The organism is Pseudomarimonas arenosa (assembly GCF_014841215.1).
In the GTDB taxonomy this organism is placed as follows: Bacteria; Pseudomonadota; Gammaproteobacteria; order Xanthomonadales; family Xanthomonadaceae; genus Pseudomarimonas; species Pseudomarimonas arenosa.
Genome location: NZ_JACYTR010000028.1, coordinates 1 through 56,846, shown reverse-complemented (window position 1 = coordinate 56,846; position 56,846 = coordinate 1). Strand labels below are relative to the sequence as shown.

At 61.8% G+C, this 56,846-nt stretch carries 38 protein-coding genes; 22 read left to right on the top strand and 16 right to left on the bottom strand.

Going from position 1 to position 56,846, the window contains the following annotated elements; all coding sequences use genetic code 11:
• Nucleotides 1-63 precede the first annotated feature (63 nt).
• The 4 genes from IFO71_RS13255 to IFO71_RS13240 all read right to left on the bottom strand — a co-directional run bounded on the left by IFO71_RS13255 (nt 64) and on the right by IFO71_RS13240 (nt 4,768).
• Nucleotides 64-378, bottom strand: coding sequence for a hypothetical protein (locus IFO71_RS13255; protein ID WP_192030124.1), 315 nt, complete (start codon nt 376-378; stop codon nt 64-66).
• Between the two features lie 11 nt (nt 379-389).
• Complete coding sequence (locus tag IFO71_RS13250) at nt 390-1,265, bottom strand: peptidoglycan DD-metalloendopeptidase family protein (RefSeq protein WP_192030123.1); 876 nt, start codon at nt 1,263-1,265, stop codon at nt 390-392.
• A gap of 73 nt (nt 1,266-1,338) precedes the next feature.
• A complete protein-coding gene (locus IFO71_RS13245) occupies nt 1,339-3,030 on the bottom strand; it encodes an amidohydrolase (RefSeq protein ID WP_192030122.1) in 1,692 nt (563 codons plus the stop codon).
• 106 nt (nt 3,031-3,136) lie between these two features.
• Nucleotides 3,137-4,768 (bottom strand): hypothetical protein, encoded by a 1,632-nt coding sequence (locus IFO71_RS13240; protein WP_192030121.1) that lies wholly within the window; start codon nt 4,766-4,768, stop codon nt 3,137-3,139.
• A 139-nt stretch (nt 4,769-4,907) separates the two neighbouring features.
• Here IFO71_RS13240 and prfB point away from each other — a divergent pair.
• The 3 genes from prfB (at nt 4,908) to IFO71_RS13225 (ending at nt 8,291) form a co-directional block, all read left to right on the top strand.
• Nucleotides 4,908-6,036, top strand: a protein-coding gene (gene prfB / locus IFO71_RS13235; RefSeq protein WP_192030120.1) for a peptide chain release factor 2 whose coding sequence is annotated in 2 segments (ribosomal slippage) — nt 4,908-4,982 and nt 4,984-6,036 — 1,128 coding nt in all. Because the reading frame shifts where the segments join, the coding sequence is not laid out codon by codon here.
• Between the two features lie 51 nt (nt 6,037-6,087).
• Nucleotides 6,088-7,593, top strand: coding sequence for a lysine--tRNA ligase (lysS, locus tag IFO71_RS13230; RefSeq protein ID WP_192030119.1), 1,506 nt, complete (start codon nt 6,088-6,090; stop codon nt 7,591-7,593).
• 350 nt (nt 7,594-7,943) lie between these two features.
• Nucleotides 7,944-8,291 (top strand): PilZ domain-containing protein, encoded by a 348-nt coding sequence (locus IFO71_RS13225; RefSeq protein WP_192030118.1) that lies wholly within the window; start codon nt 7,944-7,946, stop codon nt 8,289-8,291.
• A gap of 81 nt (nt 8,292-8,372) precedes the next feature.
• On the opposite strand, the gene IFO71_RS13220 is transcribed toward IFO71_RS13225, so the two are convergent.
• Nucleotides 8,373-10,055, bottom strand: coding sequence for an AMP-binding protein (locus IFO71_RS13220; RefSeq protein WP_192030117.1), 1,683 nt, complete (start codon nt 10,053-10,055; stop codon nt 8,373-8,375).
• 149 nt (nt 10,056-10,204) lie between these two features.
• On the opposite strand from IFO71_RS13220, the gene IFO71_RS13215 reads away from it, so the two are divergent.
• Nucleotides 10,205-10,621 carry a nuclear transport factor 2 family protein gene (locus tag IFO71_RS13215; RefSeq protein WP_192030116.1) on the top strand — a complete coding sequence of 139 codons (417 nt, stop codon included), beginning with the start codon at nt 10,205-10,207 and terminating at the stop codon, nt 10,619-10,621.
• 65 nt (nt 10,622-10,686) lie between these two features.
• Here the strand turns inward: IFO71_RS13215 and acnA are convergent, their stop codons facing one another.
• Nucleotides 10,687-13,422, bottom strand: a complete 2,736-nt coding sequence (gene acnA / locus IFO71_RS13210) for an aconitate hydratase AcnA (protein ID WP_192030115.1) — start codon at nt 13,420-13,422, stop codon at nt 10,687-10,689.
• Between the two features lie 156 nt (nt 13,423-13,578).
• On the opposite strand from acnA, the gene IFO71_RS13205 reads away from it, so the two are divergent.
• The 5 genes from IFO71_RS13205 (at nt 13,579) to IFO71_RS13185 (ending at nt 22,841) form a co-directional block, all read left to right on the top strand.
• Nucleotides 13,579-13,824: an AbrB/MazE/SpoVT family DNA-binding domain-containing protein gene (locus tag IFO71_RS13205; RefSeq protein WP_192030126.1), complete on the top strand. Its 246-nt coding sequence runs from the start codon at nt 13,579-13,581 to the stop codon at nt 13,822-13,824.
• A gap of 11 nt (nt 13,825-13,835) precedes the next feature.
• A complete protein-coding gene (locus IFO71_RS13200; protein WP_192030114.1) occupies nt 13,836-14,273 on the top strand; it encodes a type II toxin-antitoxin system VapC family toxin in 438 nt (145 codons plus the stop codon).
• Between the two features lie 17 nt (nt 14,274-14,290).
• Nucleotides 14,291-16,897: a bifunctional aconitate hydratase 2/2-methylisocitrate dehydratase gene (gene acnB, locus IFO71_RS13195; protein ID WP_192030113.1), complete on the top strand. Its 2,607-nt coding sequence runs from the start codon at nt 14,291-14,293 to the stop codon at nt 16,895-16,897.
• A 769-nt stretch (nt 16,898-17,666) separates the two neighbouring features.
• Nucleotides 17,667-20,510 (top strand): fibrinogen-like YCDxxxxGGGW domain-containing protein, encoded by a 2,844-nt coding sequence (locus tag IFO71_RS13190; protein WP_192030112.1) that lies wholly within the window; start codon nt 17,667-17,669, stop codon nt 20,508-20,510.
• 348 nt (nt 20,511-20,858) lie between these two features.
• Nucleotides 20,859-22,841, top strand: coding sequence for a S9 family peptidase (locus tag IFO71_RS13185; RefSeq protein ID WP_332309377.1), 1,983 nt, complete (start codon nt 20,859-20,861; stop codon nt 22,839-22,841).
• 81 nt (nt 22,842-22,922) lie between these two features.
• Here the strand turns inward: IFO71_RS13185 and IFO71_RS13180 are convergent, their stop codons facing one another.
• Together IFO71_RS13180 and IFO71_RS13175 are read right to left on the bottom strand one after the other, a co-directional pair.
• The gene (locus IFO71_RS13180; RefSeq protein WP_192030111.1) at nt 22,923-23,804 is read right to left on the bottom strand and encodes a hypothetical protein; all 882 of its coding nucleotides are present in this window, start codon (nt 23,802-23,804) and stop codon (nt 22,923-22,925) included.
• A 184-nt stretch (nt 23,805-23,988) separates the two neighbouring features.
• Nucleotides 23,989-28,335: a DEAD/DEAH box helicase gene (locus IFO71_RS13175; RefSeq protein WP_192030110.1), complete on the bottom strand. Its 4,347-nt coding sequence runs from the start codon at nt 28,333-28,335 to the stop codon at nt 23,989-23,991.
• A gap of 476 nt (nt 28,336-28,811) precedes the next feature.
• Between IFO71_RS13175 and IFO71_RS13170 the strand changes: the two genes are divergently transcribed.
• The gene (locus IFO71_RS13170; RefSeq protein WP_192030109.1) at nt 28,812-30,863 is read left to right on the top strand and encodes an AAA family ATPase; all 2,052 of its coding nucleotides are present in this window, start codon (nt 28,812-28,814) and stop codon (nt 30,861-30,863) included.
• 127 nt (nt 30,864-30,990) lie between these two features.
• On the opposite strand, the gene IFO71_RS13165 is transcribed toward IFO71_RS13170, so the two are convergent.
• Nucleotides 30,991-32,358: an esterase/lipase family protein gene (locus IFO71_RS13165; protein WP_192030108.1), complete on the bottom strand. Its 1,368-nt coding sequence runs from the start codon at nt 32,356-32,358 to the stop codon at nt 30,991-30,993.
• 860 nt (nt 32,359-33,218) lie between these two features.
• Here IFO71_RS13165 and IFO71_RS22315 point away from each other — a divergent pair.
• From IFO71_RS22315 to IFO71_RS13150, 3 genes are all read left to right on the top strand, one after another.
• A complete protein-coding gene (locus IFO71_RS22315) occupies nt 33,219-35,351 on the top strand; it encodes a S8 family serine peptidase (RefSeq protein WP_192030107.1) in 2,133 nt (710 codons plus the stop codon).
• Between the two features lie 288 nt (nt 35,352-35,639).
• Nucleotides 35,640-36,407: a hypothetical protein gene (locus IFO71_RS13155; RefSeq protein ID WP_192030106.1), complete on the top strand. Its 768-nt coding sequence runs from the start codon at nt 35,640-35,642 to the stop codon at nt 36,405-36,407.
• 1,007 nt (nt 36,408-37,414) lie between these two features.
• Entirely contained in the window at nt 37,415-39,607 is a 2,193-nt protein-coding gene (locus IFO71_RS13150; protein ID WP_192030105.1) for a methyl-accepting chemotaxis protein, read from the top strand.
• Between the two features lie 386 nt (nt 39,608-39,993).
• Here IFO71_RS13150 and IFO71_RS13145 read toward each other — a convergent pair whose 3' ends face one another.
• Genes IFO71_RS13145 through IFO71_RS13135 form a run of 3 tightly spaced genes read right to left on the bottom strand, consistent with a single transcriptional unit; the run spans nt 39,994 to nt 42,199 of the window.
• On the bottom strand, nt 39,994-40,608 hold the full coding sequence (locus IFO71_RS13145) for a lysogenization protein HflD (RefSeq protein ID WP_192030104.1): 615 nt from the start codon (nt 40,606-40,608) through the stop codon (nt 39,994-39,996).
• On the bottom strand, nt 40,605-41,732 hold the full coding sequence (gene mnmA / locus IFO71_RS13140; RefSeq protein ID WP_192030103.1) for a tRNA 2-thiouridine(34) synthase MnmA: 1,128 nt from the start codon (nt 41,730-41,732) through the stop codon (nt 40,605-40,607). The genes IFO71_RS13145 and mnmA overlap by 4 nt, the downstream gene beginning before the upstream one ends.
• Nucleotides 41,729-42,199, bottom strand: a complete 471-nt coding sequence (locus tag IFO71_RS13135; RefSeq protein WP_192030102.1) for an NUDIX hydrolase — start codon at nt 42,197-42,199, stop codon at nt 41,729-41,731. The genes mnmA and IFO71_RS13135 overlap by 4 nt, the downstream gene beginning before the upstream one ends.
• A 194-nt stretch (nt 42,200-42,393) precedes the next feature.
• On the opposite strand from IFO71_RS13135, the gene clpS reads away from it, so the two are divergent.
• The 4 genes from clpS (at nt 42,394) to IFO71_RS13115 (ending at nt 47,175) form a co-directional block, all read left to right on the top strand.
• Nucleotides 42,394-42,726 carry an ATP-dependent Clp protease adapter ClpS gene (gene clpS, locus IFO71_RS13130; protein WP_192030101.1) on the top strand — a complete coding sequence of 111 codons (333 nt, stop codon included), beginning with the start codon at nt 42,394-42,396 and terminating at the stop codon, nt 42,724-42,726.
• 59 nt (nt 42,727-42,785) lie between these two features.
• Nucleotides 42,786-45,062 carry an ATP-dependent Clp protease ATP-binding subunit ClpA gene (clpA, locus tag IFO71_RS13125; protein ID WP_192030100.1) on the top strand — a complete coding sequence of 759 codons (2,277 nt, stop codon included), beginning with the start codon at nt 42,786-42,788 and terminating at the stop codon, nt 45,060-45,062.
• 517 nt (nt 45,063-45,579) lie between these two features.
• Complete coding sequence (locus tag IFO71_RS13120) at nt 45,580-46,311, top strand: helix-turn-helix transcriptional regulator (RefSeq protein WP_225444625.1); 732 nt, start codon at nt 45,580-45,582, stop codon at nt 46,309-46,311.
• Nucleotides 46,312-46,557: 246 nt separating this feature from the next.
• Entirely contained in the window at nt 46,558-47,175 is a 618-nt protein-coding gene (locus IFO71_RS13115) for an acyl-homoserine-lactone synthase (protein WP_192030098.1), read from the top strand.
• Between the two features lie 121 nt (nt 47,176-47,296).
• On the opposite strand, the gene IFO71_RS13110 is transcribed toward IFO71_RS13115, so the two are convergent.
• Together IFO71_RS13110 and IFO71_RS13105 are read right to left on the bottom strand one after the other, a co-directional pair.
• On the bottom strand, nt 47,297-48,100 hold the full coding sequence (locus IFO71_RS13110) for a DUF3050 domain-containing protein (RefSeq protein ID WP_192030097.1): 804 nt from the start codon (nt 48,098-48,100) through the stop codon (nt 47,297-47,299).
• A gap of 19 nt (nt 48,101-48,119) precedes the next feature.
• Nucleotides 48,120-48,635, bottom strand: a complete 516-nt coding sequence (locus tag IFO71_RS13105) for a hemerythrin domain-containing protein (RefSeq protein WP_192030096.1) — start codon at nt 48,633-48,635, stop codon at nt 48,120-48,122.
• A 483-nt stretch (nt 48,636-49,118) separates the two neighbouring features.
• Between IFO71_RS13105 and IFO71_RS13100 the strand changes: the two genes are divergently transcribed.
• The 3 genes from IFO71_RS13100 (at nt 49,119) to IFO71_RS21880 (ending at nt 51,339) form a co-directional block, all read left to right on the top strand.
• A complete protein-coding gene (locus IFO71_RS13100; RefSeq protein ID WP_192030095.1) occupies nt 49,119-49,571 on the top strand; it encodes a fasciclin domain-containing protein in 453 nt (150 codons plus the stop codon).
• A gap of 598 nt (nt 49,572-50,169) precedes the next feature.
• The gene (locus IFO71_RS22500; RefSeq protein WP_192030094.1) at nt 50,170-50,871 is read left to right on the top strand and encodes an OmpA family protein; all 702 of its coding nucleotides are present in this window, start codon (nt 50,170-50,172) and stop codon (nt 50,869-50,871) included.
• Between the two features lie 222 nt (nt 50,872-51,093).
• The gene (locus tag IFO71_RS21880; RefSeq protein WP_225444624.1) at nt 51,094-51,339 is read left to right on the top strand and encodes a hypothetical protein; all 246 of its coding nucleotides are present in this window, start codon (nt 51,094-51,096) and stop codon (nt 51,337-51,339) included.
• A gap of 334 nt (nt 51,340-51,673) precedes the next feature.
• Here the strand turns inward: IFO71_RS21880 and infA are convergent, their stop codons facing one another.
• Nucleotides 51,674-51,892, bottom strand: a complete 219-nt coding sequence (gene infA / locus IFO71_RS13085) for a translation initiation factor IF-1 (protein WP_192030093.1) — start codon at nt 51,890-51,892, stop codon at nt 51,674-51,676.
• A gap of 236 nt (nt 51,893-52,128) precedes the next feature.
• On the opposite strand from infA, the gene hisS reads away from it, so the two are divergent.
• Entirely contained in the window at nt 52,129-53,541 is a 1,413-nt protein-coding gene (gene hisS, locus IFO71_RS13080) for a histidine--tRNA ligase (protein WP_192030092.1), read from the top strand.
• Nucleotides 53,538-55,424, top strand: a complete 1,887-nt coding sequence (locus IFO71_RS13075) for an HAL/PAL/TAL family ammonia-lyase (RefSeq protein WP_192030091.1) — start codon at nt 53,538-53,540, stop codon at nt 55,422-55,424. The genes hisS and IFO71_RS13075 overlap by 4 nt, the downstream gene beginning before the upstream one ends.
• Before the next feature lie 324 nt (nt 55,425-55,748).
• Here IFO71_RS13075 and IFO71_RS13070 read toward each other — a convergent pair whose 3' ends face one another.
• Nucleotides 55,749-56,615 carry a M15 family metallopeptidase gene (locus tag IFO71_RS13070; RefSeq protein WP_192030090.1) on the bottom strand — a complete coding sequence of 289 codons (867 nt, stop codon included), beginning with the start codon at nt 56,613-56,615 and terminating at the stop codon, nt 55,749-55,751.
• Nucleotides 56,616-56,846: the final 231 nt, after the last annotated feature.

Sequence of the window (56,846 nt, the reverse complement as noted above, 5' to 3'; positions counted from 1 at the left end):
GAGCTCTTCGTAACCCGATACAACGCTGACGCAACCCCTTTCCAGTGGATCGCCACCGCCGACTCAATCTTGCAAAAGATCGCGCGCCTTGCGAAACGTATTTCTGCGACAGGACACTAGCGCATCGAGGACACGCTGTGCTGCGCCGGCGAGTCCGCGCCGCCTGTCTAACAGGTTGCTGAAATACTCCATCCTGGATGTTTTCAGCGCAAGCGGTCGCGGCAAAGCCGCGCCACCCATGCCGGAAATCAACCACTTGCGTGTTCGATTTCCGCGCGCGCCGTCCGTGGCGCGCAAATCAGGCTGCTGAAATGAGTATTTCAGCAACCTGCTAACGGCAGCGAACTCGCGGAGCTTGAAGTTGAACAGAATGTTCAAGCTTCAAGTTGCTAGTCTCCGGTCAATCGCAGCCCCTGCATGCGGAACGGCACCGATTGCAACTGCATGCCGCGGTTGAGCTGCACCGCGAAATGCAGATGAGGACCGGTCGAGAAGCCGGTATTGCCGGAGGCGCCTATGATCTGGCCAGGCTGCACCCGCGCGCCAGCGCGCACCATCACACTGTCCACCGACAGATGGCCGTAGATCGCCATGCTGCCGTCGTCGTGCAGGATGCGAATATTGTTGGCGCGTGAACCGAACTTTTCCCGATCCAGACCGTTGCCGGTAAAGTCGTCTTCCACCTGCATCACGATGCCGCCCCGAGCAGCCTTCACCGGCGTACCCTCATCAAGGCCGAAGTCGACCGCGTAGCGGGATTCCGGATCCTGATGGCTGAAGCTGCCGTTGAAGCCTTGTCCCAGCGTCCAGTTCGATGTTTCGAAGGGCAACTGGTAAAGAAATTCACTGTGCCGAGCTGCTGGATCGCCGGGCAGGGCACGCATGCCTACCGACAGCGTCGCCGCTTGTCCACTGCCATCTGGACGCAGCCGCACCGCGGCGACTTCGGTGCTTGCAGCCACCATGCGGCGCACCGGCAGCGAAGGGGCAGCTACCACCGGCGCTGGCTCCAGCAGCCTGAGTTCGACTTCGATCGGGCCGCTGACCAGGTTTCGTACCCAAACTATATGTTCAGATCGCTCGGTTTGAAAGCGCAAGGCAGCCAAGGGCTGATTCTCGGCACGAAAGCGCCGGGTTTCGACCGACTGGTCAGTGTCGGGCGGTCGGTCGGTGTAGGTCACTCGGCCGTGTGCATCCACATGCTTGTAGACGGTCTGCGAACGGGCCGAACAGGGCAGCAATACAAGTACCGCAAAAAGCAGCAAGACGCTGCTCCTGGCAGGGCCGAACTGACCAGAACTGACGTTGGACGGGAAGCCCAAGCTTGGAGTCGCCGGATCAATCATTTCCAGCGCGTTGGTACACCGGCTGTCCATCGACATAGGTGGCCTGGACGGGGCGCTCAAGCAGTCCTTGTCCATTCAAAGCCAGTGGATCACGCCGGAGCACGACGAAGTCCGCTTGCTTGCCGATGCGCAGCGAGCCGAGGCGCTGCTCATCAAAGCCGGCGTAGGCGGCGTCCAGCGTAAAGCCGCGCAGGGCCTCATAGGCGGTAAGTCGCTGTGCCGGATACCATCCTTGCAGCGGTTGGCCTTGCAGGTCCTGGCGGGTGATGGCGGCAAACAGGCCCAGCATGGGGTCGGCGCTCTCCACCGGAAAATCAGATCCCAATGCCAGATGGACGCCCAGATCTCTCAGGCTGCGCCAGGCGTAGCCACCGACGATGCGCGACGGCCCCACCCGTTGTTCGGCCCAGGGCATGTCTGAGGTGGCATGGGTCGGCTGCATTGAGGCGATGACGCCGAGCTTGCTGAAGCGGCCCAGGTCAGATGGGGCAATGATCTGGGCATGCTCGATGCGCCAGCGATGATCGCCGCCAGCCTTGTTGTGGCCCGAATGCAGCACGTCCTGGTACAGATCCAACACCCGTTGATTGGCTGCATCGCCGATGGCGTGGGTCGCTGCTTGAACGCCGCATTCAGCGGCCTTCTTCATCGCCGCAGCCAGCGCGTCGCGTGACATCACCGGCAAGCCAGTGACATCGGGCGCATCACTGTACGGCGCATTCAGCAGGGCTCCGCGCGATCCCAGGGCACCGTCGGAGTACAGCTTGACCGCACGCATGCTTAGCCGGCCGTTGGCGTGACGATATGGACCGCTCTGACACAGCCGTTCCAGGGCGGCCGAGTCTCCATCGGCCATGGCGTAGATTCTCAGCGCGAGTTCACCGCGATCAGCCAAGCCCTGCATCAATTGAAATTGTGCCCAGGACACGCCGGCGTCATGCACGCCCGTGAGCCCCAATTGAACCAAATGCTGGGTGGAGCGCCTCAGCGCCTCTCGCAGCACCTGTTCTGATTCCTTTGGTATCGCCTGCGCGATCACGCTCATGGCAGTGTCGATGAAGACCCCGGTGGCGCGAGCATTCTGCCGCAGTACCTGCCCGCCCTCCGGTTGCCATTTGCCGTCAAGATCACGTGTGGCCAGTCGCATGGCCGCGCTATTGGCCCAGCCGGCGTGGCCATCGATCCGGGTCAGCCACACCGGACGGTCCGGGAAGGCTGTGTCGAGATCAGCGGCGCTGGGGAACTCGCCATCGGCGCCAGGCCAATCGTTCTGATCCCAACCGCGACCCAGCAGCCAGCTATCGGCAGGCAGGTCGCGAGCAAACGCCTGCAGGCGTTGAATCACCGCCGCCTTGCTTTCGGTGCCGACCAGGTCGACCCGCATCAGGGCCAGTCCCTGATTCAGCACGTGCCCGTGGGCGTCGATCAAACCCGGCACCACGGTGGCTCCGCCGAGGTCGAGGCGCCTTGCCTGCGCTGCGCGAGTTTCAAGTTCGGCACGACTGCCGATCGCTCGAATCACGCCGCCGGCGTCGAACAGCATGGCTTCGGCCAGGGGCATCTCGTCGTCAATCGTAATGATGTGGGCATTCAGCACCAGGGTATCGGCCTGGGCCGAGCCACCGATCGCTGCCAGCACGGTCGCCGCCAGCAAGGTCTTGAGTCGAAGCGGTGGGTTAAGCATTGGTTCCTCCGTCAGATGTTGCCTGCGGCAATCAAAGGCGGATCGCAATCGCGACCGCTATCGCCCTTGCAATGATTCGACACGATCTGGCCTTTCGTGACCTTGGTCAGTCAGCCAGCGTCGCACTGCGGAAGGCCTCGCGCTTGATCCGATACTCAGCGATACCGCCGCCGATGCGGGTACGAATCAGGATCTCGTCGGCATTGGCCTCGATCAGCTCCGCATAACGCTGAGCTCCGCTCTGAGTGATGATGCGTACACGCTTGCCCACGGCATTGGGCAGTTGCTCCCACTCAATGTCCTTGCTCTGGCGGCCGATGACCACGGTGCGCGGCGGCGGGATCAACGGGCTGCTGGTGCCGCGAGCAGCACTGCCGGAAGCCGTTGCGGCAGGCGTGGAGGTGGCAGGGGTCGTTGCGTCCGTGGCGGGGGCGGTGTCCGGAGCTGCAGCATCGGCGGTGTTGACCGCATCCGATGGCGGTGGCTCAGTGGCAGGAGTATCTCCAGAGATGATGCCCGCAGTGCCGCCGGTCAGTAGCAGGTAGGCGTCATCCAGGTTGGGCATGCCCAGCCCGCTGAGGTCGATCTGGTCGGCCGGCCGGCGGCTCCACAAGGGAGGTGCGGCCGACTCGATTCCCAGGTCAATGCCACCACCGTTCAGTTCACGCTGCAGGGCATCGTAGGTTGGCATGCCACCACTCCATTCAGGCAAGGCCCGAATCGGACGGGTTGGCCACAGGAACACCGCTGATTCCTCTCCGCGTTGCATGGTGCCCTGGCTGCTGGCCAGCGTCTCCTGATCCAGGCCCAAGGTGGCCTCGGGGTGTGCCGCCCAAGGCTCTGGATAGCGAAGCTGTAAGCTAAGGTCGCCGCCGTCGCGGGCATACAGGCGATAGAACTCGGTCATCACCGGCACGGCTTCGAGGCCCACCGTTTCGAGCAAGCGACTCACGCTCTGCAGGTGGCGCTCAATCATTTCCCGCTGACTGATGGCACTGCGCTCTGCGCAGTACTTGGTACGCTTGCGCACGAAACCAAGGTCTTCCACCTGCCAGGTTTCCTGTTGGGTGAGGCGCGGAAATTGGTCGACCAGGAGGACGGTCAGAGGCATGGGCAGGCGCTGCGAGCGCAGCAGTCGCGCCCGTGAAGACTCGGCCACTTCGTACTCGATGTCGGTTTCAAGCAGGGAATCGCGACTATGGAACTCAAAGCGCAGGCGCGCTGCTTGCGGGTCGATGCCCATTTCCCGTAGTTCGCTGTCGCTCCAGCTGAGTGCGCCACTGCAGCCTTCGGTCTCGAACGGCGCGCCGGACACGCCCACCGGCCCGAGTTCACCGAGCGCGGGTTCGCGCCCGTCGCCTACCTCGAGCTGGCGAAACTCCACGCGCAGCCGACTGATCGGGCGTCGCCGTGGGTCGAACTCGATAGCCTGGCCCAGCCACCAGATCCAACCCGGTGTGCTGATCTCGGCTTTCGCCGCACGCCAGACCCGGTCACCGCCCTCGGCGGTAAAGCTGACTTGACCGACGTGGATCTGACCGCGGACATCGACCCAGGCGAGGTCGCGCTGTAGCTGGCCTGCGCCCAGGCTGAGCAGGATGGCGCGGTCGGCCAGGGATTGCGCGTGGTGCAACGACAGGCCGTAGATCAGCGGTAGCGGCAATAGCAGTAGGGCCAGCCAGCGCAGGTAGCGCCAACGAGAAGGAACCTCAGGGATATCGAAGCGGGTCCGGGCCAAGCGTGAAGTCCCTGTGAGCTGCGGGGTGGGCTGAATCGATCGGCCGAAGCTTAGCATCGCAGCTGCGATTCGCGGCCCGCTGGACGGCTGAACTTGCTATTCTTTGCAACCTTTTTACTGCACTGCAACAGAACACGACATGATCGAGACCAATCCGATTCATGCCCGCATCGCTGACCTCTCCGGGCGGCTTGATGCATTACGGGGGTATCTTTGACTTCGACCACAAGGTCGAACGTCTGGAAGAAGTCAGCCGCGAGCTGGAAAGCCCGGATATCTGGAACACCCCGGACAAGGCGCAAGCCCTGGGCCGCGAGCGAGGCGCCCTGGAAAAGGTCGTGGTCGGCATTCGCAGCCTGAGCGATGGTCTGAAGGAAGCCGGCGAGCTGCTTGAGCTGGCCGCTGAAGAGAAAGACGAGGGCACGGTGGAAGCGGTGCTGTCCGACGTCGAAAAGTTTCAGCGTGGCGTGGAACAGCTTGAGTTCCAGCGCATGTTTTCCGGTCAGATGGATGCGGCATCGGCCTTTGTTGACATTCAGGCAGGCGCTGGCGGCACCGAGGCGCAGGACTGGGCAGAAATGCTGCTGCGCATGTATCTGCGCTGGGCCGAGTCACGTGGTTGGAAAACCGAGTTGATGGAAGTCAGTGCTGGCGAAGTGGCCGGCATCAAGTCCGCCACATTCCGGGTCGAAGGTGACTTTGCCTATGGCTGGCTGAAGACCGAGACCGGCGTGCATCGACTGGTGCGCAAATCGCCGTTCGATTCTGACAATCGCCGCCATACCAGCTTCACTTCGGTGTTCGTGTCGCCGGAAGTGGATGACGAAATCGATATCGATATCAATCCGGCCGATATCAAGATGGACGTCTATCGCTCGTCTGGCGCCGGCGGTCAGCACGTCAACAAAACCGAGTCGGCGGTGCGCTTGACCCACGGGCCAAGCGGCATTGTCGTTGCCTGTCAGACCGAGCGCAGCCAGCACGCCAACCGCGATCGGGCGATGAAGATGCTGGCGGCCAAGCTGTATGAGTTGGAAATGCAAAAGCGCAATGCCGAAAAGGATGCGCTGGAAGCCAGCAAGTCCGACATCGGCTGGGGTAGTCAGATCCGCAACTACGTGTTGGATCAGAGCCGGATCAAGGATCTGCGTACCGGCGTCGAGCGCACCGATACTCAGCGCGTGCTGGATGGCGACCTCGACGAGTTCGTTGAGGCGGCGCTGAAGTCGGGCCTGGAAGCGGGCTCGAAACGCGCAGATGCCCACTGATCAGATCCACGATGAGCTGTTGTCAAGAACCCGCGTGTAGGGAATCTGTCGATGTCTGAAGACGAAAACCATTTGATTGCCGAACGCCGGCAGAAGCTGGCCCAGCTGCGCACCCAGGGCGTGGCTTTCCCGAACGATTTTCGGCGAGAGCAATTCGCCGGTGATCTGCAGGCGGAGTTCGCCGACAAGGAGCAGTGGACCGCCGAGGCCATCGACGCGCTTGAACGGCGTGTTCACGTGGCCGGACGGCTGATGGCCAAGCGGGTGATGGGCAAGGCCAGCTTCGCGCAGATCCAGGACGAATCTGGCCGCTTGCAGCTGTTTCTTCAGGCCAACGCGCTGGGCGAGAGCTATGAGGCGTTCAAGCACTGGGATGTGGGCGACATCGTGGCCGCGGTCGGTGTGCTGACCCGCACCAAGACCGGCGAGTTGTCGGTGAAACTGCAGGCTATCAGGCTGTTGACCAAGTCGCTGCGCCCCTTGCCGGACAAGTGGCATGGCCTGGCCGACGTCGAACAGCGATATCGGCATCGCTATGTCGACCTGATCGTCACGCCTGAGGCGCGAGAAGTCTTCGTCAAGCGATCGCGAATCGTGCGGGCCATTCGCGCCTGGCTCGACGCACGCCGTTTCCTGGAAGTGGAAACGCCAATGATGCATTACATCCCTGGTGGCGCCACGGCACGGCCGTTCGTCACCCATCACAATGCGCTGGATCTGGATCTCTATTTGCGCGTGGCGCCGGAGTTGTATCTGAAGCGTCTGGTAGTCGGTGGACTGGAACGGGTCTACGAGATCAATCGCAACTTCCGCAACGAGGGCGTCAGTACCCGTCACAACCCCGAGTTCACCATGCTCGAGTTGTACGAGGCCTATGCCACCTACAACGAAGTCATGGATCTGACCGAGTCGCTGATCCGCGATGTGGCCAACGAGGTGCTGGGCACCACCCAGCTGGTCTGGGAAGGCGCCAGCATCGATGTCGGCCCGGCATTCCGTCGCTGGCGTATGGACGAAGCGGTCTGCCACTGCAACCCCGAGATCGAGATCAGCATTTTCCAGCGCCAGGACAGGGCGGCGATTGCTGAGCACGCCAAGCGGCTGGGTATCGCGGTCAAGCCGGGCGATGGTTGGGGCAAGCTGCTGCTGTCGATCTTCGAGGAGACGGTGGAAGGCAAACTGATCCAGCCGACCTTCATCACCCACTATCCGGTTGAAGTGAGCCCCTTGGCGCGCGAGAGCGATAGCGAGCCGGGCATCACCGATCGCTTCGAGCTGTTCATCAATGCCAAGGAAATTGCCAATGGCTTTTCCGAGCTCAACGATGCCGAGGACCAGGCGGCACGCTTCCGGGCCCAGGTGGAGGCCAAGGAGGGCGGTGATGACGAGGCGATGCACTACGACGCCGATTACATCCGCGCGCTTGAATACGGCATGGCACCGACCGGCGGATTGGGTGTCGGCATCGACCGCCTGGTCATGTTGATGACCGATTCGAACTCGATTCGCGACGTGTTGCTGTTCCCGTACATGCGCCCAGAGGCCGGGACAGCGTAGCGGGTTGCCAGCACAGGGGTGGCAAGCAGAGTGTCTTCGTCGTACCGCTGTCATGGCGCAAGCCGGCACTGCCGTGGTCTTTGCGGCGAAAGCCCGCGTGATGGCATTCAGGTTCGCTCCTGCGGTCGCCCACCCAATGGCCGCCCCAGATTGAGGGGCGGCCGCTGATGCGCGATCCAGTGCACAGTTCTTGCTGCCTTTCGACTGACGTTTTTCAGCAGTTGTGTGTCGAAATTCGCCCTGGTTTCTGTTTGCGGCAGATGCGCTTCGAAGGATTCGCCGTCCGCTCGGCTTGGCGCTAGACTGCTTGCAGCAATGGCCAACTGGCGGGTTTGGCAGGGAGCGGGCAGGTGAGCGATTTCGGTGGTCAGGCGCCCGGCATGCGGCGCAGCCGTAGTACCTTGGACAAGCAGGCCCGCTTGCTGGTGGGCGATTCTGCATTTGTCTGTCAGATTGTCGACTTATCCCTCAGTGGCGTGCGTCTGGAGCCGGTTTCCGGCCTTCAGCTGAGCGTCGGTCAGCCGGTGATCTTTGAAGTGCCCACGGCCGGCAGCGCCGGGGCCTCGGTGGAGGCGCGGGTCAGTCGAATCTCCGATGACGTGTTGGCGTTGAGGTTCGAGCACTTGAACCGCAGCGCAGAGAACGGTCTGGAAGCCGTGCTGGCGCGGCAAGGAAGGCTGCTCGGCGCGCTGGAGTAAGGATTCGCGGGCTCGCGCCGGCTACACTGCCGGACTGCGCAGCGGGCGATGCCCGCTGCGCAACCATGAAATTGGATCTGACTAGCGTGTGGCGGTAGCGCTATCGCGCAGCTCGCGACGCAGAATCTTGCCGACGTTCGACTTCGGCAGTTCAGTGCGAAACTCGATGTGGCGAGGTTGCTTGTAGCCGGTCAAATGGCTGCGGCAAAACTCCTTTATGCCGGCAGCATCGAGGGCGGGGTCTTTCTTGACGATTACCAGCTTGACCGCTTCGCCGGATTTTTCGTCAGGCACGCCCACGGCTGCCACCTCCAACACACCTGGATGGGCGGCAACCACGTCTTCGATCTCGTTCGGATACACGTTGAAGCCGGAGACCAGAATCATGTCCTTCTTGCGATCGACGATGTAGAAGAAGCCTTCTTCATCCATCTTGGCCATGTCCCCGGTGTGCAGCCAGCCCTGCTTATCAATCACCTTGGCGGTTTCATCGGGGCGCTGCCAGTAGCCCTTCATCACCTGTGGGCCGCGCACGCAGAGCTCACCGACTTCGCCGGTCGCCAGCTGCTGGCCTTCCTCGTCCTGGATACACACTTCCGTACTGGGCACCGGGACACCGATCGATCCGTTGTACTCGGGTAGATCAAGCGGGTTCATGCAAACCGCGGGAGAGGTTTCGGTCAGGCCGTAGGCTTCAGACAAAGTGCAGCCGGTGACCTTCTTCCAGCGCTCTGCCACCGCGCGTTGCACCGCCATGCCGCCGCCCAGCGCGAACTTGAAGCGGGTAAAATCCAGCTGGTCGAAACCCGGTGTGTTGAGCAGGCCGTTGAACAGCGTGTTGACACCGGTGATGCAGGTAAACGGGATCTTCGACAAGGACTTGACGAAGCCAGGCATGTCGCGCGGATTGGTGATCAGATGATTGACCGCACCAAACTTCATGAAGACCAGGCAATTCGCCGTCAGCGCGAAGATGTGATAGAGCGGCAGCGCGGTGATGATGTGTTCAGCGCCCATGTCCGCCCGATGACCAATCCAGGCGGAGGCCTGCTGCATGTTCGCGACCAGGTTCCGATGCGTCAGCATGGCGCCCTTTGAGACGCCGGTGGTGCCTCCGGTGTATTGCAGGAAGGCGATGTCACCCGGCTGAATCTCGACGCTGGGTAGGCTGTGCCGGGCGCCGTCGGCCAGCGCCTGAGTGAAACTCACGGCTTGGGGCAGACGATAGGCCGGCACAGCCTTCTTGACGTACCGCAACATGAAGTTGACCAGGGTGCCCTTGAAGCCACCCAGCATGTCGCCCACACCGGTCACTAGCACGTGATTGACCTTGGTATCCGCCAGTACTTCCTGGAGCACCGAGGCGAAGTTCTCCAGCACCACGATGGCGGTCGCACCGGAATCGTTAAGCTGATGCTTGAGTTCGCGGGCGGTGTACATCGGGTTGGTGTTGACTACCGTCAGGCCGGCGCGCAACGCGCCGAAGATAGCGATCGGGTACTGCAACACGTTAGGCAACATAAGGGCGATGCGATCGCCCTTCTTCAGTTTGCACTGGTGGATGAGATAGCAGGCAAAGGCTTTACTCAAGCGATCGATGTCGCGGTAGCGCAGGGTCTTGCCAAGATTCTCGAAGGCGACCTTGTCCTTGAACTTGCCGCACGAGGATTCCAGGATCGAAACAATCGAAGGGAACTCATCCAGATCGATTTCGGCCGGAATACCTTTCGGATACTGCTTGAGCCAGGGCCATGCTGCTGTCATTCGTTTCCTCGTGGCGTAACCTTGGGTGGATGTGACGCGTGCAGGCCTTGGATTGGAGCATGGAACCTGAATCGGTACAACAGAATCCGTACGCTGGCGTTTGCTGCGGTGCAGCAGGGGCAGGGCATGGTTCGATGATCCAGTTTCCGATGAAACCGCTTGCCTGGATCGGACTGATGGCGCTGCTACTGGCCCTGGCCGGCTGCTCAGGCGGCGATCCGAAAACGCGCCTCAGTGAGACTGTTGCGGCGATGCAGCAGGCGATCGAAGACAAAGCGGCCGATGAGGTCATGGATTTGGTTGCCGAGGATTTTCGCGGTCACAACGGGCTCGACCGCGACGGCCTGCGCCGATTGCTGGTACTGCACTTCCTGCGCAACCAGTCGATTGGTGTGACGCTTGGTCCGATGGACCTGCGGGTTCAGGTTCCGCGGGCCGAGATCAGCGTCAACGTGTTTCTCACCGGCGCCGAGGGCTGGATTCCCGAGCGAGCGGCCGGTTACAAGGTGGTCAGCAAATGGCGTCAGGACGGCGACGATTGGCTGCTCGAATACATCGAGTGGTAGGTCGGGCCCTGGCCCGACATCGTGCGATGAATCTCGCGACCGGTGCAGCGCGCCAGTGCCCCTCCCTATGCCTTGGCCAGTTGCCGCAACACGTAGTGCAGTATTCCGCCATGACGGAAATACTCCACTTCCTTCGGCGTCAGCAGCAGCACCTTCACTATGAATTCAATCTTGCTGCCGCCGTCTCGTCGTGCGACCACCTTGGCGTGCTTGGCGCCACCGTCGTCCAAGCCGGTGATATCGAAGGTTTCGTCGCCCTTCAAGCCAAGCGAGGACACGCTGTCACCGTCGGCAAACTGCAGGGGCAGTACGCCCATGCCGACCAGGTTTGAGCGATGGATGCGTTCGAAGCTCTCGGCGATCACTGCCTTGACCCCCAACAACAAGGTGCCCTTGGCTGCCCAGTCGCGTGAGGAACCGGTGCCATACTCTTTGCCGGCCACCACCACCAGCGGCACTTTCTCTTCCTGGTAACGCATGGCGGCCTCGTAGATCGACATCTTGGTGCCGCTGGGCTGATGCAGGGTATTGCCGCCTTCTTCTCCACCCAGCATCAGGTTCTTGATCCGGATATTGGCAAAGGTGCCGCGCACCATCACATCGTCGTTGCCACGGCGTGAGCCGTAGGAGTTGAAGTCGGTCGGTTGCACGCCCTTCGATTGCAGGTATTTGCCGGCCGGTGAGTCCTTCTTGATCGAGCCGGCGGGAGAAATGTGGTCGGTGGTGATCGAATCACCGAACAGCCCAAGCACGCGCGCGCCCTTGATGTCGGCGATCTTCGCCACCTCCATCGTCATGCCTTCGAAGTAGGGCGGATGCTTGATATAGGTCGAGTCGCTCCATTCGTAGGCGGCGCCGTCGGGTGATTCGATCGAGTTCCAGCGTTGGTCGCCGCGAAACACATCGGCGTAGTTTTTCTTGAACATCTCAGGTCCGATCGCGTTGACGATGCAGTCGTGGATCTCCTTGCTGCTCGGCCAGATGTCCTTCAGATAAACCGGATCGCCGTTGCGGTCCTTGCCCAATGACTGTGTGCTCAGGTCTCGATCGACCGTGCCGGCCAGCGCATAGGCGACGACCAGGGGCGGCGAAGCCAGGTAGTTCATCTTCACTTCGGCGTGCACCCGGCCTTCGAAATTGCGATTGCCGGACAACACCGAGGCCACCACCAGATCGCCTTGCGCAATCCCCGCACTGACTTCCACCGGTAGCGGGCCGGAGTTGCCGATGCAGGTGGTGCAGCCGTAACCCACCACATGGAAGCCCAGCGCTTCCAGATCGTCCATCAGACCGGCTCTCTCCAGATAATCGGTGACCACCCGGGAGCCCGGTCCCAATGAAGTCTTTACCCATGGTTTCACTTTCAACCCACGGCGAATGGCATTGCGTGCCAGCAGGCCGGCACCCAGCATGACGGCCGGATTGGAGGTGTTGGTGCAGGAGGTGATCGCCGCGATCACCACCGCCCCGTCATGCAGTTCCACCTTTTCACTGTGGATGTCAACCAGGGTGTGGCCCTTGGTGTCGATCTCGTGGTTGCCCACCGCAGTGCCGCCGCCTTCGGCAGCCATGTCGGCGATCTGTACCGACGCCCTGTCCCGATTGGCGGTCAGCGGGCCGAGATTGCTGCGGAAGTTCTGTTTCATGTCCGAAAGCAGCACCCTGTCTTGCGGGCGCTTCGGACCGGCCAGTGAGGGCAGCACTTCACTCATGTCCAGGGCCAATACGCTGCTGTAGTCGGCCTCTTTCGACGAATCACGCCACAGGCCCTGCGCCTTGGCATAGGCCTCGACCAAGGCGATCTGATCATCCTCGCGTCCGGTTAGGCGCATATAACGCAGGGCTTCATCGTCGATCGGGAAGATGCCGCAGGTGGCCCCGTACTCCGGCGCCATATTGGCGATCGTGGCGCGGTCGGCCAGCGGCAGGTGATCGAGTCCGGGGCCGAAGAATTCGACGAACTTGCCTACCACACTGTGTTTGCGCAGCATCTGAGTAACAGTCAGCACCAAGTCGGTGGCGGTGGCGCCTTCCGGCAATTTGCCGCTGAGCCGAAAACCGACCACCTGCGGTATCAGCATGGAACTTGGCTGACCCAGCATGGCGGCTTCGGCCTCGATGCCGCCGACACCCCAGCCGAGCACGCCCAGGCCGTTGATCATGGTGGTATGGCTGTCGGTACCGAAGACGGTATCGGGATAAGCCCAGGCGGCACCGTCCTTCTCGCTGGCCATCACCACACGGGCCAGGTTTTCCAGATTTACCTGATGCACGATGCCGGTATTCGGTGGCACGACCTTGAAGTTATCGAAGGCTTTCTGGCCCCAGCGCAGGAAGCTGTAGCGTTCCTTGTTGCGCTCGAACTCGATCTTGCCATTGGCATCCAGCGCATCCGGACGACCAAACACATCGACTTGCACCGAGTGATCAATCACCAGCTCGGAGGGGATCAGTGGATTGATGCGCTTGGCATCGCCACCCAGCTTGACTACCGCGTCGCGCATTGCAGCGAGATCCACCACGCAGGGCACGCCGGTAAAATCCTGTAGCACTACCCTGGCCGGCATGAAGGCGATCTCGGTGTCGGGTTCTTTCTTGGCATCCCACTGCACCACCGCCTCGATATGCTCCTTGCACACGCTGACGCCGTCTTCGTTGCGCAGCAGATTCTCCAGCAGAATCTTCAACGAATAGGGTAGGCGGCTGAGATCGAAGAGGCGGCCGAGTTTGGCCAGACTGTGGATCGTGTAGTCGCGTTCGCCGACGGTCAGGCGGTCGCGGGTCTCGAAGGAATTGCTCATGGCTCGCTCCTCGGACGGTCCGGGCCTGCCATTGTCGCGCAATTTGATGACCGACCCGAGATCGAATTCAGCGCAGAGTCGGTATGTCAGCTTGGGTACGTATTCATAAGTATGTATAATTCGTACGTACTTTTCGGCAAGGGTGACGGCATGGCGATGGAAGCGACGGTGGCCGAACGTGGCCAGATCACCCTTCCCAAGGCGGTTCGCGATGCCCTGGGTCTGACCAAGGGCACCTTGCTCAAGGTCGAACTCGAAGGCGGCCGCATCATTTTGCGCAAGAACGTCGACGACGCCATTTCACGCGCCCGCGGTCGCTTCAAACTGCCCGAGGGCGTCAGCACCGATGACGTGATGCGCGAACTGCGCGGTCGTGCGCCCAGCGATCCGGTTGACGAGTGACCGATTGAGCAATGATCGCCATCGATTCTTCCGTCTTGATCGATCTGCTGGGCGACGATTCGTTGATGGCTGATGCGGCCGAGCAGTGTGTGCGCGATGCGCTGGCCCGCGGCCCGGTGGTGCTGTGCGATATCGTGGTCAGCGAAATCACTGCTGGCCTCGGCCATGGCACCGACATCATGGACGTGGTCGAGGAAATGGGCATGAGCTACCTTCCGGTGGAGCGCCGTTCGGCGATCCGCGCCGGCGAAATGCAGCGCCGCTTCAATCAGCGTCGGCGAAGCAGTGGAAACGCTACCATTATGTCGCCACGAACCGTTCCCGATTTCATCGTGGGTGCCCACGCACTGTTGCAGTGCGCCGGCTTGATTACTCGCGATGCCGGATTTTTTCGTGACTATTTCAAGGGGCTGAAGGTGATCGTACCCAAAGCCCCGCCCGTATCCTGACCACATCGGAGAGTCTCATGTTGGAAGCCTACCGCCACCACGCAGCCGAGCGCGCCGCGCTTGGAATTCCGCCGCTGCCCTTGACCGCGCAGCAGACGGCCGATGTGATCGAACTGCTGAAGAACCCGCCGGCGGGTGAAGGTGCCGATTCTGAGCGTGATTTCCTGGTCGATCTGATCAGCAATCGCGTGCCGGCCGGCGTCGATGATGCCGCCAAGGTCAAGGCCTCGTATCTGGCTGCGGTCGCCTTTGGCAACGAGAAGTGCTCGCTGATTTCGCCGAAGCGCGCGACCGAGCTGCTCGGCACCATGCTGGGTGGCTACAACATTCATCCCCTGGTGGAACTGCTGGATAATGCCGAGCTCGGCGCCATTGCTGGCGAGGCCCTCAAGCACACGCTGCTGATGTTCGATGCCTTCCACGACGTGGAAGAGAAAGCCAAGGCCGGCAATGCCCACGCCAAGGCGGTGCTGCAAAGCTGGGCTGACGCCGAGTGGTTTACCAGCCGCCCCGAAGTGCCGGAGAGCCTGACCATCACCGTGTTCAAGGTGCCGGGTGAGACCAACACCGACGACCTGTCGCCGGCGCCGGATGCCACCACCCGTCCTGACATCCCTCTGCATGGTTTGGCCATGTTGAAGAACAAGCGCGATGGCGCCCCATTCGAGCCGGAAGAAGACGGCAAGCGCGGGCCGATCCAGCTGATTCAGGATCTGAAAGCCAAGGGCCACTTGGTCGCCTATGTTGGCGATGTGGTCGGTACCGGCTCATCGCGCAAGTCAGCCACCAACTCGGTGCTGTGGTGGACCGGCGAAGACATTCCCTACATTCCGAACAAGCGCTTTGGTGGCGTGTGTCTTGGCAGCAAGATCGCGCCGATTTTCTACAACACGATGGAAGACGCCGGCGCATTGCCGATTGAACTCGATGTGTCGCAGATGAACCTCGGCGATGTGGTCGAGCTGCGCCCGTACGACGGCAAGGCACTGAAAGACGGCAAGGTCATCGCCGAGTTCCAGGTCAAGTCCGAAGTGTTGTTCGACGAAGTGCGTGCCGGCGGCCGCATTCCGCTGATCATCGGTCGCGGTCTGACCGCCAAGGCGCGCGAATCGCTGGGTCTGCCGCCGTCCAAGCTGTTCCGCCTGCCGCAGGAAGTTGCCGACACCGGCAAGGGCTTTACCCTGGCGCAGAAGATGGTTGGCCGCGCCTGTGGCCTGCCAGCCGGCCAGGGCGTGCGCCCCGGCACCTATTGCGAGCCGCGCATGACCTCGGTCGGCTCACAGGACACCACTGGCCCGATGACCCGAGACGAGCTGAAGGATCTGGCCTGTCTTGGTTTCAGCGCCGATCTGGTGATGCAGAGCTTCTGTCATACCGCCGCCTATCCGAAGCCGGTCGACGTAGTCACCCATCACGAACTGCCGGACTTCATCGCCACCCGTGGCGGTATTTCGCTGCGCCCGGGCGACGGCATCATCCACAGCTGGTTGAACCGCATGTTATTGCCGGATACGGTCGGTACCGGCGGCGACAGCCACACCCGCTTCCCCATCGGCATTTCCTTCCCGGCCGGTTCCGGCCTGGTGGCCTTTGCCGCCGCCACCGGCGTGATGCCGCTGGATATGCCGGAATCGGTACTGGTGCGTTTCACCGGCAAGCTGCAACCGGGCGTCACCCTGCGTGATCTGGTCCACGCCATTCCGCTGTATGCCATCAAGGCCGGTCTGCTGACGGTGGAAAAGAAAGGCAAGAAGAACATCTTCTCCGGTCGCATTCTGGAGATCGAAGGCTTGCCGGATCTGAAGATCGAGCAGGCCTTCGAACTCGCTGACGCTTCGGCCGAGCGCTCCGCTGCCGGTTGCACCGTCAAGCTCGACAAGGCGCCGATCATCGAATACCTCAACAGCAATATCACCTTGTTGAAATGGATGATTGCCGAGGGCTACAAGGATGCCCGCTCGCTGTCGCGTCGCATCAAGAAGATGGAAGAGTGGCTGGCCAACCCGCAGCTGATGGAAGGCGATGCCGATGCCGAGTACGCCGCGGTGATCGAGATCAACATGGACGAGATCATCGAGCCGATCGTTTGTTGCCCGAACGATCCGGACGATGCGAAAACGCTGTCCGACGTGGCCGGCGCCAAGATCGACGAGGTGTTCATCGGTTCGTGCATGACCAATATTGGCCACTTCCGTGCCGCAGCCAAGCTGCTGGAAGGCAAGCGTGATATTCCGACCCGTTTGTGGGTGGCCCCGCCAACCAAGATGGATGCCGCCGAACTGACCAAGGAAGGCCACTACGGCACCTTTGGCACTGCCGGTGCGCGCATGGAGATGCCAGGCTGCTCGCTGTGCATGGGCAATCAGGCGCAGATTCGGGAAGGCGCCACCGCGATGTCGACCTCAACACGTAATTTCCCCAACCGTCTGGGACGCAACACCAATGTGTATCTCGGTTCGGCTGAGCTGTCGGCGATCTGCTCGCGCCTGGGCCGCATTCCGACCCGCGAGGAGTACATGGCCGATATCGGTGTGATCAACCAGAACGGCGACAAGATTTACCGCTACATGAACTTTGATCAGATTCAGGATTACAAAGATGTAGCGGATGGCGTAGCGGCGTAGTCGAGCTCTTAACGCTTAAATCCCTCCCTCAGGCTGCGCAGCAGCCGAGGGGCAGGGAAGAACGGTGAACTCGATAACCAGCTCCCTCCCTTGCGCTGCGTAGCAACGGAGGGGAGGTTGGGGTGGGGTCGAGGGGTGAGGAGTTTCGTGTGCGGGTCGAGCCCCTCCCGGCTTCCTCCGCCGCTTGCGCAGCGCAAGGGGAAGGGTGTAGCGCGACGACGCGCATGACTCCCGGTTTCCCCCAGCGTCCTGAATGTTGTGCCTCAAGGCTCGATCTATCCTAGACGCACCCTGAGCTTGCCGAAGGGTGCCGAAAAGTGCGAGGTCGCTCACGAGCTAGCGTCGACCAGTGCCACCGACCGCACGGTCGTCCCCAGTGTGCGTTTTGCCTAACTCGCCAAGTCATTGTTTCGCTCTTGTCTCACCGCCAAGATTTCGCGAATAGGCCATTTAACGGCCAAACGAAGTCTGCTAAAACTATGTGAGACCCGGTGAATCACCGGGGCAGGAGGCCGGCGATGTTCAAGAGGCTGCTAGTGGCCTTGTGCGTGCTTTGTGTGTCTCGAGCGAACGCTGAAACCCTGCTGACCCACGTGACGGTACAGCCGAGCTTGATTGCTGATCGTGCCAGTTCTGAGGCCGGTAGCGATTCGAAGCGAGCGGCTCACAGGTTGAGCGACGTGCGTGTAGCGCGCGCGCAAGTGGCGTCAGCTTCCCCAAGCGGTCAGAGGCCATCACCGCTTCAACATCAAGAGTGAAGGTGAGACCCATGAGCAGGTGGTGGATTGCTTTCGGATTGTTTTCCTTGGCGCTCTGCCAGCCTGCTTGGGCCGAGAGCTGCAAGTCCATACTGGGTAACAATCCGGCAGCACCGTCGGGCGTTTACAGCATCGATCCCGACGATGAGGGTCCATTGGGCAGCGTTGATGTTGTCTGCGACATGGTCAGAGACGGTGGCGGTTGGACCTTTGGACTGAAGACCTGGTATCAGTCCGGACTTCATTCTCTGACGGGTTCCGCGGGGACAACGGCCGATGCACTCACGCTCAAGGGCAATCCGTACAAGCTGTCTGACGATGTTATTCGCGCCATCATTGGATTGAGCGAGAACTTCGACGTGTTGGCAGATCAGGCGGGTTACAACAGTGCCTACTCGACCGGAAATCACGAGTACGTGGTGTTGCGAAACTTCACTGGCACGTGGACGTTCGGCGCGCAGATGCCTGTGTCGTCGACAGCGACGACCATGAACTCCTATCGCGCGTCTGACAATACATTGGCTTGGACCGGTGCTCTTTCATGCGGCGGCAGAGGTGGGCCAGGCATTAACTGTTACGACGTGGTCTCAAACAACCCGATGGGAGGGTCTGGATGCGCGATCAACATGGGGACGAGTTCGAATAGCGGCTGGCACCACTTCTACATGGCTGAGACGAACTCAGACAGTTACCTGTACATCTGCAATGGCGCGCAGCATTCCAGTGGCTACAACATGAATCACCGCTTCTGGTTTCGGGAGACAGCAAAGTCGAACCAATCGGCGCTGAGCGTGAGCTCCGATCCATCTGCCATCATGTTCGGAAGCACCAGCACGTTGAGCACCAGTGGCGGTTCAGGCACTGGCGCTGTTAGCTTTGCCATCACCGCCGGCAGCGAGTTCTGCGAGGTTTCCTCCACGACCGTGACCGGCATCGGCGTGGGAAGCTGCACGGTGACGGCGACCAAGGCGGGGGATGGCATGTTCAACCCCGCCAGCGCGACGGTTGACATCACGGTAAGTCGCGCAGAGCAGGCTGACTTGGCAGCGGTAGCGAGCCCCTTGAACATTGTCTTTGGCGCCACCAGTACGCTGAGCACCACCGGCGGCTCGGGATCCGGTGCGGTGGGCTTTGCCGTCACCGCGGGCAGCGATTTCTGCGATGTTTCTGACACAACGTTGACCGGTATCGGAGTTGGTACTTGCACCGTGACCGCGACCAAGGCGGGAGACGACTACTACAACGTCGCTACCGCTGAAGTGAACGTGACGGTAGATAGGGCGAACCAGGCTGCCCTGACCGCAATGGCGAGTCCATCGACCATCGGCTTTGGTGGCAGTAGCACGCTTGGCAGCAGCGGCGGCTCGGGTACAGGTGCCGTCAGCTTCGCCATCAGCAGTGGCGGAACGTTCTGTTCAATCAGCGAAAACATCCTGAGCGGCATTGGCGTTGGCACCTGCACGGTAACGGCCACCAAGGCAGCCGACAGCAACTTCGCAGCAGCGACAGCGAGCGTGGATGTGGTTGTCGACAAGGCCAGCCAGGCGACGCTTACGGCTTCCGCAACGCCGGCCAGCATCAAGATTGGCGAAGACAGCGAGCTGAGCACCTCGGGTGGGTCAGGAAGCGGTGCGGTGACCTTTGCTGTGACGGCCGGCAGCACATTCTGTTCAATCTCCGACACTACACTGTCCGGTACTGACGTCGGCACTTGCACGGTGACTGCTAGCAAGGCCGCCGATGACAACTACCTCGCAGCAACGGCCACCGTTGACGTAACAGTGGAAAACGCAGCGCCTACGCTGTCGCTAACGCCGACCTTGTTCCTGCTCGAAGATCTTGGCAGCGGGCTGGTCTTTACCGTCGGCGATGATCAAACGCCGGCGGCTGATCTTGTGGTTAGTTTGGCCAGCGATAATCAGACCCTGCTTGCTGATGCGAACTTGGCGACTAATCTGACCGTCGACGATGCCAACCGAATACTCGATCTGCAGCTGGAGCCAGATGCCAACGGCGTGGCGGTGATCACCGTCCGGGTGACCGATGGCGCGAGCGCGTTCACCGAGGGGCAATCGACAGTTACCGTGGGCGCGGTCAATGACGCGCCGAGCGCGGCATTTGCCGGCAATGAGGTCTGGCCGGCGGGGGAATCGGGTGCGAAGGCAGTAACGGACTTCGCCAGCCTGTTCAATCCCGGCCCGGGCAATGAGAGCGACCAGACGGTCAGCATCGAGCTCGCAACGGAATCGGACCCGAGCGGCGTGCTGAGCGGCATCAGCATTGATGGAAGCGGCACGTTGAGCTACACGCTGACCGGGAACAGCGGTGCCGCACGCATCCGCCTGCAGGCGGTGGATGACGGCGGCACGGCCAACGGCGGCGTCGATCGTGGCCAGGCCGTCACTCGTCGAATCATCGTCGGCGACGGCGTCGATGTGACGGTGTCGATCTGGCGCGGCGCGCCGGTTGGCAAGCTGGGCGAGGCGATGGTCAAGGGCAGCACGCTCGCCGAATACAGTGTCGAGGTGCGCAACAACAGCGCCCAGGATGCCAACGGCCTGCGTCTACGCGTATCGCCGATCATTGGATTGACCAATGTGCTGTGGAACTGCGTGATCAGCAGCTGCACACCGCCCAATGGCAGTGGCGAGATTGATACCCAGGTCGATCTTCAGGCCGGCGGCGTGCTGCTGCTCGGCCTCAGCGGCAGCGTGGATATCAATGTGCCGTTTGTCGAGATCAGTGCCCAGGCGACGCTGCCGCAGGGCGCCGTGGTGCTGCTCAGCGATGACGATCGGCGCGTGCTGATCGAATCCACCGGGGGGAACGGAGTGTATAAGAGCGGGTTTGAGTAGGCTGGCGATCGTCCATCACCCATTGCCCCTGTCCCCAATCCACGGCGGGGCGGCTCGTCGCTGCGCTGTTCGAAAGCTCGATTCACCCGCAAGGGTAGAGACCGATGCGTAGGGGCCAGTAGGGTGCCGCATCGGCCGCGCACGCTTCGACAATCGGAGTCGGCGTTGGGTCCACTGTTCCGGGCGGGCATCGAGTGCGGCAGCGGCACGGACGGGCTCTGGACGCCACAATACGGTCACATACCGCCGCAGCCTGCGTCCGAAATTGCGTCCAAAACTGGCGTCGGCCGAGGTCTGCGTGCAGAATCCGCCGCGATTCTTGTTGTGCTCTTATTCGTGAGGTCTGCTGTGAACCGTATTCGCTTTTCGCTCTCCGGGCTGCTGATGTTGCTCGGCCTGATGTCTGGAACGGCCCAGGCCGGTGCGCCGGACCTGGACCTGTTTATCCGCACCGATGTATTCCGCAGTATCACCTTGTCGCCGACCGGCGAGTATCTGGCTGCCACGGTGCCAACCGGCGACAAGACCGGATTGGTGATCCTGCGCCGCTCGAACAATGAGCGTCTGGCGTTCGTCGGGCTGGGTGCCAATTCCCACGTGCGCGATTTCTGGTGGGTGAATGACGAGCGCGTGGTGTACAACGTGGAAGAGCGCGCGGGCGCCTTGGCCGAGCCGATGCCGACCGGTGAGTTGTTCTCGGTCGATGCCAACGGCGGCAAGAGTGAGATCCTGGTCGGCTACCGCGTGCAGCAGGAACTGGGCACCCACATCCGCGGCAAGAAGGCCGAGGCGGTATTCGCCACCTTGATCGACGATCTGCCGGAGGACGACAAGCATGTGCTCATCGCCGTCACGCCCTTCAGTGCCGATGAGCCCTACACGCGAGCGGAAAAGCTGAACGTCTATAACGGCCGTCGCACTGTCGTGGGGCGGGTGCCGGTGCGTCGCGCCAGTTTTGTCTCGGACCACCAGGGCGTGATTCGACTGGGCGTGGGTGCGGGCGCCGACAACGTGCTGAAGCTTTACTATCGCGACGGAGCCAATGCGGAATGGCGCCTGCTCAATGACGAAGCAGAGAGCGGCGTACGCGTGATTCCATTGGGCTTCATGGCCGACGGAGAGACCGTGCTGCTGCAGTCGGAGAAACTCAGCGGGCCCGATGCACTGGTCACCTTCGACCCGAAGACCAATGCCTATGTTGAGCTGTTGCGCGATGAACAGGTTGATCCGCTGAGCCTGATCTACGATGGGCACAGCAGCCAGGCGCCGGTCGGCGTGTTCTACCTCGATGCGCCGCCACGTGCCGTTTTCTTCGACGAGAAGAGTGCTGTGGCGCGCCAGTACCGGATGCTGGAGGCGGCCTTTCCCGGGCATTTCACCCGCATGCGCTCGAAAACCAAGGACGGCAAGTTGGCCCTGGTGGAGGTGTCCAGCGCCAGCAATCCGGGCGACTTCTACATGTTCGATCTCGAAGCCAAGCAGGCCGAGCACTTGCTGACTCGTCGCTCCTGGTTCGACCCGGCGCAGATGCATGAAATGAAGCCGATCAAGTTCAAGGCGCGTGACGGTTTGACCATCCATGGCTATCTCACTGTACCGCGCGGCAGCAATGGAAAATCCCTGCCCTTGATCGTGCACCCGCACGGCGGCCCGTTCGAGATTTTCGACGTGTGGGGCTTTAACGACGAGGTGCAGCTGCTGGCCAGTGCCGGTTATGCGGTGCTGCAGGTCAATTTTCGCGGCTCAGGCAACTACGGTCGTGAATTCACCAAGATTGCCACCCACCAATGGGGCGGCACCATGCAGGATGATCTGACCGACGCCACGCGCTGGGCGATCGAGCAGGGCGTGGCCGATGCTGGGCGCATCTGCCTCTACGGCGCGAGCTATGGTGGCTATGCCTCGCTGATGGGCGTGGCCAAAGAGCCCGATCTGTATCGCTGCGCGGTGGGCCATGTAGGTGTCTATGATCTGGTCGAGCTGAGCAAGTACGAGAACAACAACAGCCGCTCGAAGGCCACCTTTGTTCGAGAATGGATCGGCGAGGGCGAGACACTGGAGCGCGGTTCGGTCACGAGCGTGGCGGCCAATATCCGCGTGCCGGTCCTGCTGGTGGCGGGCGGAGAGGACAAGATCGCACCGCAGAAGCAAACCGAGCTGATGGAAAAGGCGCTTCGCGGGGCCGGCGTGTCGGTCGAAACGCTGTACGTGAAGAACGAAGGGCACGGTTTCTACCTGCCGGAAAATCGCAGGCAGTTTTACACCCAACTGCTGCAGTTCCTGGCTAAGAATCTTGCCGCTCCGGCTGCTGAAACTGCCGGATCCAGATAGGCTCAGATTCGCGCAAGCGCGCTGTGAGCCCTGCAACAAGAAACCCGGCAAGCGCCGGGTTTCTTGTTTGCATCAGGCAGATCAGCCTTCGACGCTGAACCTGCTCGCTTCGCGGAGGTGCCGGGCGGCTTCCTTGCCGTACCAGCGACCCTCGACCAGCTCCAGGTCGTGCTCGAACGACACCGGGGCATCGAACAACACGATGGTGGTGCGCACGCGGGCCGATTCGCCGTGCATCTCCAGCACATCGACGGTCAACGAATCGGCGATCTGATCCAGATCCAGCCCGTACAGGCGAGTCGCTTGCTTGGCGGCAGCCAGCATGGTGCTGGCGCGATCCAGGGCAGCCTCCAGCGGCAGTCCACGAATCTCGTCGAGATTGTCCAGGCGCGCGCGGCGTGCAGCTTCGGTGATCAAGCCCAGTGCCTGGCGCATGGTGGTGCTATCCAGAAAATCGGTGCGATTGGCCCAGTCCTGAATGCCGGGGATGGCGTTCTGCAGAGCTTGGCGTTGCTCGTCTGTGAGCTCGCTTTCGGGCGAGGTGGCCGCCAATTGCAGGGCCCCCATGCCCATCATCAGTGCCCCGGGCGCCTGCGGCCGCGCCTCTTCCAGCTTCGGCTCGATCTCGACCATCAACTGCTCGACCGCATCAGGTGCCGTCAAGCGGCTGATCTTCTCGGCGTACTGGGCACGATCCCGCTCGCTCAAGGGATGCAGCTTCTGCAGCTCGTAGGCGGCCACCAGTTGATCCCAGCGCGATTCCGGCACCACGGCGCGGGCCAGGGCGGGCACATTGCCGGTACGGAACAAGCGCGCCCAGTCCTGAATCTGCCGCGCCGGGTCCGGTGCGTTGGTCGACGCGCTGTAGGCGGACGCTGCTTGCGTGGGCTCGGCCCAAAAAGGACTGCTGGCGGCCAGGGCGCCCGCCGCAACCAAGGCTATGGACAACAGTTTCTGTTTCATTGGATCACTCCGTCTGGGTGTGGATGTAGTGTTATACATACCTACAACACCAGATAGTGACCAAAGTCATGCTTGCGCCGAAGCGAGTGGTGGCCGAATCCGGCTGCTTGAAATGCCGCCAATGGCGCCGGCACCCGGTTGGGTCGACTACCGTCGCGCCGAACCGAAGGCGGCCGACAGGACTTCAGCCCCGAGCAACAACCTTGTCCGCCGCGGCCGGCAGCACTTCGGCCAGCAACTGCCTTTGCTTGCCGCTACTTAACATCAGCGTTCGAAGTCGACGTTGTTCGGCATCACTCAGCGGCTGCAAGGTGACGAACTCTGCGCCGACACAACGCGCAATCGGTACGCCGTTGCGGTAGCAGATGCGGGCGTCGGACTGCTGCGGCAGACGCTCGCCGGCCAGCACCGAACCCACCAGGTTGAGTGGGTCGGCCGCACTTAGCACCAGCTCGCGTTGGTCATCGGGCTGATGGCGCAGCTTGCGCAGAGCGGTCAAGGCTTCGGGCAGTGCGAACTGCTCGCCGGAAAGCCCAGCGATGAAGCGTCCGCCGCGAATTTCGCCGCGCGCCTCCAGACGTTGAAACACCCGCAACAGCTCGCGCCAGGGTGGCAGCCAGGCCGGTTCGCGCTCCAGCATGCGCCAAGCGATGACGCCGTATCGACGCAGCAGACAACGCGCGACATGTTCCACCAGCTCAGCCCGCGCCGGTGCTTCGGCTGGCACAACGGGCAGCAATGACCAGCGCCCGGCGCTGTCCAGGCTCGACCACATGGCGACCGGGCGCCGGCCGGATCGGCGTCCCGCGCGTTGCCCAGCCGTGCTGCGCTTGGATGCAGGCTGCAGCAGGGCGCGCAGGCCGGCGAAGCTGTCGCAGACCACCCGGCCGGTGGCCACCAGTTCGCCCAGCGCGTCTTCCAGTTCCACTCGCAGCAAGCCGCTGGCCTGTTCCAGCTCGTCAAAGAACAGCGCGCCGCGGCTTTCGAGCAAGTTCACCAATCGTTGTGCGCGTGAGGACAACGGGCGCGACTGCGCTGCCGTACCGACCAGGGCGCGCCACCAGGCCAGATGGCGGCGCGGCAGCAACACCAGCGGGGTGTTGTGCACCGGGCCGGCTGCGGGCGTGTTGCCCTGATTGCCGCGCAGGCGATTCCATATCAGGCGGCCGGACAGGCATAGCTCATCCAGCCAGGCGATGTCGTAGTCGGCAATGCGCGAGGGCAGCAGTTCGCTTTCCCAGATCGAGGCCGGTGCCTCATAACCTTCGAGTTGCGCGAGCACGGCGGGCAGGGCATCCGGACCTTTCAATCGGCTTTCGCCCTCAAGGTGCTGCCAACGCAGCGCAAAGCGCAAATAGTCACGTGGTTCCACCGGCTCGATTTCGCGGCGCAGCTGGCCGAGGGTGTAGCGGTGGATGCGGGCCAGTAGGTGCCGCTCGCACCACTGATCTGCCGAGGCATCGGAACTGAAACGGCCGCGCATCACATAGCCCTCGCCCTGCAAGGCGAGCAGGGCGACCTCGACGGCCGTGGCGGCGATCGGCAGGCCTGCGCAAAGGGTCGTGGAGGTCTGCGGGCCGAGCCCACTCAGGCGGCCGCGCAGTAATTCAATCAGAGCGGATTCGGCGCTCCACTCGATGCTTGCCAATTCGTCTGGCACCTTGAGACGCGGCTCAGCCTTGGCTGCCGGAAACAGCGCCAGCATCGGCGGCAGGCGTTCGACTGCCAACCAAACAATGTGTTGGGAATCGATCTGCAGCCGACAGGCCCGGCCTTGCGCTTGCAAGGGCGCCAGCCACGGCGCCCAGTTGGCTGCCAACTCCTGCTCGGTGAACCAGCCCAGGCCGAGCAAGGCCTCGTGCAGCTCTTCGGCATCACGCACTTCCGGCCAGGCCTGTTGGCGCACACTGTCGATCGCCTCAGCAGATAGGTTGCCGATCTGTTCGAGCTCGGCCGGATCGCGCCAACGCCGGCTCTGCACTGCCTGGGTTCGGCGCTCTTCCAGCGGCGCATCGTCAAGAAAGGCGTAGGGCCGGGCATTGAGGATTTCCGCTGCCAGCGGCGAGGGCGCAGTCAGCTCGCGGGCGACCACCTCGATGCTGCCGTTTTCGATTCGCTGCAACAGCGCGATCAAGCCATCGAGATCCATCGCCTCATGCAGACAGTCATGCAGGGTTTGCCGCACTAAAGGATGATCAGGAATCTGCCGCTCACCGACGATGTTTTCCAGACAGGCCACCTGATCGGGGAATACGCTGGCCAGCAAGTCTTCCGAGCGCATCCGCTGCAGCTGCGGCGCCACTCGCTTGCCACCGACAAAGCGTGGCAGGGCCAGGGCCGAGGTGGCATTCCAACGCCATCGCAGGCCGAACATCGGTGCATCGAGCAGGGCCTGGGTCAGTACGTCAGCCACGCTATTCGAATGCAGATAACGACTGACTTCGATCAAGGGAAAGCTATGACTGGTCGATAGCGAGAGCACGATGGCATCTTCACTGGCCGCGGCCTGCAACTCGAAGTTGAACTGGCGACAAAAGCGTTTGCGCAGCGCCAGCCCCCAGGCGCGATTGATCCGGCTGCCGAACGGCGAATGGATCACCAACTGGGTGCCACCGGATTCATCGAAGAAGCGCTCGATCACTACCCGCTGTTGAGTCGGCAAGCCTCCCAGCGCCATGCCAGCGACCTGCAGATAGTCGTCAAGTTGCTGCCACGCCGCCTCGTCCGGCGGCAGGCGCTGGCTAAGGGCTGCCTTATCGTCAGCAGAACTCCAGGTTTCGCGCAGTCGCGACACCGCCAGCGACAGCGCATCGCTGCGACCTGGCGCTTCACCGAGCCAGAACGGCACGTTTGGCGGCTGGCCTTGTGCATCTTCGACCCGGATGCGGCCTTGCTCGACGCGCAAGATGCGATAACTGTGATTGCCGAGCTGAAACACATCGCCGGCCAGGCTCTCGACGGCAAAATCCTCATGCACACTGCCGATCAACTGAGCCTGTGGTTCCAGCATCACCTGGTAATCGGCGGTATCCGGAATGGCGCCGCCGGAGGTGAGCGCGGTCAGCCTTGCCCCGCGGCGCGCGCGTAGTCGTTGATTCACCGTGTCGCGATGCAGGTACGCCGCGCGCAGCCCGCGTTGCGTGCTGTAGCCTTCGGCCAGCATGCGCAGGCTGGCGCGGAAAGCCTCGTGGCTGAGTTCGGCGTACGGATAGGCGCCACGCACCAACTCGTAGAGCGCCGCCTCGTCCCAGTCCTGACTGGCGACCTCGGCGACCATCTGCTGTGCCAATACGTCGAGTGCTTCGCGCTCGATGCAAAGGGTATCCAGCTCGCCGCGTTGCACCGCATCGAGCAGGGCGACGCACTCCACCAATTCGTCGCGCGATAGCGGAAACAATCGGCCCTTCGGAGTGCCATCCACCGCATGACCGGCGCGGCCGACGCGCTGCAGAAAGCTCGAAATCGAGCGCGGCGAGCCGATCTGACAGACCAGCTCGACATGGCCGATGTCGATACCGAGCTCCAGCGAAGCCGTCGCCACCAGCACCTTGAGCTCGCCGCGCTTGAGCCGTTGCTCTGCATCCAGGCGCAGCTCGCGCGCCAGACTGCCATGATGTGCGGCCACCGCGTCTTTGCCCAGCAATTCACCGAGGTGGCGACTGGCTCGTTCAGCTAAACGACGTGTGTTGACGAAAACCAAGGTGGTTCGATGTGCACTGACCAGGTCAGCGATGCGCCGATACAGCTGCTCCCAGACCTCATTCGACATCACCGCGGTCAAGGGCGCATCAGGCAGCACCAGGGCCAGATCGCGCGCACGTTGATGACCGACGTCAACGATGGCGCAATCCGGGACGCCTTGCGGGTCGATCGCCGCGCTGCCGACCAGGAAACGTGCCACTTCTTCGATCGGCTTCTGCGTGGCCGACAGCCCGATTCGTTGCAAACCGCGCCCGCACAGGGCTTCCAGTCGCTGCAAGCTCAGCGCCAGGTGGCAGCCGCGCTTGTTGGGTGCCAGGGCGTGGATCTCATCGACAATCACGCTGCGCGTACTGGCCAGCATGCGCCGGCCCGATTCTGACCCCAGCAGGATGTACAGCGATTCCGGTGTGGTGACCACGATATGCGGCGGCGACTTGCGCATCGCCGTGCGCTCGGCCTGCGGCGTATCGCCGGTGCGCACCATGCTGCGCAGCTGCACCGCGGGCAGTCCAAGTGAAGCAAGGTGTTCAGTGATGCCCTGCAGCGGTTGTTCCAGATTAAGCTGGATATCGTTGGACAGCGCTTTCAGTGGCGATACATACACCACCTGGGTAGCCTCATCGAGCTCCCCGCTCACCGCCTGCTGCAGCAATTGGTCGATCGCGGTGAGAAAGGCGGCCAAAGTCTTACCCGAGCCAGTTGGCGCTGCCACCAGTACATGCCGCCCGCTGCGTACCGCCTCCCAAGCAGCGACTTGGGCCGCGGTGGGCGCCGCAAAGCGTTGGCGGAACCAGGCCGCCGTTGCCGGATGGAAATGCTGCCAGGGCATTCGGGGATTATCCGCTGATTGGTGGGGGATGGCGATGAGTGGACCCTTCGAGCCTGGCAACTGCCCCGAGTCTCGTTGTTCTCTCATACCTTTCAACCTTTCGGGCCGAACCTTCGGCAATGCTCAGGGCAGATCGAAGCCCGAATGGGCGCGGCAAGCCCGCCGTCCGCAGTTCGATACCTCACTGCGAACGGGGTCGAGGTGCTGAGGGATGAGCTGCTACACGACGCCAATCAGGTCCCCGTGGGAGAAGGGCTTTGGGTATTCAAACCACTCAGCCCCCTTGCACAACGTCACGTTCAGGCGTATCGTTCGCGCCCACTTCATCACGCTGGGTGCTCCCGTGCGTATTCGTCAACTCAAATCGATGGTTTCTGCGCCTCTTTAGCGCGTGCCTCCGGCGCGCGGCGAGGTTTGCCCCGCGTGCCGAATGATTCGGTTCGACGGATAGCTTTACTCCCGATCTGGGAAGGGACATGAACGACACTCAGTTGCGCCGTGTGCTACGGCGCTTGCGCAGGCTTTGGGCGCTGCGCCTGCTTAACAAATTATTCAATGACGCCAGCGGCGATAAGGATCGTTTTGGGCGGTTGCGGCCGTTCGCCGCCGAGTTGTTGCGTGGAGCGACGGATGCAATTCTGGCCGCACGCATCGCTGCCGCGCTGGCACGCGCCGAGCGCGGTGCTGGCGAGTTGGATCCGGCCCACCTGCCTCCGGTACGCGCCTTGGCGACCGCATTTGGCTTGGCCTTGGACGAAGCACGCGTGCTGGCCTTCGCCGCCATCGTGCAGGGCGACGATCTTCTGGTGGAACTTGGTGGTGTGGAGTTTCGCTACCGACCGCATTCGCCCGCTGCAGTGGCCAACTTCGCCAGTGATGCACTGGCGGTTGAGCGTCGCCGGGTGCAACGGACCTTGCTGAAACGCAGTGTGTTGTCGCGCAGTGGGCTGCTCAGAGTGGACTACGGTCGCTACAACACGGCGGCGCCGGAACGCTTTGAACTGGTCGAGGGCCTGGTCGATTATCTGGCCTTGCGCCGGGTTGATCTGGACGGTGTGCTTAGCCGGTATTTTCGCCAGATGGAGGCCGCGCGGCTCGGTATCGAGGACTACCCGCACCTCGGTACTCAGGTTGAGCGACTGCGCGACTACCTGGCTGCCAGCGCACGATGTCGTGCCAGTGGAGCCAATGTGTTGCTGTTTGGGCCGCCGGGTACCGGCAAGTCCGAACTGGCTCTGGCCGTGGCTGCGGCGGCAGGACTGTGCGCTTACTCGGTGCGCACGGCGGACGACGATGGCGACCCGATTGAGGGCTACGAACGCTTGCGCGCATTCGAACTGGCTCAGCGCGCCTTGCGTGATCGTCGCGATGCCCTGCTGGTGTTCGATGAAGTCGAAGATGTGTTTCGCAGTGCCGAACGCAGCAGCGTCGGGCGCTCGGTGTCGTTCAAGGGCTGGCTTAACGAGCGTCTTGAGCGCAACCCGGTGCCAACGCTGTGGATCTGCAACGAAGTCGAGGCATTGGAAGCCTCGCAACGGCGTCGCTTCGATCTGGTGCTGGAGGTGCCCGTGCCGGGGCGTTCAACGCGGCGTCGTTTGATCGATCGTTATCTGGGTGCGTTCCACATCGACGAGGGTGAATCCAGCGCCTGGGCCGAACACTCGGGTCTGACGCCAGCCTTGCTGGCCCGTGCTGCCCGGGTCATCGACCGGGTCGCGCCGACCTCGCCGGAGGCGGCAACCCGTGTCGCTCGTGCCTCGATCGAGGAAGTGTTGCGTCTTGAGCATGGCGCGCCACTGCCATCGCCGCGCTTGAACACGCCGTTCAATCGCGAGTACCTGAACCCGGATGCCAATCTCGATCAGGTGGTTGACTTCGTGCGCCAGAGCGGTAGCGGCCGCCTGTGCCTGTACGGCCCGCCGGGCACCGGCAAGTCGGCGTTTGCCGTGCATCTGGCCGAACAGATCGATCGGCCGGTACTGCGCAAGCGGGCCTCCGATTTGCAGAGCCCCTACATCGGAGTGACCGAACGCAATATCGCCGCGGCGTTCGACGAAGCACGACGTGAACAGTCGGTGCTGATTCTCGATGAGGCCGATAGCTTTCTGTTCCAGCGTTCGGCGGGGCAACGCAGCTGGGAAATCAGTCAGGTCAACGAACTGTTGACCCAGTTGGAAGCCTTCGAGGGCGTGTTTGTGGCATCGAGCAATCTGTTTGAGCTAATTGATCCGGCGGCCCTGCGTCGGTTCGATTTCAAACTGCGCTTTGACTATCTGCGACCAAGCCAGCGACGAGCCCTGTTCCGCGAGCAGATTCAACGCTGGCAGCTGCGCCGAGAGCTGGATGATGTGAGCTGGGAATCGCGCCTGGATCGGCTGGACCTCTTGACCCCGGGTGATTTCGCAGCCTTGGCACGTCGACTGAGAGCGATGGGTGAGCAGGCCAGCGATGCCAACTTGATGGAACTGCTGGTAGCGGAGGTGAAGATGAAGCCAGAGGGTAGGCGTAGGTCCATGGGGTTTACCTAGCATGCCGCTGGTTCAGCAGCGTGCGGGCTAGAGAGGCGGTGGGCCATAGGCCCACCCTACGGGATCCGGTGGCCAACGTAGGGTGGGCGTGCCGCCCACCGTCTTGCATTCCGCTGTGCGAATCGGCCTACGGCAAGGCCTTCAACCGCTCGATATGCCGCCGATACCAGCTTAGCTTGTCATTGGGACTCCAGAACAAGGTCCAGCCGACGATATCCAGGTGGTCGTAGCCTTCCATCATGCCGAGCCAGTTCCATTGGCCGGCGCGCGGAGTGCCGCCGTAGCGCAAGTCGCGTATCTGAACTGCGCGATGGGTCGGCGCGGTGCCGATGGCGGCGCTGCGCGCAATCTGCAGGGTCGGGGCGCGGTGGCTGCGGGTGGGGACGACGCAATCGCTGTCCCACCAGCTGCTATCGATTGATGGTGCACGACTGCGGGTGAAGTTGCCCATGAACAACGGGCTGCAGAAGGTGCCAATCAATGGGTTGGCATCCCAGCGCGGATAATGCCATCCGGTGATCCAGCTGGCATAGCTCGATCGGGTGCTCCAGCTGAAGTAGTAAATGCCCGGTTGATCGCGCACCCAGCTGTTCTCCCGCATGGCGCCGTCGGGCGACAGGGTAAACGGGCTGAGGTCGCGAACGCCGCGGTCGCTGAACAATCGGCGCGAGTTGTTGAGCACGCGTTCGGCATAGTCGTGGAAAGGCTCGTTGGCGCGGCGTTGGGCGATATCCCATTGATCGAGCTTGAAGTCATAGACCATCGAACTGAGATCAGGACTGGCGCCTGCCAACAGGGCGATGTCGGCCACCAGGGTCTGCGCAAACGGAGCGAAGTCGACGATGGCGTCGGCTAAGGTGGTGCCGTCGTTCGGGGTGGAAATGGTGGTGATGGAGCGAATCCACGCCGCCGATGTATTGTGGGGCGCGAACAGGCCGCTGTCGCCTTCCGGGTTGCGACCGTTGTCGGCCAGCAGTTGCGCCAGCATGCGGGCGGTCTGGCCGCCTTGGCTGTGGGCAATGATGTGTACCGGTCGCGATGCATCCCAGGCCGGGTAGACGGCACGATTCTTGATCTCCGCTGCATCGGCACGCGGACATTGACGTGCGCTGGCGGTGTTGCGCGCTTCGGTGCTGTTCTTGAAGTGGCGTTGATGGCCGGCCTGGGCAGCGTGTGCGGCGCCATAGTCGATGCAACCGCCCTTGATCTTCCAGAACAGTTCGATGGCGCGGTCGTAGCTGGAGCTCACCGGGCCGACACAGACCGTCTTGACCTCGACGTCTCCGTACTGTGTGTTCAGCTGCTGCTGCAGGTCGTCCAGCCCTCCCCAATATTTGTAGCCCAGGGCCTCATCGCGACAGAAGCCAAGAAAGCCGTGCACGAACACCACCACCGGCTTGTTTTGGGCCTGGGCAGTTTGCGGCTTGGCCACCATGGCCAGCCCCAACACGACGGCAATGAGACAGTACTTGCTTAGGCGAAACGACAGGTTCATGGTTCCCCTCACAGGTAGGTCCGCCACGCGCCGCTTGCCGCGTAGCTGGACGGCAGAGTGCGATCTGCCTTCCCTGGTCCGAGCAATGCCATCTACCGATCGTCCCTGACCATCACGCCATCGTGCTCCTCGGCCAGGCCGATCCCCCGATCGATGCCCGGTAGCAGATGCTGCGGATTGCCCAGTCAGTCAGCGCGGACGGCGTCCGCGGGGTTCCCCTCCCTCGACTGCGTCGGCAGCCTAACCCGAGGTTCCATACGCGGGCGAATGGATTCGGTGCACCGGCGACGGGAGGTCGAACGGGCCGCTGCACCGGTCAGGGGCGATGCCAGGATGAGCGCGCCGATTTGGCGAGCAAGCCTGCCGTACGAAGACGAACTTGCCCGATCGCGGCCAGCCCTTGACCCGAATAGGGGCAAGGTCTGCCGACCAACGGTAGGAAGACACGGAGGGCATCGGCGCAAAAGATCCATGGCATCGAACAGGCATTTGCTGGCATTTGGTGTGTATTCCGACCAAAGCCGGCCGAACGGCTGACTTTCGCAGGGTAGAGAGGACAGCTATTTGGCTGTCTATCCGATCCAATGCCCCAACTTTGCACATTCTTCTTGACGACCAGTTCCACCATTGCTAGCGTCAGTTCGCCGACGGGGCTGAGGGGCCCTCCGAAGGCATCCACCCAAGCCATGCGTTGTGTCGTAGGGGCGACACACAGGGGACGCATGGCCTTCTGGTTGGAAGCAACGCTGGATGTGTGGTGGACGTAGGTCGGCCCCAGCACTTCAACTAGGGGAAACATAGTGAAGACACCAACGTCTACACGTGCGGTGCGCCGCACTGCGCTCGCTCTTGCTGCATCAATGGCTTTCGCTGGCGCCGCTCAGGCCGAGGCAGATTTCCGCATCACTTCACAGCCGGTGCCCGGCCAGTACATCGTGGTATTGAAGGACACCGTCGCCGCGATGGGCAATGAAAACCGTGCCGTGCCGCCAGTCGCGCAGATGGCGCAGCAACTGGCGCGACAACATCGCATGCAGGTGCGGCAAAGCTTCTCGCACGTTCTGCGTGGTTTCGTCGTCCAGGCCGACGATGCGGCCCTGGCGCAACTGTTGGCCGATGATCGGGTCGACTACGTGCAGGAAGATGGCTACGTCAGCATCAATGCCACCCAGTCCGGCGCGACCTGGGGCATTGACCGCAGCGATCAGCGCAATCTGCCATTGAATGGCACCTACGTGTACGACACAACGGCCTCGAATGTGCACGCCTACATCATCGACACCGGTGTGCTGGGTACGCACAATGAATTTTCCGGTCGCATGGGTACTGGCTATACCTCGATCAACGATGGCCGCGGCACCACCGACTGTAACGGTCACGGTACACACGTTGCCGGCACCGTCGCCGGCACTACCTACGGTATCGCCAAGGGCGCTCGGGTGTATCCGGTGCGTGTGCTGAACTGCAGCGGCAGCGGCACCAACTCCGGGGTGATCGCGGGCATGGACTGGGTGGCGGCCAATCACGTCAAGCCGGCGGTGGCCAATATGAGCCTGGGCGGCGGTGCCGATAGCGCCACCGATACCGCGGTGAACAACATGGTCAATGCCGGCGTCACCGTAGTGGTGGCTGCGGGCAATGACAACAGCAATGCCTGCAACTATTCACCGGCGCGTGCCGCGGCGGCGATTACCGTCGGCTCCACCACCAGTTCCGACGCCCGCTCGAGCTTCTCCAACTACGGCAACTGCCTGGACATCTTTGCCCCAGGCTCGTCGATCACCTCGGCCTGGTACAACAGCAACTCGGCCACCAATACGATCAGCGGCACCTCGATGGCATCGCCGCATGTCGCTGGCGTCGCGGCCCTGTACCTGGCCAACAATCCGACCGCCACGCCCTCGCAGGTAACCAATGCCATCATCGCGGCCTCAACCCCGAACGTGGTCAGCAGTGCCGGCTCGGGTTCTCCGAACCGTCTGCTGTACTCGCTGTTCGGTGGCACGCCGCCAACCGACACCACGCCGCCCAGCACGCCGAGCAATTTCAGTGCCAGTGCGGCCAGCAGCAGCGCCATCAGCCTGAGCTGGTCGGCCGCCACCGACACCGGCGGATCGGGCCTGGCCGGCTACAAGCTGGAGCGTTGCTCGGGTTCCAGCTGCACCAACTTCGCCCAGGTCGCCACTACCTCGTCCACCAGCTACAGCGATAGCGGGCTCAGCGCCTCCACCACTTATCGTTACCGCGTGCGGGCCTACGATGGTGCCGGCAACAACGGCAGCTATTCCAGCATTGCCTCCGCGACCACCCAATCGGGCGGCGGTGGCGGCACCACGCTGAGCAACGGCGTGCCGGTGACCGGCCTGTCGGCGTCGACCGGCCAGGCATTGAACTACACCATGGCGGTGCCTGCCGGGGCCAGCAACCTGAGGTTCGTCACCTCCGGTGGCAGCGGTGATGCCGATCTGTACGTGAAGTTTGGCTCGGCACCCACCACATCAAGTTACGACTGCCGTTCCTGGAGCTCGAGCAATAACGAGACCTGCAACATCTCGTCTGCTCAGGCCGGCACGTACTATGTGATGGTGCGCGCCTACAGCAGCTTCTCCGGCGTCAGCCTCACCGGTAGCTACACTGCTGGCGGTGGTGGTACTCAGACTTACGCCAATGAGAGCAACTACACGATTAACGACAATTCCACCATCAACAGCCCAATCAGCGTTTCCGGACGCAGTGGAAACGGTCTGTCGAGCACACAGGTGGCAGTGGACATCAAGCACACCTACATCGGTGACTTGACCGTCGACCTGATTGCGCCAGATGGGTCGGTCTACAACCTGCACAACCGTTCGGGTGGCAGCGCCGACAACATCATTCGCAATTACACGGTGAATCTGTCGTCGGAAGCCTTGAACGGCAGCTGGACGTTGCGCGTGCGCGATTCGGCCAATGCCGATACCGGCTATCTCGATCGCTGGGCGATCACGTTCTGATCTACAGGTCGTTTCGACCATAGGCGGTACCGAAATCGCGGCCCTGGTGGCCGCGATTTCTTTCATGCCCTGGCCGCATACTTGCGTTGAGTCCTGCGCTTGGAGGCAAAATGGTTCCTGTCTTGTGCCAGCGTGTGCCGGAATGACCATCGAAGAAAGTCGCTCGTTCGCCGACATCGAGACGGCGCAGGCGTTCTGACGGTTGACGAACGTCTGGCCAAACTGATATTCACATCCGCCTGCTTCGGTGCAGGCTCACTGGCAGTGACGGCGCCAAGCTGGAGCGCCATGCTCAAGGCCGAAGGCTATTACGCCGATCTCGCTCTGGCATTGAACCTGGATGACCAAGGTCGCGCGGGAACCTCGGTATACCTGGATGCCGAGGTCAGCAATGCCGGCCCGGAGTCAGTCAATGAGCACAGAATTTGGTTTGCCTTCGATCCCGGTTTCGAACTGATTGATTCGCGCTGTAGCAGCAGCGTTGACCGCGCCAGCTGCGTGTTGAACACGCCCCTTGCTGCTGGAGAAAGTGCCTCGACCCGTCTGCGTGCGCGTTTGCGCCCCAATGCCCATGGCCTGATTGGACTGGGCGGTTTCGTTGAATCGGACCGCATCGACCCCAATCCGGAAAATGACATCGATGCCGAAGCCATCAGCGTAGCCATGGTGCATAGCGTGGTCATGACGACGGCGTTCGATCCGCAATACCCCAGAATCGAGGATGGGTTCATCAACTTTCAGGTTTACAACCTGGGGCCCAGTGATGCACCTGTTGTGTGGCTGAACGCGTACGCCGGCCCTGAGATGCTGTCCTACGGTGAGTATCGCTGCAGCGACCTGGTACTGGCGCAATGTCACCCGGATGGCACGGCAGAGATTCAGGTCGGCGGAAGTTTCGAGTTAAGTATCCCTGTGCCCCCGTTGCCGGCCGAACAACTCGGCGGTATCTCCATTTTCGCAGCGATGCACAGTGAAGTCGGTAGCAATGTAGGTTGGCCCACACATCTCAGCGTGTGGATTCCAAGCCAGGTGTTTGGCTCGAGTTTCGAGTACTGATCACAAGCTGCAATCCGCCCGGACTCAGGCCTGACGGATTCGGCTCAGCTGCTGGCCTGCCGTGGTTGATAAAGGCGCGGTGATTTCGGGCATTCGATCATGGTGGTCGCGATTTCCTTGTGGGCGAGAGACGCTGTGCCAGGGGCAGCAGATTCCATGCGCGTTGCACGCTGGCGTCACACTGTGGCTGGCAATTAGTTCGAGGCCGGCAGCCTGCTCTGGTCAAGGGAATCTCGCAGCAAGTTCAGAGATTCCCGAGGTGCGGGGATGCACCGCCGCAATCAACAACGTCGGTGGTTGATCAGCGTATTCGAGCGAAGCTCGACGTAGCCGCGGAGCGGACGAAACGGGTTCGGACCTGTGCCGAACTCGGCGCGTCTGAGCAAGTCCAGGATCGACTTGGTCAGGCCTTCCCCAGTGGATTCCTTGTGAACTACAAGGTGAAGCGAGCAGCTTTCTGATTCGCTTGATTGAAATCAAGTTGGAGTCGTGCAGTCTTGATATGGTTTACTGACCGACGCGTGCATGCTTGCAGGCGGTTGAAGCATTTCCATCTTGGAGGTTTTCAGCGTCAACCGTCTCGGCGAAGCCGCGCAACACTTGCGGTGAGCCCGTCGAACGGTTTGCGGGAAATCAAACACTTGCGGCTCGTCTTTCGAGCGCGTCGTCTTTTAGGCGCCGCACCAGACTGCTGAAATGAGTCTCAGCAGCCTCTTATTGAACCGGCCAGTCGATGTTTCGGTTGGCCGGTTCAATCGAGCAGTCCATGGACTGCTCGCGCGCAGCGACCTAGTCGCTGTGCAGCGCCCGCACGTACGGACACGTATCAGACGCGCGGGGCTTGAACGTGAACAGGATGTTCAAACTTCAAGTTGCCGAATCAGTAGGCACTCAGGTCTGTTCAGGAGTAGGCAATGACTGGCAATTTTCGAGCTGCAGCAGCTGTTTCAGAAGCGACCCCGCCAAAGACGCAACACCCGAGTAGCCGAACTGTTACGGGCCACGAAGTGGAACTCGAGCAAGGGCGCAGCATCGCTTCAACCACCGATACACGCGGCATCATCACTGATGTCAACGACTACATGGTGGAGATCAGCGGCTACCGCCGTGATGAGTTGATTGGTCGTCCACACAACATCGTACGTCACCCTGATATGCCGCCAGCTGCGTTTACCGATCTCTGGCGCTCGCTGAAGCAGGGACTTCCGTGGGTGGGCGTGGTGAAGAACCGCTGCAAGAACGGCGATCACTATTGGGTTCTGGCGCACGTAACACCGGTGTTCGATACCGCTGGAAAAGTGACCGGCTACATGTCGGTACGGCGCAGGCCCTCACGGGACTTGATCGATAATGCAGAGCGCGACTTTGCCGCAGTACGTGCCGGTCGCCTGCGCGGCGCGCGGATGGTCAACGGCCAGATGCAGAAGCCGAGCCTCAGTGCTCGTTGGAATCCGCTGTGGCGGTTGAACTTAGCTACCCGTTTGTTCTTGCTGGCGATGTTCGGGGTGGGGTATGCAGCCCTGTTGCTGCTGCTGCCCGCCGAGAGCGAGGCCGGTGCTGGATTGCGGCTGGCATTCTGGCCGATGGCCGGCTTCGCAGCGTACTCCGCCTGGTGGCTGGCGCGCGATGTATCGGGGCGGTTGCAGGGCGCCTTCGACGGGTTCGAAGCGATGGCACAAAGCAATTTCGACTATCCGGTGGACGTTGCGCGTGGCGATGAGGTGGGGCGGGTACTGCGGGGATTGAAGTCGACGCAGATACGGCTGGGCCATCAATTGGAGAAATCCGAGCGCGAGGCAGCGGCTTCATCCCGCGTGCGGCGCGCTCTTGAAGTCGCCTCTGCCAATGTGATGGTGGCTGATCATGAGTTCCGGGTGGTTTTCGTCAATCAATCGCTGGCTGCCTTGCTCAAGCGCCATGAACAACGCATCGCTGAGTCGATACCGCAGTTCTCCGCCGATACTCTGGTGGGCATGTCGATCGATCGTTTCCACAAGGATCCGGGCGCACGTCGGAGTCAACTCATGCAGCTGAACTCGACCCACCGGGCGCGACTTGAAATCAATGGACTGACCTTTGACCTGTCGGTCACGCCGGTCCTGGCCGAAAGCCATACCGTGGGTTATGTGACCGAGTGGGCGGACCGCACCGAGGAGTTGGCCATCGAGCGCGAAGTCGAGCAGGTGGTTTCCGCGGCCAGCGAAGGACGGCTGGATCAACGCATCACGGAGCACAACAAGGGCGGACACAATCTTGTCGTGGCCAGTGGCATCAATCAGGTGTTGGGGGCATTCTCCGGATCGCTGGCGTCATTGACCAGGGTGCTACAGGCACTGGCCGAGGGGGATCTGACGCGTCGTGTTGAGGAGCGCTTCAGTGGCGCCTTCGCCGAAATGGCCGAGCATGCGAATCAGACCGTCGATCGTCTGGCGCAGATCGTTGGCCAGATCCAATCAGCGGTCTCGGTGATTGACAGTGCAGCCAGCGAGATTTCCTCCGGTAATGCCGACCTCTCCGAACGCAGTGAGCAGCAGGCGGCAAATCTTGAAGAAACCGCCTCGTCGGTCGAGCAGCTGACAGCGACAGTGCAGCAAAATGCTGCCAATGCACGCAGTGGTCGGCAGGTGGCCGAGAGCGTTTCGGATATTGCGCAGCGCGGCGGCGATACGGTGCGTCAGGCAGTCAACACCATGCGTGACATCACCGCCGCATCGAAGCAGATCGAAGACATCATCTCCGTGATGGATGGCATTGCGTTTCAGACCAATATTCTCGCGCTCAATGCGGCCGTGGAAGCGGCTCGTGCCGGTGAGCAGGGGCGTGGCTTTGCCGTGGTCGCCTCGGAAGTGCGGGCGCTGGCGCAGCGCTCGGCAACCTCAGCGAAGGAAATCAAACAACTGATTGCCGATTCGGTGCAGGCGGTGGAAAAGGGGGCCCTTCAGGTCAATGAAGCAGGAGAGACGATCGGCCGTCTGGTGGCCGAAGTCGGACAGGTTTCAACGCTGATGTCAGAAATCAGTGCCGCTAGCGATGAACAGGCTAGCGGCATCGGTCAGGTCAGCAACACGATCAATCACCTCGACAGCACAACACAACAGAATGCTGCCCTGGTAGAGCAGGCCAGCGCCGCGGCCCGGGCGCTAAGTGAGGAAGCCAGTAAGTTGGGCGAAGCGGTCTCGGTATTCAGATTGCGCCGTTGATGGCGCCTTGATCGCGGTGCACGGATGCACCGCCGCGATCAACAACGTACGTTGTTGATCAGCGTATTCGAGCGAAGCTCGACCTAGTGTCATGTCGCATAAATACAATTCATAAATGACGTATACTTTTCCGGGCTTGGTTGCGGGAAACGCTGATGGGCCGATTGCGCGCGGATGGTGAGATTGAGCTCTTCGTAACCCGATACAACGCTGACGCAACCCCTTTCCAGTGGATCGCCACCGCCGACTCAATCTTGCAAAAGATCGCGCGCCTTACGAAACGTATTTCTGCGACAGGACTAGCCGCGGAGCGGCCGAAACGAGTTCGGACCTGTGCCGAACTCGGCGCGTCTGAAAAGTCCAGGACGGACTTGTTCAGACCTTCCCTAGTGATCGATCTCGCGCAACCAGGTTCGTGCGGCGTGGGCGATCTTTCCGCGGCGCAAGAAGAAATCCCAGTAGCTACCACCCAGCTGGCGCCATAACACCGCGCTGCGAACGGCAGCCAGTAGCAGGGTGCGGATGCTCATCACCACGCGACTCTGTGACAGCAGTCCGGGGTCACCCTGAACCAGCACGCGGGGCGTCAGTGTGCTGATGGTTTGTGCGTACAGCTCGCCAAGCCGGGCGTGCAGCTCTTCCGAGGTCAGTCCGAACTGGTTGCCGGCGGGCTCGGCATCGATGATGCCCTGCTGCAGTCTCTGCAGCAGATCCGGTCGGGCGATCAGTCGTCGTTCAACCTGCAACACGGTAAGTGCGATGCGCAGGTGTACCGCCTGAGTGGAGACATTACCCGCAGCTTGAGCTGCTAGAAGCTCCATTCCGCGGCGGAGATTCTCGGCCTTGCCGAAAATGGCTTCGGTGCTCGGGGCATCAAGACGAAAGATCGAACTTACGCAGTTCTCGACGATGTCGTTTCGCACCGGCTCGCCGGTGGCAAGGCGGGTGACGGCTTCGGCGGATTGCAGCAATCCTGCCAAGGCCAGGGCACGTTCCTTCATGCCGCGTGTCTCCATTGGGCTATGGGGGCGTTGGTGGAATCAATGACAGCGCCGCCCAGACACTCATCATCAAGGTAGAACACCACTGATTGCCCTGGCGTTACCGCGCGCTGGGGCTGATCGAACTGCACCTGGAGCGCTCCGTCTTCATTGAGCGGGCGCACGATACAGTGAACGTCAGTCTGTCGGTAGCGGGTCTTGGCGGTGCATCGAAGTTCGCTGTTCAGGGCGACTCCGCTGGTCCAGGTGGCCGCTGAAGCATTCAGTTCAGTGGAATGCAGGAACGGGCTGTCGTGGCCCTGATCGACGATAAGGGTATTGCTGGCCACATCCTTGTCAACCACGTACCAGGGCGTGCCATCGCTGCCGCGGATACCGCCGATATTGAGCCCTTCGCGCTGGCCCAGGGTGTAGAAGAACACACCGCTGTGCTCGGCCAGCCCTCGGCCTCGGGTGTCGACGATCGGTCCCGGCTTGACCGGCAGGTAGCCGGCCAGAAACTCGCGAAAATCACGCTCACCGATAAAGCAGATGCCGGTGCTGTCCTTCTTGTCGTGCACACCGAGGCCAGCGCGCTCGGCGACCGCACGCACCTCGCTCTTCTCCAGCTCGCCGACCGGGAACAGGGTCGATGCCAGGGCTTCCTGGCCCAGTGCATGCAGGAAATAGCTTTGGTCCTTGCGCTCATCGCGGCCACGCAGAAGACGCCACAGACCATCGCGTTCAGCGACCCGGGCATAGTGACCGGTGGCTATCTTGTCGGCACCCAGGGCCTTGGCATGATCAAGAAAGCTGCGAAACTTGATTTCACGGTTGCAGAGAATGTCCGGGTTCGGCGTGCGTCCAGCCGCGTATTCGGCCAGAAAATGCTCGAACACGCCGGCCCAATATTCCCTGGCGAAGTTGGCATGGTGAAACGGAATGTTCAAGGCTGCGCAGACTTTGAGCGCATCCTTGCGATCGTCTTCAGCGCGGCAGCCGCCATCGTCGGCCTCTTCCCAATTCTTCATGAACAGACCGGCGATACGTAGGCCCTGCCGATGCAGCAGCAGGGCAGCGACGGCCGAATCGACGCCGCCGGACACGCCAACCATTACCAGACCTTGGCCCACCTCAGCGCTCATGACAAATGCACTAGACACTCAAGTGGCGTCGGCCTGCGTGCCTCAGCGTCCTCGATGACGCGCGTCACCAGTGGGCTGCGCAGCCGATGCGCGCCCGAGCGCAGCTCGTCCAGGCTCAGCCACAGTGGCCGCAGGATGCCATTGTCAAGATTGCGCTCCTGATGCTCGTGTAAGGCTTTGGCGGAAAAGGCAAAACGAACGAAGTGGGTGCCGTCCGGCGCACGCCATTGATAGACCCCGATCAAGCCCTGGATCTCCACTTCCCAGCGCGTTTCTTCCAGGGTCTCGCGGCGCGCCGCCTCGATCAGGGATTCATCCGGCTCCAGATGGCCGGCCGGCTGATTGACCACGGTTTCACCGCGCACCCGCTCCTCCACTACCAGGTAGCGCCCATTGCGTTCAATCACGCAGGCAACGGTGACATCGGGTTGAAACACAGTGCGATCAGTCGACTCCGCTTCGCTCATGGGCCCTCAGCTGGATGGTTGGGGAAATTCGCCCGGTGAGGCCGAGCAGACCCTGAATGGTATCGCGAGCACGCCGATGGCTGGAATTCCGTCGGCGATCCGGGCTCGGTGATCAGCGCGGACCCGCCGCACATCGGCACGCAGTTGCGCCGAAAACCACACGGAAGAGCGGTTCGGGGCGGTATCATGCAGCCATGAGTGACCCGAATTCCCCCCAGCACGAACATGAACACGATCACGGTTTGGCGGTTGAGACGGCTAAGCCGGAAGTACAGCGACCGCCCCTGTTTCGCGTACTTTTGCTGAATGATGACTACACGCCCATGGATTTCGTGGTAGAGGTTCTGCAAATCTTCTTCACCATGAACCGCGAAAAGGCGACCCAGGTCATGCTGCACGTACATACCCGAGGACGCGGCGTTTGCGGCGTCTTCACGCGAGAAGTCGCAGAAACGAAGGTGGCGCAGGTGAATGAGTTTTCGCGACGCCACGAACACCCCTTGATGTGCACTATGGAACCGGCCTAATCGCCCCCATCTGAGATCAAGGACAGGCGGTACACTCGCCAGAGGAGAAGGCAGACACCATGTTCAGCAAAGATCTCGAATACAGCATCGGCCAGTGCTACAAGCAGGCCCGCGAAGCGCGTCATGAGTTCATGACCGTGGAGCACCTGTTGTTGGCGCTGCTCGACAATCCGAGCGCGCTGGCGGTGCTGCGCGCCTGCAACGCCGACCTCGGTCGTCTCAGCAGCGACCTGCGCGGCATCATCGCTGAAACCGTGCCGGTGCTGCCGGCCGATGACAGTCGCGATACCCAACCCACCTTGGGCTTCCAGCGCGTGCTTCAGCGCGCGGTCTACCACGTGCAAAGCTCAGGCAAGAAGGAAGTCACCGGCGCCAATGTGCTGGTGGCGGTGTTCGGCGAGAAGGATTCGCATGCCGTCTACTTTCTCAACCAGCAGGAAATCAGCCGACTGGATGTGGTCAATTACATCTCCCATGGTGTGGCCAAGCTCAGCGCCGAACCCTCGGTGCCGCCGAACGCCGAGGCGCAGCGTGAAGGCGAGGGTGATGAGAACAAGACCAACCCGCTGGCTGAGTTCGCCACCAACCTCAATCAGCAGGCCGCCGATGGCAAGATTGACCCCTTGATCGGGCGAGAAGAGGAAGTCGAACGCACCATCCAGGTGTTGTGCCGTCGGCGTAAGAACAATCCCTTGTTCGTGGGCGAGGCCGGTGTAGGCAAGACGGCCCTTGCAGAAGGCCTGGCCAAGCGCATCGTTGACGAGGATGTTCCCGAGGTGCTCAAGGATGCCACCATCTTCGCCCTCGATCTCGGTGCCCTGGTCGCTGGCACCAAGTACCGTGGCGACTTCGAGAAGCGGTTGAAAGCCGTGATCGCGCAGCTGAAGAAGTTGCCGGGCGCCATTCTGTTCATCGACGAGATCCACACCATCATTGGGGCAGGCTCGGCCTCCGGCGGCACCATGGACGCGTCCAATCTGATCAAGCCGGTGTTGGCCTCGGGCGAGCTGCGCTGTATCGGTTCGACCACCTTCCAGGAGTACCGTGGCGTATTCGAGAAAGACCGCGCCCTGGCCCGCCGCTTTCAGAAGATCGATGTGGTCGAACCGTCGATTGCCGAGGCGGTTGAAATTCTCAACGGCCTTAAAGTCAAGTTCGAAGAGCATCATCAGGTGCAGTATCACCCCGAAGCCCTGCAGGCGGCGGTGGATCTATCGGTCAAGCACATCGGTGACCGATTGCTGCCGGACAAGGCCATCGACGTGATCGACGAGGCCGGCGCGCGTCAGCGCCTGCTGCCTGAAGACAAGCGCAAGGCCATCGTTGATGTGTCGGAAATCGAATACATCGTGGCGCGCATGGCGCGTATCCCGCCGAAGCAGGTGTCGGCCTCCGACCGTGATGTGCTGCGGAGCCTGGATCGCAACCTGAAAATGGTGGTGTTCGGCCAGGACGAAGCGATCGATTCGCTGGCCTCGGCAATCAAGATGGCGCGCTCGGGTCTGGGCGATCCGAACAAGCCGATCGGAAGCTTCCTGTTCGCCGGTCCGACCGGCGTCGGCAAGACTGAGGTTACCCGCCAGCTGGCCATGCAGCTGGGTATCGAGCTGGTCCGCTTCGATATGTCGGAATATATGGAGCCGCATTCGGTCAGTCGTCTGATCGGTGCACCTCCAGGTTATGTGGGCTTCGATCAGGGCGGCCTGCTCACCGAAAAGGTGGTCAAGACACCGCACTGCGTGCTGTTGCTCGATGAAATCGAAAAGGCCCATCCGGATGTGTTCAACATCCTGCTGCAGGTGATGGATCGTGGCGCGCTCACCGATACCAATGGGCGCGAGGCCAACTTCCGCAACGTGGTGCTGGTGATGACCACCAATGCCGGTGCCGTGCAGGCGGCGCGACGTTCGATTGGTTTTACCCATCAGGATCACAGCACCGACGCGATGGAAGTGATTCGTCGCAGCTTCACACCTGAGTTCCGCAATCGACTGGACGCGGTGATTCAGTTCCGTTCGCTGGACTTCGACCATATTCTGCGCGTGGTTGACAAGTTCATCATTGAGCTGGAAACCCAACTGCACGAGAAGCATGTGGTGCTCAACGTGTCGCCCGATGCACGGCGGTGGCTGGCCGAGCATGGCTTCGATCCGCAAATGGGCGCCCGACCGATGGCGCGCGTCATCCAGGACAAGATCAAGCGCCCGCTGGCCGACGAACTGCTGTTCGGTCTGCTCGCCTCGGGTGGTCGGGTCAATGTCGGCGTCGAGAACGAGCAGCTCAAGCTGGACTGTTTCGCCGATGCCGATCGATTGTTACCGGCCACGGTGGATTGAGACATGGCTGCCAGGTAGGGCAGCCGCTTCGGCCAAGGCCCTCGAACGCTTGGTTTCGTTTAGCTTGCTTCGACAGGTTCAGCCAGCGTTAGCGGCGCCGTGGCTGAGTGGCAACGCTTTGCTCTTCGAGAGATCGCCACGCTGAATAACCTGTTGGTCCACTCCCCACACACCGCTCGCTGAGCTCGTCGAAGCGAGCATCGACAGGGCGAAACAAGGGCAATTCGAAGCCGGCGGATGTGGAGTCAGTCGCGTTGGCCAAGGCAGCTTCGAACGAAATCCGAGCACCCGGCTTCGTTTGGCTGGCTTCGACAGGCTCGCCAGCGCTCGCCGCGACCTGGTCACGACTTCAGCCTGAAATCGATCCGCCACCAGCAGCGCTTATTGCATTGCACATATTGTTTGACCTCCGTTCCTGTCGAACGAAACGCAGCGCTCGTCAAATCGCGGATTCGGTCACACTTTGCCTGTCCGTCGCGGATTCAGACTGAATGCGGGTCTGGTGGAGCTCGCGCAGATGGGGGTCGATCTTGCTTCGTTGCAGGCGCTGCTGGGCTGTCGCAACGCTGCCGAGCTGGGTCAGGTCGCCAGTCGGCTGCTGGCGGACCTGGGTGTTGAGCACTGGGTGTATGCTGCCGACCGGCTCGATGCACAGCATGGCACGCAACGACAGGTTCTGGGCGACTATCCGGAGGCCTGGGTGCAGCACTATCTTGCGCGCGACTATCTCAGCTGCGATCCCACCGTGGCGCACTGTCGTCTGCATGCGACGCCGATCACCTGGCGTGAAGCGCGTCTGCTGGTATCGAGCAAGAGCGGCACGGCGCATGCCGGACGATTGTTTGACGAGGCCGGTGAGTTTGGTCTGGCCGATGGGATGAGCGTGCCGCTACACGGGCCGGGAATCGGCTGGGGGGTAGTCTCCTTCACCGTGGGCCAACGTGGGTCTGATCAGTTCGAATGGATCGCCGCTGATCTCTATTTGCTGGCGCACTACCTGCACGAGTCGGCTCGCATCCTGATCCAACCCAAACGTGCGCTGCATCCGATTTCGCTGTCGCGACGCGAGCGAGAGTGCTTGAGCTGGGCAGGTATCGGCAAAACCAGTTGGGAGATTGGTCGTTTGCTGGCGCTGAGCGAAAGGACAGTGGTGTTTCACCTGCAGAATGCTTCGCGCAAGCTGGGCGTTTGCAATCGGCAAGCGGCAGTGGCGAAAGCGATCTCAATGGGATTGATAGGCCCTCTATAGAGGCGAACCCTGGACAACGGGCGGGCCGCTTAGCAGGCTGCTGAGACCCATTCCAGCATCTGTGGAACGGTTGCGCTGAAAACGTCCAGGATGGAGGTCTGAGCAGCCTGTTACGGTGCGCTGGTTTGCCTGAATCCGCAATGCCGAGGCAACGAAACTGCCAACCCGTCGACCCTGTAAACCCTGACAGCTGCGTCGACCTCAATCACCCGCTTATCTGGTGTTCCCCAACGATGAGGGCTCACCATGATCGAGGTCACCGTCGCACGCGCAGATTCCCCACTGCTTCGTGCTGGTCTGCTTGATGGGGTCTACCAACTGCGTTGTCGCGTGTTTCGTCAGCGTCTGGGCTGGGAGGTTCAGGTCAGGGCGGGCCGTGAGCGCGATCACTTCGATGAATTGCGTCCGTTGTGGGTGGTGGCCCACGACCTGTCCCGACGCAGCGTCCACGGCTGTTGCCGACTGCTGCCGAGCCAAGGGCCGAACATGCTGCGTGACGTGTTCCCGTCCTTGTTGGACGGTGCGCCGATACCGGCGGGCGAGCGGCTGTGGGAAGTGAGTCGTTTTGCCGTCGATAGCACAACAGGCAACTCGCCCGGCTTTGGATTTGGCCAAGTGCCAATCGAGATGCTGCGCAGTCTGTTTGGCTACGCCGCCGCTGAGGGCGTGGAGGCCTTGATCGGTGTTACCAGCGCGGGCTTTGCCCGCTTGCTGCGCGGGCTTGGATTGCGTTTCGATGTGCTCGGTCGGCCCCGGCGCATCGGCGATGTCCTTAGCCTGGCGTTTCATCTGCCGATCGATCGGCAGGCGCTGGATGCTGTGGCAGCCGAGCCCTCGGCTTGGCTGCCGCGCCGGGCCGCGTAGACCTGGTCGCGGCCAGACTGCGGGCCCCGGACGCCCCCTCGACCTGCTGTACTCGGCAGTGAGAGCGTCCGGGGCACAGCACAAGGCGGCTCCCCTCCGCCTTGCTCGCATCGGCATCGTCTCAGGCATAGGCGGGTTCTACCCTGGTCTGCTGCCGTCGATCGAGTCTGGCCCAGGTACCATCCCAAAGCTGGATTCGGGCCAGAATGGCGGCACGCGCCGCGCTACGGGCTTCGGCCAAACGCCGTGTTGAATGGGCCACCAGGCTGTCCATGATGCGCTCGGCCAGCGGGCCGTGGGTGTCGGCATCAAGTTCAATATGGCGGCGCAGGTAGTAGCTGAAGCTGGGCACCGTGGACTCGGGAATCTGCCACTGCTCCAGCAGTGCTTGGAACATGCGTGGTATGACGTTTTCCCGGCCGTACAGGAAGCTGGCCAGTACCTCCACCGTGCTGCCGTGGAAGGCGGTGTCAAGCGTGCTGCAGACGAAGTCGCCGATGAAGGCTGGAACGGCCGCCTCGCGCAACGCACGTTGTGGGCTGGAGCCGGCCCGTACGCAGTCCAGAAAGTGATCGAAATGGTGCGTGCAGGCGCCGGCTTCGCGCATGCCTGTGAGATAGATGTCGAGGTGGCTGGCGGCGCGACCGTTCGGTCCGACATCGCTTTCCTCGCCCAGCACGATCTCGTTGATCATGCGCGCAGCTTCGCTGTCGGCCGGCGGCATCCAGGGCAACTCGGTGCAGGTAAAGTCGCGCTGTAGACGCTTGGTCAAGGTCATGAAGTCCCACACCGCAAAGACGTGGATCTGCATGAAGCCGCGCAGACTGTCGAGATCGCGCAAGGCGCTGAACACCGCATGGCGCTCCAGCTGATGCTGCAGTTGATGGATCTCGGCGTTAACAACATTGAACTGACTGGCAGACATCGGATGCCTCGCTGCGCTATCAAATTGGTTGATACAGCGGATACAGGCTGCTTTCTTCACGCTCGATGCGCTGGGTGAGCAAGCCGCCTATTTGCCGGTAGTCGCGCAGAAAGGCCTGGCGGCTGTCATCGTCCAGCGGATGCTGCTGGTAGGCTTTGACGAAGTCGACCACGCCGCGGGCAATGCCGTTCATCTCGCGGCGAAAGCTGCGCATCAAGGCGTAGTTCTCCTCATCGCCGTCCAGGCTGCGCTCAACGTAGTTGTAAAAGCGCACGTTCTCGGCGATCAGATGGCTTTCGAGGCGTGTCTTGAAGGCCAGTAGCATCGGCGCTACTTCGGCATAGCGACGCTGCTCGGCGCACAGTCCAATCTGCTGGAACAGATCGACCAGGTCGGCATGGTCCTGCTTCAACACATCGATCAGACGCGAGTCGAAGCTGGGCGTGCGACTGGGGGTAGTAGAAAGGCGCACGACGGGCCTTTCCACTGGCGGCGCGGGCGGTTGCCCGATGATCTTGCGCAGAAGCTCCAACATGGTCTGCTCCTCGGACCAACGCGGTGCGGATGCACCGTGGCTCCCACTCTTCGACAGGATGGCCAGCGCAACAAGCTGGAAGATCTGACAGGGTCGCAGGGGCAGTGAAGCGATGGGATGAGAGCAGTCTCCGACGCAGCGCGCGCTCAGCTCAGGCTGGCGAAGCACCTTTCTGCGGTCGACGCTCTCGGCTTTCGCGCTGCTTCGATGGCGCTGGCGCAGGGCCAGAGACCCGCGGCAATGCCGCGGCCGTTTTCGCTGACTACCTCCTGGATGGAGGTTTTCCAGCAATTCGTTAGGTTCAGCTAGCAAGGCGCATGCTGGCTTCGCACTACGACGCAAGGTCGTAACGGCCACTCAGCCGCGCCTTCCATTCCCTTCCTCGACGCCCTGAGCCTCGATCCGTCGGCACTTGCTGACGGCGTCTGCGGCCGCTGCCGCATCTGGCTCATCGATCTCGAGCCCCGCAGCAAGGATACATTCATGAGCATCCAATCCATTCCGAAGCCCAGTGGCAAGAATTTGCTGGAGACCGCCTCCAGTCACGGTGAACTCAACACGTTTGCGAAAGCGGTGGAGTTGGCGGGCCTAGGCGACATCCTGCGCGGGCCAGGCCCGTTTACCGTGTTTGCGCCCACTGATGCTGCGTTCGACAAGCTGCCTGACGGCGGACTTGATCGTTTGCTCAAGCCGGAAAACAAGACCGAACTTGCCTCGATTCTGAACTATCACGTGGTCAAGGGGCGGCGCACAGCTGCCGACATGGGCAAGTCGACTTCGGCTGCAACGGTGCAAGGCGAGTCCGCACCGGTCAAGTCAGTAGGCGCCAGTTTCAGCATCGACGGCGCTAACGTGACCTCCATCGACATTGCCTCAAGCAATGGACTGATCCACAAGATCGATAAGGTCAACATGCCGACGGTTCGTAAGCAGTAGTCGGGTTGAGCGAGCTTTATGCGCGCGGCCGGATGAGTGATTGATTCGGTAACCTGAAGTTTGAACATCCTGATCAACCTCCAGTCCCGCGCATCCGGTACCGTTCGACAGGCTCACGACGAGCATGCCCGTACGCGCGGGCGCTTCACAGCGACTACGTTGCTGCGCGCGAGGCAAGCCGATGCACGCCGACCGGCAGAGTCATTTCTCCGGTCGGCTTTTTCTCATGATAGACGCGCAACAATGCGTTTCGTTGGGTGGTGCTGCGTGTGCCCACGCACCGACGGCTCGCCTGAGTAGGCGCAAGCTGCTTTGACAATGCTGAGGTTTGCAATGTCTATCTCGTCACGCAACACTCTCCCGGAGCTGCCAATGAAGACCCACCAACGAACACCCCGACTCAGCGTCGTGTTAGATACGATGCCGCGCGCTCAGTCACCTCCGTCGACAGGCGATGGAAAGCATGGATCGGGCCAACATTTGGCCCCAACATCGCAAGGCGGTCCATTGGCGCCTGATGCTGAATCTCGGTTCAAGTCGATCCAAATCAAGCCACGTGTGATGCCAGAGGAAACTCCGGTCGAACGGACACTTCGCGGTGAGAGCTGATCGCCCGCTCTTTGTGGCCGTCGCTTTGAGCATGATGTCTTGTGCTGGCTTGTTGTCCTCGTGTTCGGTCGTTCCGTCCCACACGCATCAGACGAATGGTGATCCAGGGCAGGCGCCAACTTCGGCCTACCGCGCATGGATCGCCGCGGATGCCTCAGAATCGGCTCGACGGGAAGCGTTTGATGCCAGGATCGCGAGGCGAGACGATCAAGAGCTTGTTGCGTCGGACGCGCCGGCGGCCGACCTTGCCGATGCGTCGAATGCGCACCCCGGTCGCGCAACTCGGCGGCATAGCCAGAGCAAAGCGTCTGAACTCTCCGACTACACTACGTGGGGTATGGCGTTGGCCGAGATTCCATTCGCGCGTGGAGAAATCGACTTGTCGAGCGACACAGGCGCACTTTCGGAGGTTGCACGCTACCTGAGTCGGCATCCCGAGCTCGAGATCAAAGTGGTTGGGCATGCAGACAGCATTGGTGACCCGCAACGCAACCATCTGTTGTCCGAACAGCGCGCTGAGGCTGTCAAGTCATTTCTGATGAAACGAGGTGTTCAGGGCTCACGCGTTCACGTCGAGGCTCTGGGTAGCCACGCCCCTGTCGGCGATAATCGGTCGGACTACGGTCGGGAACAGAATCGTCGAGTGGAAATATTCGTGATGAATCTCAGCACACATCTGCCTTCTCAATGAAGCGGATGGCTCAGATCGAGGGGGCGCGGCATGATGGTGCTTGACACGATTGATCGAGCGACATTCGCTGGCGATTGAGCTGGATCGGATCAGTATGGCGACATGCTCACTCATCCGGGTGGCGTCTGGCGGAATCGTTCGACAAGCTCACGGCAAGCCGGTCACGGCAGAGCCGCGCCACACTCGCCTGCCGATTGGTTTGCCCGGAATCCAACACCTACGTTGCCCAGCTCCGTCGTTTACCGCGCCTTTACTCCTGCTCATCTGCCGCCCAACGCCGCCGTGATTGAAGTGGGTAGCGCGTTGCTGGTGGTCGGTTTTCCATTGGGCTTTCATGACCTTCTGCATCACATGCCAGTGGTGCGTCAGGCGGTGATCGCCTCCTCGTTCGGATTGCGTTTCCAGGGGGCGGGGTATTTCCTGACCGAGGCGCGTACCCACCGAGGCACCAGCGGGGGCCAGTCGTGATGCGCATGCATGAGTCGGAGCGAGTACGAGGTGACCTGCCCTGGATGTTGCTTGGCGTTCACTCGGCGCGCTTGGATCTCGGCACGCGCGACCTGGGCAAGGATGAAGCCTTGGGGCTTAACTGTGCTTGGTACGCCGATATTCTCATTGCGCTGACTGAACCGCGGGGAGTTGGCCGGGAGTCGTTGTGAGCGCCAGCCGACGTCAGTCGGGGACCTATAGCGCGGCGGCCCCCTGGCAGGCATTTCGACCAGGAACGGGCAGGCGTCCGCTCAAGCCGTTGGCGGACGCGGTTTCTGTCTGCAGGGAGAACTCAAGGCCGACTGGCCGGCGCCTACTTCATGCGGTAGGTGATTCGACCCTTGGTCAAGTCGTAGGGGGTCATTTCGACCTTCACCTTGTCGCCGGTGAGAATGCGGATGTAGTTCTTGCGCATGCGGCCGGAAATGTGGGCGATCACCACGTGGCCGTTTTCCAGCTTGACTCGGAACATGGTGTTGGGCAGGGCCTCCGTGACCGTGCCTTCCATTTCGATGGAATCGTCTTTGGACATGCGTTAGGAACCGTTCCCGTGGGGTATTGCGCAGCAGCAAGGGCGGCTCAACGGCCGCGACAAGCCCGCAATTCTGCCATGAATTGCCGGGTCTGAACAGTCTGGCGCTGCCCTTGGTGGCAAATGGCTCCAAGTCAGCCGTTGAGCCGCCGGTGCTTGCCGCAGTCTGGAAGCTGAGCCGGTATTGCAATTGCCCGCTAGAATGGTGGGCTTGAAATCGCTCGGAGTAAGCAGACTTGATCAAGCCGCGCACCGCCCCCGGCACCCTGGAATTGCTGCCCTTGGATCAGATCGCATTCCAGGGCATGTTGGATACCATTCGCCGTAGTTACGAACGCTTTGGCTTCCTGCCGGTGGAAACCCCGGTGATGGAGTTGTCCGAGGTGTTGCTGACCAAGACCGGTGGCGAAACCGAGCGGCAGGTATATTTCCTGCAGTCGACCGGCGCGCTGCAGGCGGCCGAGCCCGGTGCCACCCCCGAACTGGCGTTGCGTTTCGATCTCACCGTGCCGCTGGCGCGCTACGTGGCCGAGCACGAGCACAAACTGGCGTTTCCGTTCCGTCGCTATCAGATCCAGCGCGTGTATCGCGGCGAGCGTGCTCAGCGTGGCCGGTTCCGCGAGTTCTATCAGTGCGATGTCGACATCATCGGCAAGGATGCCTTGTCGATCCGCTACGACGCCGAGCTGCCGGCAGTAATCAATGCCGTGTTCAGTGAACTGGAAGTCGGCGAGTTCACTGTGCACCTCAACAATCGCAAGCTGATGCGTGGTTTCCTCGAAGGTCTCGGCCTTGACGATCCCGAGCAGCAGACCCTGGTGTTGCGTGAGGTCGACAAGCTGGACAAGCGCGGCGCCGAAGCGGTTGGCGAAACGCTGACCGGGGAAGGCTTTGCGATGGATGGCGCGGCGGTGGATCGCTTGCTGGGCTTTGTCCAGGTCAGGTCGAGCGGCTACGACAATGCGCTGGCCAGGCTGGAGGCCTTAGGGCAGGGCAACGAGGTGTTCAACCAGGGCCTGTCCGAGCTGCGTGAGGTGCTGGGTCTGTTGAAGGATTTCGGCGTGCCGGAACAGCGTTACTGCCTTAATCTGTCAATCGCACGTGGGCTCGACTACTACACCGGCACGGTGTTTGAGACCATTCTCAATGATTACCCGCAGATCGGCTCGGTGTGTTCGGGTGGCCGTTACGAAAATCTGGCCGGTCATTACACCAAGTCGAAACTGCCTGGCGTGGGGATTTCCATCGGTGCTACCCGACTCTATTGGCAATTGCGTGAGGCGGGCCTGATCAGCACAGCGGAATCCAGTGTGGAAGTGATGGTGGCCCAGCTCGATGAAGCGCGCTTGCCGAAGTATCTGGCGTTGGCGCAGCAGCTGCGTGCCGCCGGGATCAATACCGAAGTGCAGCTTGAGGCGAAGAAGCTCGGCAAGCAGTTGCAACATGCCGATCGCGCGGGCATCCGCTTCGTGGTGATGCTCGGTGAGGACGAGGAGGCGCGCGACGTGGTGTCGGTCAAGGACATGCGCAAGCAGGAGCAGTTCGAAGTGGCCCGCGCCGAGCTGGCAAGCACGCTAAGAGTGGAGATCGAGCAGTCGCGTGCCATGGGATCCTCTGCCATCGGTTCGGGTAACGAGGTGTCAGCATGAGCACGCGAATCATCCGTCTCGACGGCTCCTCGTTGACCCGTGCCCAGGTCTGCGCAGTGGCCGAGGGGCAATCCAGGGTCGAACTCGATCCGGTGGGTCTGGCGCGGGTGCAACTTGCAGCCGATTTCCTGACCGAGCAGGTGCGGCGCAAGGAGCCGATCTACGGCGTCAGTACCGGGTTCGGCAGCAATGCCGACAAGCTGCTGGGCGCGCATCGGGCGCGTGAGGCCCTGGGCGAGCAGGATGGCTCGGGGCGCAGCCTGATGGAGGAACTGCAGCACAATCTGATCGTCACCCATGCGGTGTGCGTGGGCGAGCCGTTCAGCGCCGACGTGGTGCGTGCCATGCTGCTGATCCGCATTAACACCCTGATGCGCGGCCATTCCGGCGTGCGGGTCGAAACCCTGCAAGCGCTGACCGATATGCTGAATCAGGGTGTGGTGCCGGTGGTGCCGAAAAAGGGTTCGGTCGGTGCCAGCGGCGATCTGGCACCGCTATCGCACCTGGCTATCGTGTTGCTGGGTGAAGGCGAGGCCTGGTACGCCGGTGAACGGCTGCCGGGTGGCGAGGCGCTGAAGCGGGCCGGGCTGGCACCGATCAAACTGTCGTACAAGGAAGGGTTGGCACTGAACAATGGCACAGCACAGATGCTGGCCACTGCCACCCTGGCACTGGGGCGGATGGAGAAGCTGATCGCCCAGGCCGATCTGGCCGCGGCGATGACCCTGGAAGCGTTTGCCGGCCGCGGTCGCGCCTTCGAGGAAAAGGTGCATGCCTTGCGCCCGCATCCGGGGCAGGTGGAGTCGGCGGCGGCCTTGCGTGGCCTGCTCGATGGTTCCAGCCTGATCGATTGTCCTTATCACCTGGTTCCGCGCTTTCGCACATGGCAGGCCGACAGCTGGGCCGAACCGGAAGATCAGGCGCAGCATTTCGATATCAGCTGGGAATGGGTGCCGCCGGCGCAGCGTCATGGGCGGGAGAACTTCTACGCGCGCTTCCTGCCTTTCCGTGGTGGCAAGAAGCATCAGCCGCAGGATAGCTACAGCCTGCGTTGCATTCCGCAGGTGCACGGCGCGGTGCGCGATGCGGTGGCGCAGGCGATACGCGTGATCGAGGTGGAACTGAATGCGGTGACCGACAATCCGCTGCTGTTCCCGCTGGCCGAAGGCGCCCAGGTGATCGAGGATCAGGTGATCTCGGCCGGTCACTTCCATGGCATGCCGCTGGCCCTGGTGATGAGCTATGTCAAAGCCGCGATCCCGGTGCTGGCCAGTCTGTCCGAGCGCCGCCTTAACAAGCTGGTCGATCCGGCCACCAATGATGGCCTGCCGGCTTTCCTGATCGGCAACGAAGATGCAACCGACTCGGGCTTCATGATCGTGCAGTACACCGCCGCGGCCCTGGTCAATGATCTGGCCAGTCGCGCCCATCCGGCCTCGGTATATTCCATCCCGACCTCGGCCAATGCCGAAGACCACGTCTCGATGGGCGCCAACGAAGCGCGTCACGTTCTGGACATGACCGAGGACCTGGCGCAGGTGATTGCGCTGGAGCTGTACACCGCGGCGCAGGCCTTGGACTACCGCCGCGACATGATCAACGCGGCGCGCCGTCTTGCCCGACGCGGCGATCTCGACGCCCTGTGCGCCAAGGTGGTCAACGCCCCGCGCCATGATCACGCCGACTTTGCCACCTTCCGCAGCGAATGCGCGGAGCTGCTGCGTCAGCTGGCCGCGGGCAGTGAGTTTTCGCCTTCGGCCAAGGTGGAGCAGGCCTTGCAGACGATCCGTCAGCGCATTCCGTTCATGACCCGTGACCGGGCGATGGATGGTGACATCCGTGCGATCGGTGAGTTGATCGAGTCGAACGCGTTGTTGGGCTGAACCGCATAACCATCGGCTGCGCCTTGGTGTTCCCCGGCGCAGCCTATGCCCTGGCTTTGGTAGGGTGGGCGTGCCGCCCACCGGCGCTTGGTTCGACGGTGCGGCAGCGGTGGGCCGCAGGCCCAGTCTACGGGCTGTCGCGATGAATTGAGGTCCGTTGCTGCGCCCAAGGCGCACCCAATGGTTAAATCCGATGACGGCCATCGTAGGGTGGGCGTGCCGCCCACCGGCGCAAGGTTCGATGGTGCGGCAGCGGTGGGCCACAGGCCCACCCGACGACCTGTGGCGATGAATTGAGGCCCGTTGCTGCGCTCGAGGCGCACCCTACATGGGAAGTGCCGCATGCCAACACCAATGCCAGGGCTCAAAGCTGATGCCGTGCGGGTTGTTGCGCGGGTAGCTCAGGTGAAAACCAAACTCGTTGGCGTGTTGGTCAAGCCAGGCGTAGGCCGGTGTGTGTTCGAAGCTTTCCTCGGCGGAAGGCTCGCCAGGGAAGCCGATATCCAGAGCACGGCCGGTGTGGTGTTCGCTGAAACCGGGCGCGGCATTGACCTTCAGGATCTGCTCGATACTGAGCCCGCGGGCCAGTTTGCGCTGAAAAATGCCGTACTGGTAGGCATAACCACGAAAGCCGGAGATGGCGTCCAAAGTGACGTCGTCGGCGGCGGCAGCACGGCGCATGCGCGCCCAGGACTTGGCCGCGGAGTCGATCAGCCAGAGCGGCCGTTGGAAGCGGTCGCGACCGGCATAGCGCAGGATCGGCGGTTCGAATTGCCAGGGCAGGCCGGTGGATTCGCTGTAGGCCAGGGCATCGATACCCATGGCGTTGAGCCGGTCCAGCCAGTCGAGCAGTACGTTGCCGACGCCGGGCAAGGCCAGCTGCCAGTTCGGCAGTTGCGCCAGTCGTATTGGCCGTCGACCGTGCAGGGCATCGCGCCGACGCAGGCCAAGCATGGCCAGCAGTGGATCGAGTTGTTCGACGCTGCAGCTGCGATCCTGCCAGGCGCGAAACTGCAACATGCCGTTCCAGCGGCCGATCAGGCCAAGATAGCGTCCGTCCTGCTTGCGTCGTATCAGGTACTGCGCGTGGCGCAATGCTCGGTTGTGATCGTTGCGCCGGGCATTGAGAGCATGAGCCGGGACCGCATCGAGGTGGTCGGCATTGAGTAGGTGAACCGGGACGTGTGACATGATCGCAGTCTAGCCCGGATATTTCATGAGGTCGCGCCGAAAGATCCGGCGATTCCAAGCGGGGCGAGAGTTTCGACCGATGGTGTTGAGATAACCGAGTGTTGGCGGTCTTTCGGCGCTGGCACGGCCCTCATTCGGCCGCTGCGCGGCTACGCAGGGCATTCGCCCTGAGGTCCTTTGCGCCGATTGCCGCGTTGTTCGGCTGCTACGCAGCAACGGCTACTTCGTAGC

What these genes read in the sequence shown, in the direction of transcription:
- IFO71_RS13245 (WP_192030122.1), bottom strand. Translation starts at nt 3,030, where the DNA reads ATGCTTAACCCACCGCTTCGACTCAAGACCTTGCTGGCGGCGACCGTG.
- lysS (WP_192030119.1), top strand. Translation starts at nt 6,088, where the DNA reads ATGTCTGAAGACGAAAACCATTTGATTGCCGAACGCCGGCAGAAGCTG.
- IFO71_RS13220 (WP_192030117.1), bottom strand. Translation starts at nt 10,055, where the DNA reads ATGACAGCAGCATGGCCCTGGCTCAAGCAGTATCCGAAAGGTATTCCG.
- IFO71_RS13215 (WP_192030116.1), top strand. Translation starts at nt 10,205, where the DNA reads ATGAAACCGCTTGCCTGGATCGGACTGATGGCGCTGCTACTGGCCCTG.
- acnA (WP_192030115.1), bottom strand. Translation starts at nt 13,422, where the DNA reads ATGAGCAATTCCTTCGAGACCCGCGACCGCCTGACCGTCGGCGAACGC.
- IFO71_RS13205 (WP_192030126.1), top strand. Translation starts at nt 13,579, where the DNA reads ATGGAAGCGACGGTGGCCGAACGTGGCCAGATCACCCTTCCCAAGGCG.
- IFO71_RS13200 (WP_192030114.1), top strand. Translation starts at nt 13,836, where the DNA reads ATGATCGCCATCGATTCTTCCGTCTTGATCGATCTGCTGGGCGACGAT.
- acnB (WP_192030113.1), top strand. Translation starts at nt 14,291, where the DNA reads ATGTTGGAAGCCTACCGCCACCACGCAGCCGAGCGCGCCGCGCTTGGA.
- IFO71_RS13190 (WP_192030112.1), top strand. Translation starts at nt 17,667, where the DNA reads ATGAGCAGGTGGTGGATTGCTTTCGGATTGTTTTCCTTGGCGCTCTGC.
- IFO71_RS13180 (WP_192030111.1), bottom strand. Translation starts at nt 23,804, where the DNA reads ATGAAACAGAAACTGTTGTCCATAGCCTTGGTTGCGGCGGGCGCCCTG.
- IFO71_RS13175 (WP_192030110.1), bottom strand. Translation starts at nt 28,335, where the DNA reads ATGCCCTGGCAGCATTTCCATCCGGCAACGGCGGCCTGGTTCCGCCAA.
- IFO71_RS13170 (WP_192030109.1), top strand. Translation starts at nt 28,812, where the DNA reads ATGAACGACACTCAGTTGCGCCGTGTGCTACGGCGCTTGCGCAGGCTT.
- IFO71_RS13165 (WP_192030108.1), bottom strand. Translation starts at nt 32,358, where the DNA reads ATGAACCTGTCGTTTCGCCTAAGCAAGTACTGTCTCATTGCCGTCGTG.
- IFO71_RS22315 (WP_192030107.1), top strand. Translation starts at nt 33,219, where the DNA reads ATGGCTTTCGCTGGCGCCGCTCAGGCCGAGGCAGATTTCCGCATCACT.
- IFO71_RS13155 (WP_192030106.1), top strand. Translation starts at nt 35,640, where the DNA reads ATGCTCAAGGCCGAAGGCTATTACGCCGATCTCGCTCTGGCATTGAAC.
- IFO71_RS13145 (WP_192030104.1), bottom strand. Translation starts at nt 40,608, where the DNA reads ATGAAGGAACGTGCCCTGGCCTTGGCAGGATTGCTGCAATCCGCCGAA.
- mnmA (WP_192030103.1), bottom strand. Translation starts at nt 41,732, where the DNA reads ATGAGCGCTGAGGTGGGCCAAGGTCTGGTAATGGTTGGCGTGTCCGGC.
- IFO71_RS13135 (WP_192030102.1), bottom strand. Translation starts at nt 42,199, where the DNA reads ATGAGCGAAGCGGAGTCGACTGATCGCACTGTGTTTCAACCCGATGTC.
- clpS (WP_192030101.1), top strand. Translation starts at nt 42,394, where the DNA reads ATGAGTGACCCGAATTCCCCCCAGCACGAACATGAACACGATCACGGT.
- clpA (WP_192030100.1), top strand. Translation starts at nt 42,786, where the DNA reads ATGTTCAGCAAAGATCTCGAATACAGCATCGGCCAGTGCTACAAGCAG.
- IFO71_RS13120 (WP_225444625.1), top strand. Translation starts at nt 45,580, where the DNA reads ATGGGGGTCGATCTTGCTTCGTTGCAGGCGCTGCTGGGCTGTCGCAAC.
- IFO71_RS13115 (WP_192030098.1), top strand. Translation starts at nt 46,558, where the DNA reads ATGATCGAGGTCACCGTCGCACGCGCAGATTCCCCACTGCTTCGTGCT.
- IFO71_RS13110 (WP_192030097.1), bottom strand. Translation starts at nt 48,100, where the DNA reads ATGTCTGCCAGTCAGTTCAATGTTGTTAACGCCGAGATCCATCAACTG.
- IFO71_RS13105 (WP_192030096.1), bottom strand. Translation starts at nt 48,635, where the DNA reads ATGTTGGAGCTTCTGCGCAAGATCATCGGGCAACCGCCCGCGCCGCCA.
- IFO71_RS13100 (WP_192030095.1), top strand. Translation starts at nt 49,119, where the DNA reads ATGAGCATCCAATCCATTCCGAAGCCCAGTGGCAAGAATTTGCTGGAG.
- infA (WP_192030093.1), bottom strand. Translation starts at nt 51,892, where the DNA reads ATGTCCAAAGACGATTCCATCGAAATGGAAGGCACGGTCACGGAGGCC.
- IFO71_RS13075 (WP_192030091.1), top strand. Translation starts at nt 53,538, where the DNA reads ATGAGCACGCGAATCATCCGTCTCGACGGCTCCTCGTTGACCCGTGCC.
- IFO71_RS13070 (WP_192030090.1), bottom strand. Translation starts at nt 56,615, where the DNA reads ATGTCACACGTCCCGGTTCACCTACTCAATGCCGACCACCTCGATGCG.